The sequence below is a fragment of the Streptomyces sp. CLCI03 genome (assembly GCF_053615355.1).
In genome coordinates, this window is record NZ_CM132132.1 from 8,230,894 (window position 1) to 8,287,803 (window position 56,910).

Genomic DNA, 56,910 nt, shown 5'->3' on the forward strand with positions numbered 1-56,910 from the left:
GCTCGATGACGGTGTCCCGCTCGGGGTGGTCGCCCGGCAGCCGGTGGAACGCCGTCGCGGGCACCGTGCGGGCGCCGTCGGGGCCCTGGAGTTCGACGGCAGCGTCGAGCGCGACGAGTGCCACGGCCATGTCGGACGGGTGGGTGGCGACGCACTGCGGGGAGTGGCCGAGGACGGCGTGGTCCCGGTGGACTCCGTCGCGGGCACCGCACCCGGTGCCGGGCTCCCGCTTGTTGCAGGGCTTGGTCACGTCCTGGAAGTAGGGGCAGCGGGTGCGCTGGAGCAGGTTGCCGCCGGTGGTGGCGACATTGCGCAGCTGGGCCGAGGCGCCGGCCAGGAGCGCCTCGGACAGCAGCGGGTAGCGGGCGCGGACGAGGGGGTGGAGCGCGACGTCGCTGCCCCGCACCCCGGAGCCGATCCGCAGGCCGCCGTCCGCGGTCTCCGCGACGGAGCCGAGCGGCAGGTCGGCGAGGTCGACGAGCAGGTCGGGGGCTTCGACCCCGAGCTTCATGAGGTCCACGAGGTTGGTGCCGCCGCCGAGGTAGCGCGAGCCGGCCCGCGCGCCGTGGGCGGCGACGGCCTCGGCGAGGCCGGTGGCCCGTACGTACGCGAACGGCTTCACGCGACCACCCTCCCGTCACCGGGCACCTGGTCCGGGGCGTCGGTCCGCGAGAGGGCGGCCACGTCCCGTACGGCGTCCACGATGCGGGGGTACGCGCCACAGCGGCACAGGTTGCCGCTCATCGCCTCCGCGATCCCGGAGCGGCTGAGGTCCGTGGCACCGGGGTCGGCGGCCGCCTCGGCGAGCAGGCCGGCGGCCGAGCAGAGCTGGCCGGGCGTGCAGTAGCCGCACTGGAAGGCGTCCCGTTCGACGAAGGCCTCCTGCAGCGGGTGCAGACCGCCCGTACCGTCACCGCCCAGCCCCTCCACGGTGGTGACCCGGGCGCCGTCGTGGGCGACGGCGAGCAGCAGGCAGCTGTTGGCGCGCCGGCCGCCGACCAGGACGGTGCAGGCGCCGCACTGGCCGTGGTCACAGCCCTTCTTCGCGCCGGTCAGGCCGAGGTGCTCCCGCAGCAGGTCCAGGAGGGTGACCCGGTGGTCCACGTCGAGCTCGTACCGCCGGCCGTTCACATGCAGCCCGACGCCGGAGCGGGTCTCCCGCAGTGGATGCGCCACTTCTGCTCCTTTGCCCAGGAATATCGTTAGACCTCCCCTCGAATAACCGGCCGGAGCGGATCTCACACCTCCCGTGTGGGACAAGCGGGTGCCTGGCGGCGGGGCGGTGGGCCCGTCCCGCGGCCCCGTGGCGTCTCCCACGCCGTCGCGCCACCTCCCCGTGTCACGAAGGTCGATGGTTGAACCAGGCACGGCTTTCCGGCTGGTTGGGGCGGACGATCGCCAGGACCGCCGGCACCAGCCAGGCGAAGCCCAGCAGGGGGATCACCTGGAAGAACGCCCAGCTGAAGGGCAGGGCCGTCCACCCGTAGGCGAAGGCGGACACGCGCAGGTTCCGGCGGCGCGTGGGGAACTTGAGGGCGGAGGTGACACCCCACGCGGAGATCGCGAGGAAGATCAAGCCGGCGAACACGACCATCCCGGCGTGATCCTCGCCCGGCGTGGTGCAACACGGGGTGGACGCGTCACCGTCGCCCCAGACGGAGGTGGCGACGACCACGCTGTTGGTCACCAGAGCGACTCCGAGGAGGGCCTGCCCGCCGCCCAGGACCATCATCAGCACACGCAGGTTCCGCACAGCGTCCGGCATCCGCGCGCCGGGGGGAATCGGCTCGTGGGGGAGTCCTCCCGGCGCACCGGGGCCTCCTGGTCCCACCGGTCCTGGGTTGCCGTTCGCGGGCGGCCGTTGCCAGGGCCGCCGGCCGCCTGATTTCCCGTCGTCCACGCTCATCCTGACGGTCCTTCCGCTGGAGAGGCCACGCACCTGCGCGCCATGCTCCGGTGGCTCCTGCCCACTGTCCAGCCGCAATCCGGCCGGCGCCGCCGCACCCCTGCGACCGGGCCGCTCACCCCCTCGGGCCACGGTACGGAGCCCCACGGGGAGCCTCGCTACAGCGTGAGGCGGTAACGAACCTCGGTGACGGACACCCCGTCGTAGTCGTCTGCCTGGACGGCGCCGTCAGCGGCGTAGCCGGCCCGTTCGTAGAACCGGCGCGCCCGCGCGTTGTCGGCGAGCACCCACAGCAGGACCGAGCCGACACCCTGGGCCCGCGCAACGCCGTGCGCAGCCCGCAGGAGCGAGCGACCGATGCCGGTGCCGATGAGGGAGGGCTGAACGTACAGAGCGTAGAGCTCACCCACGGCCGTGGAGGAGGGTCCGAGGCACGCCCAGCCCACCACCCCACCCCGGGCGTCCACCGCCACCAGATCGGTCGTGACCTTGTCGGGTCCGGTGACGTACTGCCGGCGCCGGTGCGCATCTGCTTCGACCGTCATGCGATCGAGGTAGGACTGGGGCACGATCCCGGCGTACGCGGCCTTCCAGCCGGTCACCCGAACCTCCGAGACAGCCGTGACATCGGCTTCGGTCATCACTCGTACAGTCGACATCGCAGCACAGTACGAGACCCACCACCGCTGCCACCTGCGAATTTCGCGGCGCCCTGCGGCACCGGTCACCCTCCTTCTCGGCTGCGGCGGTCCAGGAACTCGATCAACCGTGTTTCCGAACGGGCGATGCGTTCACGCTGTTCGAGGGGGAGCGAAGCGAGCGCATCGACGAGGACGCGCCTGCGGTGGACGTACACCATGTTCCCCGAATAGATCCGGCACCCCGAGCACCAGGCGAAACCGACGCACCGCTCGAACAGGGCGGACTCGGGCGGGTGGTAGCGGTACTGGTACGAGCGGACGGGCGTCCCGCAAGCGGCGCAGACCCGCCGGTCCCCGTCGGGAACCGTGTCCCAGGTCGAGACCTTGCGCCAATGCTGCCGCCCGGCCGGTGCTCTTCAAGTCGTCATGCCGGCCATCCTCGATCACGCCGAGGCACCCCGTCCACCCGTTTCCGCGCCGCCCGGCCGGCGAGGCCGCTGCTGCTGCACCCGAGCCCGGGCCAGGGCTGACGTGCGGCGCAGCCTGGGGAGCTCCTCGGCGACCTGCTCCGCTCGAACGGCGAGAGCTTCCACGTCCGGGAGACCCCGCGCTCAGGTTCGACTCTCGTAGCGGGACACCAGGGTCCGTGCGGTCGCCGCGATGAGGTCACGCAGTTCGACAGGGGCCACGACCTCGACGTCGGCGCCCAGGCGCAGGAACTCTCCGTGGGCGTGGGCGATCGACTCGATGGGCACCCGGGCCTGAGTCCATCCGTCCCCCGTGGACGTCACACCGAGGCGACGGGCACCTTCCGGGGTGAGCCGCACCAGGGCTTCACCGGTGTGCAGCCGGGCACGGAAGTCGGCCAGATGACTGTTCCAGTGCTCGGCCAGATCGAACCCGTCCGGAACGACGAACTCCTCCTCCAACGGCCGGACCGCGAGGATCTGGTCGACCCGGTAGGTGCGGATCCCGGACGGCCCGCCCGCGACCGAGTACCAGCGGCCCGCCTTGAGCACGAGCCCGTACGGCTCCACCCTGCGCTCGATCTCCTCCGGCGCCCGCCAACGCCGGTACGTCAGGACCACCGCCCGTCGCGCCCATACCGCAGCGGCGACCGAGGCCAGGTGAGGCGTACGGTCGGCGTCGCCGTACCAACCGGGGGCGTCGAGCAGGAAGCACTTCTGGATCCGACCGGCGTCCTCGCGCAGCTCGGCCGGAAGGGCGGCCCGCAGCTTGAGCTGGGCGGTGGCGAGCGCCTCGCCGAGGCCGAGCCCGGCGGCGGCGCCGGGGAGCGCGGCGAGGAACGCCGCCTGCGCCTCGTCCGGGGTGAGTCCGGTGAGCCGGGTCCGGTAGCCGTCGACCAGCCGGTAGCCGCCCGCGTGCCCCGCCGCGCCGTACAGCGGGATGCCGGCGGCGCCGAGCGCCTCGACGTCCCGGTAGACCGTGCGGACGGAGACCTCCAGTTCCTCGGCCAGCTGCTGGGCCGTCATCCGCCCCCGGTTCTGCAGCAGGAGAAGCAGGGTGACCAGTCGGCTCGCGCGCATGCCGCTCAGTATCCACTGACACCGGATGTCAGGAGAGTGCCCCTAGCCTCCGGCGCATGGACGACTTCGACTTCCTGCACGGCTCCTGCGACGACGGCCGCACCTGGGAGCCCAACCGGACCATGGACCTCACCCGCACCGGGAGCGCCGGCGCATGAGCATCGTCGAACTCCGGCAGTACACGCTCCACCCCGGAGCCCGCGAGACGCTGATCGAGTTGTTCGAGCGCGAGTTCGTGACCGGCCAGCGGTCCGTCGGCATCACCGTCGGCGGCCGGTTCCGCGACCTGGACGACCCGGACCGCTTCGTCTGGCTGCGCTCGTTCCCCGACATGACGCGCCGCCGGCACTCGCTGGAGGCCTTCTACAGCGGCCCACTCTGGCGACAGCACCGCGACGCGGCCAACGCCACCATGATCGACAGCGACGACGTCCTGCTGCTGCGCGGCCCGGGCTTCACACCGGAGCCGGGCCTCCGCGAGGTGGTCGCGACCGTCTGTCATCCGTCCGACGCCGCCGCCTTCGACTCGTACGCCGCCCGGCACCTGGGCCCGGGCCATGCGCTGCACCGCACCGAGCACGCCGAGAACGACTACCCCCTCCTGCCCGTCCGCACCGGGGAGGACGTCCGGGTCTGGTTCGGCCCGTCCCAGCCCCCGCCCTGGCCGACCCGGCGGCTGCGGCTCGAACCCGTGACGCCTCAGCCTCGCGGTGGCATCTGACCCTGCCCCGGCATGCCGACCACGACCCGCTCGCCGTGCCGGTCCGTGACCACCGCCTTACGCTCGGGGCATGCGACGCCGCCCGATGCACATGTCCGACGAGGCCCTGGACACCCTGCGTTCCGCGCTGGTGGAGCTCCGTGCGGAGCTGAAGGTCCCCTTGGCCTTCCCCAAGCGCGTACTCAAAGCGGCCGACAAGGCAGCGGCCCAGTCGCACCCGCACCACAAGGACGCCACCCACCTGCCGTTCTTCACCATCGACCCACCGACCTCCAAGGACCTCGACCAGGCCATGCACCTGGAGCGGCGGCCCGGCGGCGGCTTCCGCGTGTACTACGCCATCGCCGACGTGGCCGCGTTCGTCAAGCCCGGCGGCCCCCTGGACGCCGAGGCGCACGACCGGATCGAGAGCCTCTACTTCCCCGACCTCAAGGTGCCCCTTTACCCGCCCGTCCTCTCCGAGGACGCGGCCAGCCTGCTGCCGGACAAGGTCCGCCCGGCCCTCCTCTGGCAGCACGACCTCGACGCCCAGGGCAACGTGACCACATCCTCGGTGAGCCGCGCCATGGTCCGCAGCCGGGCCAAGCTCAGTTACCAGGGCGTCCAGCAGGCCATCGAGGACGGTACGGCCGAGGAGTCCGTCGCACTGCTGCGCGAGATCGGCATGCTGCGGGAGAGCGTCGAGGTCACGCGCGGGGGCATCTCGGTGAACCTGCCGGACCAGGAGGTCACCCTCGACGACGGATCGTTCCGGCTGAGCTACGCGGCGACGCTGCCGGTGGAGGGCTGGAACGAGCAACTCTCCCTCATGACCGGAATGGCCGCGGCCCGGATCATGATCGACAGCGGTACGGGGATCCTGCGTACCCAGAAGGAGCAGGCCGACCAGCACGTGGTCAGGCGCCTGCACGACATCGCCAAGTGCCTGGGCATCGACTGGGGGACCGGTGTCTCGTACGCCGCGCTGGTCCGCACCCTCGACCCGAGGAATCAGAAGCACATGGCCTTCCTCACCGAGGCCACCACCACGATGCTCAAGGCGGAGTACACCGTCTTCCGCGACTTCGGGACGCCCCGGCACACGATGCACGCGACGATCGCGGCCCCGTACACCCACTGCACGGCTCCGCTGCGCCGCCTGGCCGACCGGTACACCGGTGACCTGTGCGTGGCAGCGTGCGCGGACGAACCCCCGCCGAAGTGGGTGCTCGACGCCATGTACTGCCTGCCGTGCGACATGGCACGGGGGAAGGCGGGTGTCGCGGACCGGCAGACCGTGGACCTGGCCGAGGCCGCGGTGCTCATGCACCGCGTGGGCGAGGTGTTCGACGCCGCGGTCATCGACACCGACGCGGAGTGGAACGATCCCCTTGAGGGCAAGGTGTTCCTGGCCGACCCCGCGGTGCTGGCCAAGGTCGCCTCGACCAACGGCCAGAGACTGCGACTCGGCGCGAGCGTCAGGGCAACGCTCAAGCGGGCGGACCCCTCGTCGGACGGCGACAAGGTCCTCTTCACCTTGCCCTGAAGGTCGTTGCGGAGCGTCGAAGCGTGCTGGACGCCCAGCGGCCGCCCCGCGAGGGCGGCCCCGTCCGGTGATGCTGCGTCGAGTTGCAGGACGACTGGGACATCATGGGCAAGGGCGCGGCCGGGCTGCTCGGCAGCGCGCCGTTGCGCCCCGAGTTCCGCATGCTTTCGCCGGACGGGAACGTGCTGTGCTTCGCGACGACGTGGCAACACTCGCTCAGCACCTCGGTGTTGACAGCGCCGCATCGGTCGCGAGTCCTGCGCCGGTTCGCCGAATGGATTGCCCAGGGGGCGATGGACAGCCCGAACGAGCTGCCGCTGAGCACGCAGGTGCGCCGCTGGCTCGACACCTCCTCCGGCTGAACAGGACGGAGACTCGACGACCTCGGTAGCCCGGAGAAGTGCCGCACGACCCGGGCTCGGCCGTCTTCCAGGCGCAGCACCCGCCGCCGGCAACGGAGCGTGATCTTCAGTGTCCGCAGGGTCGGAGGTCGCGGGTAGGGGATCAAGGGCGTCCTAGCCGGACCTTAAGGGACGGATAACAGGCAGCCCGTAGGCCCTCATCGGCCCGTTCCGGCCGCAAACCGCGCTTAGGGTCACGGGTGTTGACCGAGGCACATTCGATGCCGCCGCTGCACCGGCGGATCGGCTTTACCAAGAGGTTTCTGATGTCCCGAAAGCGAATTGCCCTGGCCTGCGTGGCCGTAGTCGTCGGAGTCTGCTCCGTCGTCGTACCCGTTGCAGCCAACGCGGGAGAGGATGAGGGCGGCCTCAGCGCCTCCTGCCGCGTCGCGGACCAGGCCACCGTCTGGTGGGCGTCCGGCGAGGTCTCCCTGGCCAACAAGGTGGACCGGCCCGTACGGGACTGGACCGCCGAGTTCGACGTGTCGCAGGGGCAGGTCACTCTCGACAACCCCTGGGCGTACGAACTCCGCCAGACCGGCAAGCACGTCACCATCAAGCCCATCGCCGACCGCGCCGACGTGGCGGCCAAGGGCAACCGGGCCGTCAAGGTGGGGATCAACCCCGACGGCAAGGGCATACCCAAGATCACCGGATGCAAGGTGAACGGCGCGTCGGGCAACGGGAGCGACACCGGCACGAATACGGCCGTCCCCGCCGACAGCGGATCCTTCGTCAAGGACGACACCGCCGTGCACCTGATGTGGAAGCCGCCCGCCGGCGGCGCCGAGGTCGTGCGCTACGAGGTCTTCCAGAACGGCAAGCAGGTCAAGACCGCCAAGGACACGATGGCGGACATCGAGCGCCTGACCCCCGCCACCCGATACACGTTCAAGGTCCGCGCGGTCCGCGCCGACGGCCGCACCACCGGCTTCAGCAAGGACATCGTGCTCACCACCCTCGCCGCGCCCGGCCAGGACAAGGCGAAGCCGATCATCCCCGCCGACCTGGAGGCGACGGCCTCCGGCCCGTACCAGGCCTCCCTGCGCTGGCGCGCGGCGACCGACGACGTCGCCGTCACCGGCTACCGGATCTACCGCAACGGCGCGAAGGTCCAGGAGGCGGACGCCAAGGCCACCTCGGCCACCGTCTCCGGCCTGACCGCGAGCACCGCCTACCGTTTCAAGGTCACCGCCGTCGACGCCTCCGGCAAGGAGTCCGACCCGACCCGCGAAGCCCAGGTGACGACCACCGCGGTCCCCGACGGCACCAGCGGCAAGGCAGCCCCCGGCGACTTCGCCGCCACCACCGCGACGAAGCAGGACGGCGGCGTCACCCAGCACTACCTGAACCTCGCCTGGTCCGTCCCCCAGGGCGTCGGCCAGATCACCACCTACCAGGTCCACCTGAACGGCAAGCCCGCCCAGACCTTCATGTGGGGCACCGGCGACCCGGTGTTGCCGGTGCCGACGACCAAGGGTTCGCGCGAGGTGCTCGTCGGCTCCCACCCCGGCACGACGTACACCGTGAAGATCCGGGCGCGGCTCGGCGACGGCACGTGGGGCGCGTTCTCCCGCGAGCTGACCGTGAAGACCGGCGGCTGACCGTCCGCCTGCCGCCTCACGCACACGAACGACCCCATGACCAGGAGCGTCCCCCTCATGCGTACGACCCGCCCCACCACCCCCACGTCCCCCGACCCGGTACGGCCCCCGGCCCGCCGCACCGCCGTCCTGCGCCTCACCGCGCTCGTGGCCCTCCCGCTCGCCGTGACCACCCTCGGCTCCGCGCCCGCCTCCGCTCACGGCTCCACCGCCGACCCGGTGAGCCGCAGCGTGGCCTGCACCAAGAACCCGAAGGCGAGCGAGGCCTGCCGGCTGGCCCTCGCCCAGAGCCCCGGCATCCCCGGCGACTGGAAGTCGATCGTCCAGGGCCGCGCCATCGACCACAGCACCCCGACCTCCTCCCCGCAGCACCGCGCCCGCATCGCCGACGGCAAGCTGTGCAGCGCCGGCAACGCACAGTTCTCCGGCCTGGATCTGGCCCGGGACGACTTCCCCTCGACGACACTGCCCGGCGGCGCCGAGTACGACATCCGCTACGACATCAGCGCGCTGCACAACCCGTACCGCATGGAGATGTACGTCACCAAGGACGGCTACGACCCGAAGAAGCCGCTGAAGTGGTCCGACCTGGAGGACACCCCCTTCCTCAGCGCCGACAACACCGCGGCCACGGCGGCACCCTCGGGCTTCCTCGGCGCGAAGGCGTTCACCTTCAAGACGGTGCTCCCCGAGAAGAAGGGCAAGCACCTGATCTACACGATCTGGCACGGCCTGAAGCGGCCCGACGGCTCCTTCCAGAGCGAGGAAGCCTTCTACTCCTGCTCGGACGTCACCTTCAAGTAGGCGGACGCCGGCAGCCCCCCACACCCCCGAGCCCGGGTACCCCCTTCCCCGGGCTCGGGGGGTTCAGCCGTCCCCACCGCGGGCGGTACGGGCAGTTCAGCGGGTCTTCGGCAACCTGGGCTCCGGCTTCGGGGGCGCGGTGGCACTCCTCAGCTGATCGACATGCGTGTAGTGGAGGCCGGTCAGCCCGGCCGCCCGGGCCGCGGCGACGTGGCCCGAGGTGTCGTCGACGAACAGGCAACGCCGCGGTGCCACTCCCACCGCCTGCGCCGCGGCCTCGAACACCCGATGATCGGGTTTGGCCACGCCTATGCGCGCGGTGTTGAGGACCGCGTCGAACGCGTCGGCCAGTCCCAGTGCGGTGAGATCGGCCTCCAGCCGCGTGGTCGCGTTGGACACCAGAACCACCGGTACCCGGCTGCGGATCTCGGTCAGGACCTCCAGGACCGCGGTGTCGACACGGCCGCTCAGCGCCGACCAGCCGCTCACGAGATCCAGCGCTCGGTCCGGCGACCCGCAGGCGTCGGCCAGGTCTTCCGCGACACGCCGGCGCCACTGCTCGTCACTGATCCGTCCGGTGACGGCGGCGTCCAGCAGGGAAGGACGAAACGCGGCTGACGCGAGCGTCCCCTCGGTCAGGCCGGCCCTCCGATCGAGCGCGGACATCCCGTCGGGATCCCACAGGCGCAGAACCCCGTCGAAGTCGCAGAGGACGGCGTCATAGGGTGCATCACTCATGATCCAGATCATGCCAGGCCGTTCTTCGCGCCTGAAGTGCGTTGTATCGCAAGGCAGTTCGTGAGCCGATGGTCCTGGGTGGGCCGGGTGCTGTGGAGGGAGCATGGCTGCTGGTCGAGATGCCGTTTGAGATCATGGGCGGATGCATGCCCCATCATCCGAGCCGGCCGAGGGAGTCTTTCCGACGGCCGAGGTGGAGATCGTCGACTGAGAGAACCGGATGCCGCGCCCGACGTCAGGGCCGAGCCGTGTACGGCTGGGTCGCGTAGGGCGCTTCATGGAGTGTCGACCTGGTGGTCGGCCCAGACGTAACGCTCCGGGAGCAGGTCGGCGACGGAGAACGCCCGGGGGCGGTCGCCCGTGCCGACGATGACCTCGATGGCGGGGAAGTAGTCGAGCAACACCTGGCGGCACCGGCCGCACGGGGGAACGATTCCCCGGTCCCTGTCGCCGACGGCCACGATCGTGTCCAGTTCGTACGCGCCCTGGGCGGCCGCGGCGCCGATGAGGACCAGCTCGGCGCAGGGACCGCCGGTGAAGTGGTAGGCGTTCACCGCGGTGATGATCCGGCCGTCCCGGGCCCGGGCCGCGGCAGCCATGGTGTGGTTGTCGCCGCGGCACCGGGTGCGCGCGACCTCGGTCGCGGCCCGGACGAGTTCGTGGTCGACGGGGTGGGGATCTGCGGTGGTCATCGTCTCAGCCTTCGTAAGGAGTTGGTCGACGTTGACGCGAGGGACACATGATGCGCAAGCGAGTATCGGGCGGGGCGGTCACGCCGGCGCGGGGAACCGGTGTCAGCGAGAGCTCGGGGTGATGTGGGTGGTGGGGGTGTTCCAGCCCGAGATCCGGACCCGAAGCGCCCCACCGGCCGGGCCCGTCGTCCGGTGCTCGGCCGTCAGGACGGCACTCTCACCGGGCCAGAGGCTGATCTGGTTGTCGCTCCAGCGCACCGGCAGCACGGGTGCGCCCCGGCCGTCGACGAGATGCAGATCGGTCAGCAGCGCGGGCGTGTTCCCGCGGCCGGTGTTGCGAAGCGTGACCGTGGTCGTGGAGACGGAGCCGGCGTGGTGCGTCGTGCGAGCGGTCGCGGTCACCGTGGCGGCCGCGAGGGAGTTCAGCCCGGTCAGGTCGCCGTAGCTGGTCGTGGGGGTGTGGTACCAGTCGCCGGCCTCGTGGTCCAGGACATCGGGTCGGGTGGAGAGCCAGTAGACGTTGCGGCTGACCTCGCGGCCGGCGCTGTCGGTGAGCGTGAGCCGGACGAGGTACGTGGAATCCGGCCGGCCCGAGGCGGTGACGACGGCGGGCAGGGTGTCCGCGGTGGTCGTCGCGCCGTCGCCGCCGACCCGTAGCCCGCGCACGGTGCGGTCGTAGAGGGAGGTCCCGGCGGTGTCGAACAGGCTGACCCGAGCGGTCAGTCCGGACGCGGCCGCGGCCCACCGGTTGACGACGGCCACGGTCCGGTCGTCGTAGGAGTACTGGATGTGCAGGGGCTCGTTGGCCTTCTTCGCGCCGTAGTAGGCGCCGCCCTGGTCGAGGAAGCGGTCGACGAGCTGCCAGTGCAGTGAGGTCCAGCCGCTGTTGAACATCCAATAGATCAGCCCGGTCGACGGGGCGGTCGCGTCCGTGGCGTTGCGGGCGTAGGCCTCGAACTGGGCGCGGACGTTCTCGTACTGGCCGAGCTGGGCCTTGGCCACGTAGTCCGACAGGCTGCGCGGCGCGCCGTAGCGGTGCGTGAGGGCCTCGTTGAACAGCTTCAGCGTGTTGAAGGTCCGGGAGGGGGAGCGGTGGTACTGCGGGGCGGCCGGTGACTTCCACAGTGTTTCGAGCTCGGCCGGTGCGAGCGTGCGGCGCAGGGTGTCGAGCGTCGGGATCGAAGGCCCGGCGCTCGTCTCGGAGTTGAAGCCCGTCGCGCCGCCCTCGCGTTTGTCGTACCAGTACGAGGGCGGGACCCAGTCGTAGGGCCCGGTCATCCTCATGCCCGACGGGCCGCTCAGAGCTGTCGTGACGGCGGAGGCGGCCGGGATCACCGGGGTGGGCCAGTCGGCGGCGCGCAGGGCGTCGAGGTAGTCGCGCTCGGTCTGCGCGTCGGGTGCGAAGTCGCTGCCGATGAGGAACGACAGGATGCTGGGGTGGTCGCGCAGCCGGGCGGCCTCGGCGGCCATGGAGGCCCGCGCGGTGAGACGGTCGGCGGTGTTCCACTTCTCGCCCGTACCGGTGGGGTTGACCTGCCCTTCCCATTTGTCGCAGCACTCCCAGCCGGGCAGCGTCAGCATGCCGTGCCGGTCGGCGAGGTCGAAGAACTCGTCCGGCTCGATATGGCCTTCGAGGCGGAACGTGTTCAGACCGGCGTCGAGCGCGGCCTTGATCCGGTCCTCCGCGGCCGTGGTGTCCCAGCGCAGCAGCTGGTCGGCCGACCAGCCGGCACCCCGGATCAGGAGGGGGCGGCCGTTGATCGTGTACCGGCGGGCGCCGGCGGAGTCGAGGGGTGCCCGCACGTCACGGATGCCGAAGGAGTGACGGACGGAGTCCGAGCGGTGGCCGGTCACCGTGGCCGTCAGGCGGAGCTCGTACAGGTTCTGGGGTCCCATCCCGGCGGGCCACCACAGAGCGGGCCGCTCCAGGCGCAGTCGCGGATGGCGGTCCGGGGCGAAGACGAGCGTACGGGTCTCCCGCGCGCGCAGGGTGACGTCCTCACGCAGCACGATCCCGGTACCGCCGATGGCGGCGGTGACGGTCGCGGTGGTGGTCTCCGGCGAGTCGTTGCGCACCCGCGCCTTCACCGTCAGCTCGGCCGAGCCGGGGGCCGGGGACGGGGCGGGTGCCGGTCGCGTGGTCGGCCGGACGGCCGCCCCCACGGCCCCCACCGGGGACGGCACGTGCAGGCTGGTCACCACGTGTGCGTCGTGCAGCGAGACCGCTCCCCGCCGGTGCACCAGGACGTCACGGACGATGCCCATGTTGGCGTCGGGCGGCGGCTGCAGCCAGTCCAGCCAGCCCAGCGTGAGGTGTTTGCGCGGATCGTTGGGCTGGATCCGGAAGGCGACCGTATTGGTGCTGGCCCGCACCAGGCCGGTGATGTCCAGTTCGTGGCGCGTGTACATACCGGCCACCTCGGCGGCCGAGGCCACCCGCCGGCCGTTGACGTACACGTCGGCCGCGGAGACCACCCCGCTGAAGTCCAGCGCGGTGCGTTCCGAGGTGTCGGGGAGCGTGAAGTCGCTGCGGTACCACCACGGATCGGTGAAGTCACTGCGCGGGATGCGCTGCTGGTCGGTGGAGTAGAAGGGGTCCGGGTGCGTGCCGTCGGCGACCAGGGTGGCGAGCACGGTGGAGCGGGGCCCGGCCCGGTGCCAGCCGGCCGTCGCGTACCCGGGCGTGGACACGGCGGCGGCGGTGTCGGGCACCTCGGCCGCCGACCGGATCGCGTAGCCGGCCAGCGACGCGGTCCCGCCCGGCGGAACCGTCGTCGTGGTGGGCGCGGAACGCGGACCGGCCGGGGGCCGGGGGGCCGCGGCCGAGGGCAGGGCGGCCGGGGCGATCAGGAGGCCCAGCAAGGCCAGCGTCACGGCGGCCACCCGGCGTCGCCGGGCGTGGGCGGGGCGGGGGAGCTGGGACACGGCGGTCTCCGGGGGAGCTGGTCGGACGGTCACGTGACGCGGAGATCAGGTGACAGAACGTAACCCACCCGACCCGAAAGACCGACCGTCACGACCGCACGGCGAGCCGCGCGAGCGGGCCCTGACACGGGACGGATCCCAACTGCCCTCATGCGGGCCGAGGTTGAAGCGACCGCCCGCCGTCCTACCCCTGACGTCCGTCGGTGCGCGCGGGGCCGGCCAACCGGACGTGACCCGTGTGACCCGCATGACCTCCGTGGGTCGGAGCCATATCTGTGCCCGCGCGATGAGAATTGGAAGAACCGCGCCATGAGGCTTTTTCCCGCAGCGGGCGAAGTGAAATCTTTCACCATACAACTGGTGTCGATTCGTGCTACTGTCGATCTCAGTTGCAGTTGTGGTTCCCAAAACTTCAAGTCCTCCCAGCAGGTGTCCACGCCCCTGGGATGCTTTTATTTTTACCGGTCAGTCATCATCGGTCGGGGTAATCATCGCGGCGACACGGGATCCACACGGTGTGGATCCCGATGTACTGCCCCAAAGGAGATATGACATGGCTACTGGAACCGTGAAGTGGTTCAACGCGGAAAAGGGCTTCGGCTTCATCGAGCAGGACGGTGGCGGCGCCGACGTCTTCGCCCACTACTCGAACATCGCCGCCCAGGGCTTCCGTGAGCTGCTCGAGGGCCAGAAGGTCAGCTTCGACATCGCGCAGGGCCAGAAGGGCCCGACGGCCGAGAACATCGTTCCCGCCTGACGCTGACACGCACGTCGTAGCTGGGGCCCGCATCCTTCGGGGTGCGGGCCCCAGCTACGCGCATTTTTGCCCCGACCCGTCACCGCCCCGTCCTGTCCCGTGATCGACCGGCCGCTCCGCCGCGCGCGGGCCGCGGGCACGACGCCGAGGTATCCGCCGTCCTTCGTGCGCGTATCGCGCCACGGCCGATACGCCGGGATGCGCACCCTGACGGACGGCGTCACCTATTTTTTCAGTACCTGCACCCGCCAGGATCTCCGGCCGGGCAGGTTCGTTTCGAATTTTCATTCGGCCCGTTTCTTGCAATTCTCCGCGTAGTGCACGCCTGCGGGAATTCCTTGATATGCGCCGTATCGAGGAAGGTTCCGCATGAACCGCACGCGCACGAACGACCGATTCGCCCGCACGCGCAACAGCACGGCCGGATCCGGCAAGAGCGGCGGCCGCTTCGGCGGTTCGGCCCCCAGCCGATCCGGTGGCCCGAGCCGTTCCGGTGGCCCGAGCCGCTCCGGTGGGTACGGACGCCGGCCCGCCGCGGTGCAGGGCGAGTTCGCTCTGCCCGAGACGATCACTCCCGCGCTGCCCGCCGTCGAGGCTTTTGCCGATCTGGCCATGCCCGCGGAGCTGCTGGCCGCACTCACCGTGCAGGGTGTGACGGTGCCGTTCCCGATCCAGGGCGCGACCCTGCCGAACTCCCTGGCCGGCCGCGATGTGCTCGGTCGCGGGCGGACCGGCTCCGGTAAGACCCTGGCCTTCGGGCTGGCGCTGCTGGCCCGTACGGTCGGCCGACGTGCCGAGCCCCGTCAGCCGCTCGCGCTGGTCCTCGTACCGACCCGCGAGCTGGCCCAGCAGGTCACCGACGCCCTCACCCCGTACGCCCGTGCGGTCAGGCTGCGGCTTGCCACGGTCGTCGGCGGGATGCCGATCGGCCGGCAGGCGGGTGCGCTGCGTGGTGGCGCCGAGGTCGTGGTCGCCACGCCGGGCCGGCTGAAGGACCTCATCGACCGCGGTGACTGCCGACTCGACCAGGTCGCGATCACCGTTCTGGACGAGGCCGACCAGATGGCCGACATGGGCTTCATGCCGCAGGTCACCGCATTGCTGGACCAGGTGCGCCCCGAGGGGCAGCGGATGCTGTTCTCCGCCACCCTCGACCGCAACGTCGACCTGCTGGTGCGCCGCTACCTGAGCGACCCGGTCGTCCACTCGGTGGACCCGTCCGCGGGCGCCGTCACGACGATGGAGCACCACGTGCTGCACGTGCACGGCGGTGACAAGCACCGCACGACGACGGAGATCGCGGCCCGGGAGGGCCGGGTGATCATGTTCCTGGACACCAAGCACGCCGTCGACCGGCTGACCCAGGACCTGCTGAACAGCGGTGTCCGGGCCGCCGCCCTGCACGGGGGGAAGTCGCAGCCGCAGCGCACGCGTACCCTGGCGCAGTTCAAGACCGGGCACGTCAGCGTGCTCGTCGCCACGAACGTCGCCGCCCGTGGCATCCACGTCGACAACCTCGACCTGGTCGTCAACGTGGATCCGCCGACCGACCACAAGGATTACCTGCACCGTGGTGGGCGTACCGCCCGTGCCGGGGAGTCCGGCAGTGTCGTCACGCTGGTCACCCCGAACCAGCGCCGCGACATGACCCGCCTGATGGCCGCCGCCGGGATCGTCCCGCAGACCACCCAGGTCCGCTCCGGCGAAGAGGCCCTGACCAGGATCACCGGCGCCCAGGCCCCCTCCGGCATCCCCGTCACCATCACCGCCCCGGCGGTCGAACGGCGCGAGCGTGGCGGCCCCACCCCGCGCAACCGGCGCCGCCCCGCCGCCGCGGCCGCCCGCCGCAGGCCGGCACGGCAGTCCGCCGCCGACGCCGTAGCGTGAACCCTTCTTCTCCCCTTGTGAGGCATCATGCGCGTCGTCATCGCCCGATTCCCCTTCGACCTGACCAAGAGCGGGGTGCTGGAGTCGATGAAGGGCGTCAAGCCCGAGCCCGTCGACGGTGAGTCCGTGATCATCGGACGCCGGCACTACCCGGTCAAGCAGGTCGGCCAGGTCATCACCCGCCAGGACCGCCGGGACTTCAGCGCCGCGGAGGTCGTACGAGCCATGAACCTGCTCGGTTTCACCTGCCGCAGCCTGCCGCAGGCCGCCCCCGCGCCGACGACCACCCCCGGCCTCACCGCGTTCCAGCGGGCATCGGCGATGCTCGGCGAGCCCGCACCCGTGTCGGCTTCCGTCTGACCGCACAGCACCACCGGCAGCACCGGTAGCACCAGCAGTACCACTGAGGGCCCGACCGGCACATTCGGTCGGGCCCTCAGTGCTGTGCCGATCGACACAAGATCTCTTACGGTCCAACAGAAGAAAATCTGTTGCCGACACGGTAGACATCCGGTCGCGATGTGCCTAGGGTTTCTCCCATAGCCAAGATCGAAGGAAGGGAGAGGCGAACACCATCAGGATCGCCCGGGCAGGCAGCACACGGCTCGGGCACCGTACGACCCCGAACGGCAGGTGGTCCCCGGTCAGGCATCCACGCTCCCCGCACTCCCGCCCTCTCCAGGGCGCGACCGCGGAAACAGAAGGTCGGCGCAGCGCTGAGGCCGACAGATGGTGTTGAATTCCCTTCAGGGCCTTGGTGCCGTACGGCACCAAGGCCCTTCGACGCGTTCTCAAGAAGAGGTGCAGATGACAGCGGATGACTCGCTCGGCGGCCGGCTGGACGACGATGACTACCCCGCCTACACGATGGGCCGGGCCGCCGAACTCCTCGGCGCGACCCCCGGCTTCCTGCGCGCCATCGGCGAGGCCCGTCTGATCACACCGTTGCGCTCCCCGGGCGGACACCGCCGGTACTCGCGCTACCAGCTCCGGATCGCGGCCCGCGCCCGGGAACTCGTGGACCAGGGCACCCCGGTCGAAGCCGCCTGCCGCATCGTCATCCTTGAGGACCAGCTCGAAGAGGCTCAGCGCATCAACGCCGAGTTCCGCCGCGCCGCGACCGCCACGCCCGACGACTCCCGCTGAGCACCCACCGTTCTGCGTACCGTCGGAGCGCGGCAGGGCGCGCTCTTCGAGATCCGCACCAGGGGAGTCGGGACGACCGGCCCGCGGGGCGCCGAACTGCGGCCGAGCCGTGAGCGGGATATCAAGGAGCGTGACGGCCTGAGCGAGGCCGGACAGGCGCCACCCCCCCCCGCGGTGAGGAGAACGTCTCGTGGAGTTCGAGGTCAATGGCACCCGGCACGCGGTGGACGTGGACGACGACCCGACCACCGTGGAGGTGGTCCGGGACCGACTGGGTCTGACCGGCACCAAACTCGTCTGCGCCGGCGGGGTGTGCGGCGCCTGCACGATCCAGGTCGACGGTGAACCCCGGGTCTCCTGCCTGACACCGGCGGTCGGTCTCGCCGGCCGCCGGGTGACGACCGTGGAGGGCCTGGCCGATCACCCGATCGGCCGCGCCTTCGCCGGCGAGGACGCCCTCCAGTGCGGCTACTGCACCCCCGGGTTCGTGGTCGGGGCGGCGGCGTTCTTCGAGCGGTGGCGGGCCACCCACGGCCCCACCCGCCCCGGACGGGAGCAGATCGCCGACGCCCTCGCGGGCCACCTCTGCCGGTGCGGCGCCTACGAGGGAATCTTCGACGCCGTGGCCGCCGCCTGCGCGGGCGACTACGACACCGCCCCGACCGGCGGCCGGGCACCGGCGGTCCCGCGCACCGAAGCCCCCGAGAAGGCCGACGGATCGGCCCGGTACACCACGGACCTGCGCCCCGAGGGACTGCTGGAAGGGGTGATCATCCGCTCGCCGCACGCCCATGCGCACGTACGCTCCCTCGAAGCCGGGGACGTACCCCTGGTCCCCCTGCTGCCCCCAGACGGCGTGGTGCGCTACGTCGGCCAGCCGGTCGCCGCCGTCGCGGCGCCGGACCGGGCCTCCGCACGGGCGGCGGCCGCGCGGGTCAGGGTGGACTACGAGGTCCTGCCGGCGGCCCTGGACGCACGCCAGGCCCGAACCGGCGAGGGTCCCTCGGTCTACGAGGACAAGGCGGCACGCAAGCGGGCGCCGGGTTCCGGCGAGACCCCCCAACTGGTGCCCGCCCGCTGGCGCGGCAACCTCCGCGGCCCGTCCGCCATGAGCAAGCGTCCCGCCACGGCCGTACGCCGGATCACCGAGGCCCGCCGCCGCACCCCCGAACGGGTCGTGGAGGGTGTCTACACCACCGCCGCGCAGACACACACCCCACTCGAACCGCACGCCTGCCTCGCCCGGTGGAACGACGGCACCCTCCACCTGGAGGTGTCCACCCAGTCGGTGAAACGCACGGCGGAGCTGGCAGCCGAACGCTTCGGCGTACCCGTCGAACGGGTGGTGGCGCGGGCCGTCCACGTGGGCGGCGGCTTCGGCTGCAAGATGGGACTGACCTCCGACGTCGTCGCCGCCGTCGAACTGGCCCGGCTGCACGACGCCCCCGTACGCGTGGTGCTCGACAGGGACGAGGAACTCACCGACGGCGGATACCGCCCCGGCACCCGCATCCGACTCGCGATGGTCGCGGACGAAGCCGGCGATCTGAGCGCACTGGCCATGGACGCGGACAACGACGGCGGCGTCTCGATCGGCGGCACCGTCGCCGCGCTGGCCCGATTCATGTACGGCAAGGCCCCGCGCCGGCTCCGCGACTTCGACACGGTCACCCACCGGCCCCCGGGCGCCCCGTTCCGCGGCCCCGGTGGCCCCACCATGTGCTGGGCCCTGGAACAGGCCGTCGACGAGATGGCCCACCGGCTCGGCCAGGACCCCATCGCCCTGCGCCGCCGCTGGGACGGCAACCCCAAGCGGCACGCCCTCTACGACCGGGCGGCCGCACTCCCGGTATGGTCCGGCCCCCGCGGCGGCACCGGCCGGTTCCGCCGCGGCGTCGGCGTCGCGGCGGCCAACTGGATGTACTTCCTCGACCCCGTCACCGAGGTCGAGCTCACCGTCGAGGACGGGATCGTCGTCGCCCGCTGCGCCGTACAGGACATGGGCACCGGCTCGCGCACCGTGCTGCGCCGCGCCGTCGCCGCGGGACTCGGCCTGCCGGAGGCGCGGGTGCGCGCCGAGGTCGGCCGCAGCGACACCGTCCACGGGCCCACCTCCGGCGGCAGCCGCACCACACCCTCCCTCGTGCCCGCCGCCGCGGACGCCGCGGACCGGCTGCGCGACGCCCTCGGCGGCGGTGACATCGCCGCCCGGCTGGACACCGCGCACGGCGTACGGGTCACCGGCCGGCGCCCCCGCGACCGCCGGGGCTTCGTGACCCCCTTCACCATGGGCGGGATCGCCATCGGCCGCGGATTCACCGGATCGGTCCAGGTCGCCGAGGTCGAGGTGGACACCCGACTCGGCCGCGTCCGCCCGCTGAGCGTGTGGAGCGGGATCGCGGCGGGCCGCATCCACGAGGACCGCCTCGCCCGCAGCCAGTGCCAAGGAGCCGTCGTACAGGGCGTCGGCTACGCCCTGTACGAGGAGCGGCGCACCGACCCGCTCACCGGGCGGGTGCTCACCGAGAACATGGAGGACTACCGCATCCCCGGCATCGGCGACACCCCCGAGATCACCATCCACTTCCACCAGGAGGGCTTCGACCACGTGCCCGGTGGCGGAGTCGGCCTCGGCGAGATCGCGACCCTGCCCACCGCGGCCTGCCTGGCCAACGCGGTCCACGACGCCACCGGCTGGCGCCCGTACGACATGCCCATCCGCCCCGACCGGCTCCTGGAAGGACTGGCCCCGTGAGCACCGAGACCGCCCTCACCGACCTCTCGGCCGCCGTCCTCGCCCGCGGCGGGGAACTGCGCGCCGGTGGCACCGACACCACCGCCCGACAGCGCAGCGGCGTGTCTCCCGGACCGTTCACCGACCTCGCCGGCGCCGCCCACCTACGCGGCTGCACCTCGCTGCCCGGCGGCGGCCTGCGGATCGGCGCCCTGACGACCCTCGCCGAGCTGGCCATCGATCCGCAGGTGCACGCCGGCTGGCCGGCCCTGGCCCTGGCGGCCGGGACCGCCGCCACCCCGCAGATCCGGTCCGCCGGCACGGTGGGCGGCAACCTGCTGCAGCGCAACCGCTGTTGGTACTACCGCAATCCTCACTTCAGCTGCCTCCAGAAGGGCGGCACAGCCTGCCCCGCACGCCAGGGCGACCACCACTTCGGCGTGGTCAGCGGAGACGGGCCGTGCGTGGCCCCCCACCCGTCCACCCTCGCGATGGCCCTGCTCACCTACGACGCCGAGGCCCATGTCCACGGCGACTCCCCGCGCTCCGTCGCCGAGCTGTACGGGGACGGCGACCGGCTCGCCCACGCCGACCACCTGCTGCCGCCGGACCGCATCCTCACCGCGGTCCAGCTGCCCGCACCCCTGCCCGGCGAACGAGCCGCCTGCCACCGGGCCATCAGCCGGGCCCATGCCGAATGGCCCCTGGTCGAGGCCACCGCCCGAGTGGTGCTCGACGGCTCCACCGTCACCCACGCCGCCGTCGCGGCGGGCGGGGTGGCCCGCGTACCGCTGCGCCTCACGGAGGTGGAGGCCGCCCTGATCGGCCGGGAAGCCACCCCCGACGTCCTCGCCGCGGCCGCGGAGACGGTCCTCGCCCGCTGCCGGCCGCTGCCGCAGACCGGCTACAAGGCCACGCTGTTCCGCAACACCGTCCTGGACGTCCTGGAACAGGCGGCCCTCGGCCCGGCCACCGCACGCGAGGGCGCGCGGCGCACCTGATTCCTGACCCACCCCGTCCGCTCAGCCGGTGTGCAGGACACGGAAGCGATCGGGGTGCGCCGGGTCCCGATCGACGACCTGGGTCGGAGCCCAGGTCCATTGCCGAACGCCGATGCCGGGCACGCGGGAGAAGCGGATCAGGCCGCGGGTGCCTTCGACCGCGACACGCGTCCAGGGATCCGGGGCGCGCCCCTCGTCCGCGCCGCGGGAGCGCAGCACCTCGGCCAGGACGACCACCGTGTCGTACCCCTCGAAGGCGACGAACGAGGGCGCCACGCCCAGCCGCTCGCGGAGGGCCGCCTCGACCCGCGCACCGAGCGGACCGAGCCGATCGGGCAGATAGCGCAGGAACGGGACCGCGGCGCTGTCGCCGCCCAGCAGCCGCGCCCACGTGGGGAACTCCGGTTGCCCGGCCGGGGCACCGATCATGATCTCGGCGAGCCGCCGGTCGCGGCGGACGGCTCGGACGATCGGGACCGCCGGTTCCGGGTGGCCGACCAGAAGAAGAAGGGCCGTCGCACCAGGGTCGACGAGTGCCTCGCACACCGCGGTGGGGGAGAGGGTGGTCATGTCGAGTTCGACGACGGAGCCACCGCGCGGAGCGAGGTACTCCCGCAGGACGCGGGTCCCTGACGCCCAGTAGACGCTCGACTGCGTCGCCACGGCGATGCGCCGGTGACCCGCCCCGAGGAGGAAGTCCGCGTAGATCCGCCAGCCGTGGGACTGCGCCGGCGCGAGGCGCGCGACCCACTCCGTCGGCTGCTCGGTGAGCGCGTCGAGAACCGCAGACGAACAGAGGAACGGCACGCCGAGGGCATCGGCCCTGGCCGCGGCGGCGCGCGCGACGACACTGTGGTACTCACCCGCCAGAGCGGCCACGCCGAGGCCGGCCAACTCCTCCACGGCCGCCGCGGCCTTCTGCGGATCGGCCGCGGTGTCGCGTACCAGCAGTTCGAGCGGCCTTCCGGCGATCCCGCCGGCGGCGTTCACCTCGTGAACGGCCAGCTGGAGTCCGACGAGCAGGTGGTGGCCCGCCTCGACCCATCCGGGCGTGCTCAGCGGGACCAGGGCCCCGATCCGCACGGTTGCCCCGTCGGACCGCCCGGCCGCGAGCGGTGAAGGTGGTGGCGTCGTCATGCGTCAGCGTCTCCCGAGCGGCGGTTCGGTCGCGGCGTACCCCGACCGCAGCGCGAACGGCCGGTGGCGCCGAGCGTAGCCGAGCCGAAAGCGGCCCCGGCGGGCGGGCCATCCGGGCGGGGCGCGCGGTGCGTACGGCATGGCGCCCCGGGCCGCGGCGCCCCCGCGACGCATGCTGGGTCTCCCCACCCCGCAGGAGAGGCCTGTGAGTGATCCCAGACCGCGAGTGACCGCCACGAAACCGCCGGCCGCCACCGCGGCCGAGGGCATTCCCGCGCCCGGGGTCATCGGCATCGGACTCGCCGCGGTGCTGACGTTCGCGCTGGCCCAGGGCTCGTGGCAGTGGTTCGCCACGTTCATCGGGGTGACGCTGCTCGCGGTGTTGCTCGCCTTCCAACGACGGGCGGAGTGGAGCCCTGACGTCCGCTCGCCGTACATACGTGGCCTGATCGCGTACTCGCTGGTCGTCGGGCTGTGCGTGGCGATCGCCGCCGCCCCCCTGCTGCAGCGCCGGGCCTGGCTCTTCCCGATGCCGGGTACGCGCGCCGACTGCGGGCTGGTGGGCAGGTACCAGGCCCTCCAGGTGGAAGCCGCGCTCGGGAACCTGGCCTCCGGTGACGGCGCGGCCGTGGCATTCGTGCAACAGGACCAGGCACGCAAGGCGGTTGCCGAGTGCCTGGCGGCCACGACGACCTTGTGGCTGCCGGTCTACGGAGTGGGGGTGGCGATGCTGGTCGGGGTGTGCGCGTGGTTCCGCGACCGGGCCCGCGCCCGGTCGGTCCCCGTCGGTTAGCCGGAGCCGGAGCCGTGGCGGCCGGTCCCGAACGGGGTCCGCCGCGTACGGCTCACACAGAGAGGGATGAGGGATTCACCCATGTGCACGCGGATCTTGTGGAACAGCAACCACCACGCCGTCCTCGCCGGCCGGACGATGGACTGGCCGGAATCGACCGAGCCGGTCCTGACCGTCTTCCCCCGGGGGATCGAGCGCGACGGCGGCACGCTGGCCGGCACCACCGTCGTCGACGACAACCCCCTGCGCTGGACGAGCCGCTTGGGCAGCATCGTGACCACCGTCTACGGCGCGGGCACGGCCGACGGCCTCAACGAAGCGGGACTCGCGGCCCACATGCTGTACCTGGACAGCACCGACCTCGGCCCGCGCGACCCCAGCAGGCCGGGCCTCCAGATCGGCCTGTGGATCCAGTACCTGTTGGACGGCGCCCACACGGTGCGGGAAGCCCTGGACCTGCTCGACACCTGCCAGTTGGTGCCGGTCGAGCTGCGGGGCTTCCGGGCCTCCGTGCACGTGGCCGGAGGACGCGTCGGGGGACTCCGCGATCGTCGAGTACCTCGCGGGTCAACGGCAGGTGCACCATGACCGCAGCTACACGATCATGACGAACGAACCCTCCTACGAGGAACAGCTCCGCCTGCTGCGGGAGAAGGTCCGGGCCGTGCAAGGGCTCGGCCACGACCGGCCGAACAGCGAAGTACCCCTGCCCGGGAACGTGAACGCGGTCGACCGCTTCCAACGTGCCGCCTACTTCGGCTCACTGCTGCCCGAGCCGGCGGACGACCGGCAGGCGGTCGCCGCCATCCTCGCCGTCACCCGCAACGCCTCGGTGCCCTTCGGCGCGCCGTACCGCGAGGGGAGGTTCCACACCTACAACACCGAGTACCGCACGGTCTGCGACCTCACCAGCAAGCGCTACTTCCTCGAACTCGCCACCAGCCCCAACCTCCTGTGGGCCGAGATCGACCGCTTCGACCTGGCACCCGGCGCACCGGTCATGACCCTGGATCCGGAGGCGATCGACCTCGTGGGGGACGTCTCGGACCGGTTCACGCCCGCCCCCGCGCCGTTCTGACTCCTCCGGCTCCGTGGGCCGGGCCGGTCGAGCCATCCCAAGCCATTGACAGAAGGTGAACGCGCGCCGAGTCTGAGAGCGCTCTCAGTCGTCAATTCATGGGCATGGGAGCGCCGCGCACCTCCCCCCACTTCCAGGTGTCCCCTCAGGAGGCAGCTCGTGTTCCGCTTATCGAAAGTGCTTGCGTCCGGGCTCTCGGCGCTGGTTGTCGCCGCCGGCCTGATCACGTTCGGCCCGTCGGAGGCAGAGGCCGTACCGGCGACCGTCCCGCTCACGATCAAGAACAACTCGGGCCGTACCGAGCCGGTGTACGTGTACAACTTGGGAACGCAGCTGACGACCGGCCGGCAGGGCTGGGCCGACGCCGGCGGTACGTTCCACCCGTGGCCCGTGGGAGGCAATCCCCCCACGCCCGCGCCCGACGCATCCATCGTGGGTCCGGCCAACGGTCAGACGAAGACCATCCGCATACCCAAGTTCTCCGGACGCGTCTACTTCTCCATCGGTCAGAAGATCGTCTTCAAGCTCAGCACCGGCGGCCTGGTGCAGCCCGCCGTACAGAACCCCTCCGACCCCAACCGCAACATCCTCTTCAACTGGTCCGAGTACACGCTCAACGACGCCGGCCTGTGGATCAACAGCACCCAGGTCGACATGTTCTCGGCCCCGTACGCGGTGGGCGTGAAGGCGGCCAACGGCACGGTCACGCACACGGGCCGGCTCAAGCCGGGCGGCTACAACGCCGTCTTCGGTCAGCTGCGTTCGGCCGGCTGGGGCGGACTGATCCAGAACCGCCCCGACGGCACGCCGCTGCGCGCCCTCTCACCCGGTCACGGCATCGAGGTGGGCGCCATCCCGGCCGGCGTCATGAACGACTACATCAACCGGGTCTGGAACAAGTACAGCTCCTCCACGCTCACCGTGACGCCCTTCGCCGACCGACCCGACATCAAGTACTACGGCCGGGTCTCGGGCAACGTCATGAACTTCACCAACGGATCGGGATCTGTGGTCACCAGCTTCCAGAAGCCCGACTCCGACAGCGTCTTCGGCTGCTACAAGCTCCTGGACGCCCCCAACGACCTCGTCCGCGGCCCGATCTCCCGCACCCTGTGCGCGGGCTTCAACCGGTCGACGCTGTTGACCAACGCGGCCCAACCCGACCCGAACGGCGCCAACTTCTACCGTGACCCCGTCACCAACCACTACTCCCGCGTCATCCACGGGCAGATGGTCGACGGCAAGGCGTACGGCTTCGCCTTCGACGACGTGGGCGCACACGAGGCACTGGTCCACGACGGCAACCCGCAAGAGGCCTTCATGACGCTGGAACCCTTCAACTACTGAACTTGATTGGGTGACGTCGGAGCCGTTCGCCTGACGACGGCCAGTCCGCTCCAGTAGCCCTGGACCGTGAGATACGCACAGGGCGGCGGGTTGACCGACGCCGGGAGGGCCGCGAGGGAGCGGGTCCGGCTGCAGGCCGTGGAACGCTTCGAGGACGGGCAGAAGAACGGGGAGATCGCTGCCGCGTTGCGGGTCAGCGAGCGGTCCGTGGAGCGGTGGCGGCACCAGTGGCGCGAGCGTGGTGAGGCCGGGGTCCTGTCGAAGGGATCGCCTGGGCGGCCGAGGCTCAGTGAAGCGCAGATCGCCATGCTGGAGCAGGAGTTGGAGCGTGGACCGCTGGTCCACGGCTGGGCTGACCAGCGGTGGACGCTGGCTCGGATCAAGACGCTGATCGGCCGGCTGTTCCACGTCAGCTACACGGTGGAGGGCACTTGGCAGCTGCTGAAGCGGCACGGCTGGTCGTGGCAGCAGCCCGCCCGGCGGGCGGTCGAACGCGACGACCAGGCGGTTGAGGTCTGGAAGAAGGAGACCTGGCCGCTGGTAAGAGCACCGCGGCGGCGTGCAACGGCTGGATCGTCTTCGAGGACAAAGCCGGACAGTCGATGACGCCGCCGCGAGCGAGAAGCTGGGGACGCAAGGGCTGCACGCCGGTGGTCCGGGTCCATGGCCGGGGCTCAGGCCGGGTGTCGATGGCCGGGCTGACCTGCTACAAGCCGGGGAAGCGGTCCCGGATGTTCTACTCGGTCCGCGAGTACCGGGGCCGCAAGGGCGAGCCGAAGGGCATCGGCTGGCGAGACCTGCGCGACCTGCTGGTCAGGGCACACATCCAGCTCGGCGGCCCGATCGTGCTCGTGTGGGACAACCTGCGCATGCACCTGGCCGAACCGATGCGCGAGTTCATCGCCGACCACGCGGACTGGCTCACCGTCTTCCAGCTTCCGAGTTACTCACCGGACTTGAACCCGCAAGAGGGCATCTGGTCGCTGGTCAAGCGCGACATCGGCAACCTCGCCGCAGCGGACCTCGGCCAGATCACCCGCGCTGTCAGGCGCAGGCTCAAGCAGATCCAGTACCGCCCAGACCTGGTCGACGGGTGCCTCACCGGCACCAGACTGATCACGGATGGCTGACCGACATTGAGCGGCCATCGGCGGGTAATGATGTGCGGGTGATCATTGCCCGCCGAGAGTGTATCGACTCAGCCGATTTCAACATTCCAGCCCATGATGACGGTGAGGGAGGATGCCACCACCAGGACTCCGATGAGAGCGACGGTCACTCGGCGAACCCTGCCAATGGCGTCTTCTGTCGAACCGGTGTCCCCGAGGTACCGCCGCGCGGAACCGAGCAGGCATACGCCCATGGCGATGAACCAAGGCTCATAGAACAATATGTTCCACAGGTTCATCGAGGTCACATTCAGGGTTACCCAGTCATCCGGGTAATCGATCTCGATGGCGCCGCACAGTTCGAGCAGATGTGTGAAGGCTCCAGCGACGCCGTGCGTCACGCTGAAGACTCCACCCAGCAGTACCGGGCTCAGACATGCGGCCAGCATGAGGGGCTTGGGTATCTGTTTCCCGGGGAGGACCGGTGACTTATGGGGAATCGTCCGCACGCGCGGTTGGGTGAGGAAGAGGCAGGCCACTCCGCCAAGCAGGATGATCAGCCCGGCCACGTAGTTGGCCATGTACCAGGAGGGGAGGCTCTCCGGCGTGGAGGTCCCCGGCACTCCGATCGTGCCGCCCGCTCCCTGATAGAAGCGCACGAATACGGCGTATCCCACGGCAAGGCCGAAGCCCCAGTAGCCGGCCCGTGAGCCCCGGACGCCCGGCTGCCCGCCTTGGACGGATTCTGTCGTCTCGCTCACCGCTGACTCCTCGATTAAAGGGCTGTTGACGGCATCTGACTGGGTTTCGGCAGCCGATGGCGCCCGCAATAGCTGCCCGCCTGACGGTAAGCGGGGGCTGATGTGCAACATGCTGGATTCGGTGCGTCGACGCATGTCGTTACTCTGCCGAGGGACAAAGGGGCCGCGCATCCACCCAGGGGCGCAAGGTGTTCCTCCCCCATCCGGGGGAGACATGGAACCACCTGTCGACGGTCACGCAATTCCCCAGGTCAAACGCCAGACAATTCCCCACCCTCTCGCCGCCTGAGCGAGCCGTCCCGGCGGCGCTCAATCGTCCTGAGTGCCTGCACTGGCTCTCCAGGTGGCAGTGACACATCCCTCTTCCCAGTGCCACCAGCCTTTCGCGTCGCCGTGTTGCAAGAGCTTGCGGATCCGCTGGATGTCCGCTTCCGGAGGGATGTCCAGCGCGACCATCCGGAACTGCTCGATGCCCTCGCCGGTGGTGCCGAGTCGGTGGAAGGTCTCCAGCACGGTCTGCCGGGCCGCAGCCGAGCCGCCGTCCTTCAACACGATCAACCGGATGGTGCAGTTCTCCGAGGCGTGAACGGTCTCCCCGGCCCAGCGCAGGCCGTCGTCATCGATGTCCACGCGGATGACATCGCCGCTGGCAACTCCGCGGACGAACCATGGAGTGTTGTCGAGACGCACCGTTCCGTCGCCGAGGTCCACTGCCCACAGGCTCTCGACACTCGCCGGCGGCCAGCCGTCCTCGTCCACCTCCATTCGGAAGTGGACCTTCACGTGGGCGTCGCTGATGTTCGTCACCGGGCCATCATCCACGTGGCCTAGCGGGACGGAACCGCGGGGCTGCGGCCAGCGATCACTTCAGCACCCCGCGGCGCCGGTCAAGGGGTCGGAGGTTTCTCGCTGGGGTTTCGGGGGCGCTTGTTCGGTCGGTAGCTGGGACCGATCATGATCACTTGGTGGCTGGTGCTGATCAGCCGGTCCAGGAGGGACTCGGCGACGACGGGGTTGGGGAAGAGGGGATACCAGTCGCTGGGCGCCCGGTTACTGGTGATGATCAGGGAACGGCCCTGCCGTTCGCTCACCAGCTCGTAGAGGTCGTCCGCCTGGGCTGCGGTGAGCTGGCGCATGGCGAAGTCGTCGAGGATCAGCAAATCAGGACGGACGATTTCGCGCAGGCGCCGGTCCCAGGTGCGGTCCGCGTGGCCGCCGGCGAGCTCGGCCAGGATGCGACTGGTCTTGGCGAAGCGGACGTTGGCACCCTGGCGGATGGCGAGGTGCCCGAGGGCCTGCGCGACGTGTGTCTTTCCGACGCCGACGGGCCCGAACAGAATTACGGACTCACCGGCGTGGAGCCAGCACAGGGCCGCCAGGTCGCGGATCTGGGCGGCGGGCAGCTTCGGGGACGCGTTGAAGTCGAAGCCCTCCAGAGTGACCTGCTGCTCGAACTTCGCCTTGCGCAGGCGGCGTTCGAAGGCGACGGTCTCACGTCGGGTGATCTCGTCCTGGCAGAGGACCTGGAGGAAGTCGAGGTGGCCGAGTTCGCCGCCGTGGGCCTGGGCGAGGCGGGCGTCAAGGGTCTCCAGCATCCCCGACAGTCGCAGGGTCTTGAGCGATTCACGCAGGGCGGTGTCCATCACGCTCATCGCACGGCCCCCTCAGCGTCGCCGTCCTCCTGGTGATCGTGACGCTCGCCGGGTGTCTGGGTGGGGATGTCGGCGCCGAACAGGCCCTCGGGCCCGTGGAGGAAGGCCGCCGCGCCGGCGTCGCCGGTGTCGGGTTCGGGGTCGGTCTCGGGTTCGGGGTCGGTCTCGGTGCCCGCGACCAGGATGCTGATGGTGCGGTAAGACGGATCGCCGACCAAGATGGCCTTCGCGCAGGCGGCCTCCAGACGCTGGTCACCGTACTTCTTCCGCAGCCCGAGCACTCCCTGGGCGGCTCGGAGCCGGTAGAGCGCGTTGACCTCCAGCAGCTGGTCGATCACCTCCCGGCAGGCGTCGCCGACCTCGGACGCCTGGCTGCGGCACCACATCGGCGTCCGCATCTGAAAGGCGATCTTCTCGGGCGGGTAGTCGCTGGCATCGGTGCGCTTGCCCTGCTCCAGAGCCGCGTGCGTCTTGACCAGCCCGCCCTCGTGGAAGACCTGCACCATGGTGGCGGTGGAGCGGGCATCCACCCGGCGGCCGATCAGCTTCCAGGGCACCGAGTAGAGGGTGCGGCCGACCTTGATGTGGATGTCCGGGCCGACGGTCGCGGTCGACCACTTCGCCAGCACGAACGGTGTCTCGGGCAGCGGGAGGAGGGCTTCGGCCTCGGCGGCCTCGAACACCGCCAGCGGTGCCGCCCCCTGCAGCGGCCGGCAATGGCGGCGCCCGGCGGTCTCCCTGACCCAGGTCAGGGCCTCGGCCTGCATGTGGTCGAGGGAGGTGAACTGGCGTCCGCTCCAGAACGAGTCCCTGATGTAGGGCATGGGCCGCTCCACCCTGGGCTTGTCCTTCGGGTGCAAGGCCCTGGCCGGATCCACCAACGTCCCGTAGTGGGCGGCGAGTTCGGCGTACGACTTGTTGATCTGCGGGTCGTAGAGGTCGGGCTTGTCCACCCCGGTCTTCAGGTTGTCCGGCACCAGACGGCGCGGGACACCCCCGAAGAAGCGGAACGCGTCCACGTGGGCCAGGGTCCAGGCGTGCTGGTCCATGTGGGTCACGGGACGTACGAACATGTGCCGCGAGCAGGGCAGCAACATCACAAATGCCCAGATCCGGTGCCTTTTGCCGGACCTGGGGTTGATCCACTGCCCCAGGAAGCCGTAGTCGATCTGGGCCTCCGAGCCCGGCTCGACCTCCTCACGCAGCACCGTCACCTTCGACCGGGCCGCCTCATCGGGAAGGTTCTCGTGAACCCACCGCCGCAGCGACGTGAGCGACGCCTTCAGCTTCCGCTCGTCCCGCAGCCGCTGGTGGATCGTGGTGACCGTGGTCGTCTCCAACAGCTGCTTGATGTAGTCGCGGTGCTGCTCGATCTCCGGCCAGGTCAGCTGGTTCAGCCGCCGACTGGCCAGCTCCGGGAACCAGCTCTTGATCAGCTTGGCCCAGTCCGCCTCGCTCATGGGCGGCCCGCCCGGGGTCATCCCGGCCGCCTCCGCCGGCGCCAGGTACTTCCCGACCGTCTTGCGGTCCACCCCCAGCGAAGTGGCCAGCTGGCTCTTCGACCGGCCCGCGTACCAGTGGACGTAGATCTCGACGATGTCGACCACGGTGAATGTTCTCCTTGCCATCCGGTGTGTCCGTCGGCCCCTCGGCTCGCAGGTCGAGGGACGCCTGCGGCACCGAGATGGCCAGGACCCTCAACCCGGCACCGGCATGCCCATGGGGAACCAGACCGATTCGCAAGGAATAGCTATCTAACGATCAAACCACCCGAAACAGGGAAAACGCGTGCGAGTTCGATCACGCCCGAGCACGCTCGGCACGGTCAGCTTCCCCATGGGGACTCGTGACCGCGGGGATGGGGAATTACGCCGACACGAAAGCGCGATTCGTGGGGAATTGCACGACCGTCGACACCACCAAGACCCCAGCCCACCCCAGTGACACCTACCGACTCGGCCAGCCCTCTCGGGCTCGGTCAAGCCGCCGCCCTGCGCGCATCTCACAGCCACAAGGCAAGACCTACACACCGTCAGGCGAACGGCCCGACATCACCCAATCAAGTTCAGTAGTGCCGCCGGGACCGCGGCCTTCGGACCGGCGACGGCGGGCCCGACGTCGGAGATCGGTACCGGCCTCACCTCGCGGAGGCCGGTACCGCCCCGGCCGTGGCTCGACGCCGCTGACACCCCCCTCACGGGCCGTACGAGCGCACCCGGGCGCGCAGGACGCCGCCCCGGTGGGGCGCCTCACGCCGTCACCTTCCGCACCCGCCCCGTCACTCATCGGTCACTCACCGCGGTCGGCCAGGGCGGAGCCGCGAAGGCGGCGTAATCTGGCTGAACCGCCACAGAATGCGCGTACGAGTGGCACGGTGCGCGGTCCGTGCACCTCGCCGCGCCCACGATCCAGGGAGGCGGCGCGTGACCGATCCGTTCGGCTTCCTCAGGATCCCCCGCGAGGCCGTCCCGGCCCGCCCCGTCGATCAACGACTCGGCGACTGGCACGAGGTCTACGCCGGCCAGGCGCTGCTGCCGCTCGTCTCCCGACAGGCCGACCGCTGCATGGACTGCGGCATACCCTTCTGCCACACGGGCTGCCCCCTGGGAAACCTCATCCCCGAGTGGAACGCGTACGCCGCCCGCGGCGATTGGCAGGCGGCGTACGAGCGGCTCCACGCGACCAACAACTTCCCGGAGGTCACGGGCAGGCTCTGCCCGGCCCCCTGCGAGGACGCCTGCGTCCTCACGATCAACGCCGACCCGGTCACCATCAAGAACGTCGAGCAGGCGATCGCGGACGAGGGCAGACGGCGCGGCTACATGGCACCCAGACCACCGGACAAGCACAGCGGCAGGACGGTGGCCGTCATCGGTTCCGGCCCCGCCGGACTGGCCGCGGCGCAGCAGCTGACCCGGGCCGGCCATCGGGTCACGGTCCACGAGCGCGCCGACCGGATCGGCGGACTGCTGCGCTACGGCATCCCCGAGTTCAAGATGGAGAAGGCCCACCTGGACCGCCGTATCGATCAGATGCGCGGCGAGGGCACGGTGTTCGTCACGGGTGCGGACATCGGTGGCGCCTGCGGTGCCGGGGCGGACGAGCTGCGGAGCCGGTGCGATGCCGTCGTCGTGGCGATCGGGGCCGGCGAGCGGCGGGAGCTGCCGGTACCGGGCCGTTCGCTGCACGGTATCCACCAAGCCATGGACTACCTGACCTGCGCGAACCGGGTACGGGAGGGTGACTACGCCGTGTCGCCCGTCACCGCCGAAGGCAGACACGTGGTCATCGTGGGCGGCGGAGACACCGGCTCCGACTGCCTCGGGACGGCCTTGCGGCAGGGCGCGGTCTCCGTGCTCCAGCTCGACATCAACCCGGAGCCCGGCCCGGGCCGGAGCGACGACGAGCCCTGGCCGGTGTACCCGAGGACGTACCGGATCTCCCACGCCCACGAAGAGGCGCGCGGGCACGCGGGACGGGACCCCCGACTGTTCGCCCGCGCCACCCTGCGCTTCGAAGGGGACGCGGCGGGCCGGGTACGGGCGCTGCACCTGACCGCCGTCGAGCCGGTGGGCCGCAGCCCGCTGGCCGGTACCGAGGACGTCATACCCGCCGGGTTGGTCCTGCTGGCCCTCGGCTTCTCGGGCCCCGAGCGGGCCGGCGGCCTGCGCGAGCAGCTGGCGCTGGAGGTGGACGAGCGCGGCAACTTCGCGCGGGACGCGGGCTTCGCGGCGGGCGGCGGACGGGCCCCGGGCGTGTTCGTCGCGGGTGACGCGGGTCGGGGGCAGTCGCTGGTGGTGTGGGCCATCGCCGAGGGCCGGGCGGCTGCCGCCGCCGTGGACCGCTACCTGACCGGCTCCACCTGCCTCCCGGCCCCGATCGCCGCGCACGACCGGCCCATGACGGCCCTGGGACGCATGCGCTACGGGCTCTGACGGCGGGCCGTCCGGGCCCGCCTCGGAGGCATCGCCGTCAGGGAGCCAGGGCCCGGTCCGCCCGGGCCAGGTTCCGGGACGTACCGAAGCGCGCCAGGTAGTGCCACACCTTCTTGACCGCCTGGGGGTCGTGCCGATCGGCCCGTACGGCCTCTCCGACGATCCGCGGGTCGAGTACGCCCTCCACCGCGATCCGCGAGCCCAGGTCCACGTATTCCTGGCCGCGATAGTCGGGGTGCCGGCGCAGTTCTTCGACCCCGAGCCGAAAGCCGGGGTGCCACTCCACCGGGCAGCCGAGACGCAGAGCCGAAGCCTCGACGATCGTGCCTCGGAAACAGGGGTCCAGGACCAGCGCCTCCACATCGTGGTGCAGCCGGACCGGCCCGTGGACCTGGGCCTCGACGTAGTCGTCGAGCTCGTCCTGCTGATCGGCACGGGCGAGTTCGACGAGCCCCATACGGGCCGCGACACCGAAGTCCGACGGTTCGAGGAAACTGTCCGGGTAGCTGAACGTGGTCCGCGTCAGCGTCTGCGCGGTCAGCCGGAAGTGGGCCGAGCCGAACCGTGGCGCCCCGCCGACCGGTTTGCGACGGAAGTTCAACGCCCCGTAGACGGGCCGCTCCTGAGCGGTCGCCTCGTCGTACGCCCCGTCGAAGATCCGGCTCTCCCAACGCCACCGGTCGCCGCCGGGATACGCGGTCAGCCCGCCGTTGCTGGTCCCCGTGACGAACTGCGAGCGGTAGACGCCGTCCTCGGCCAGGGCGTCCAGGACCGACTTGCCGTGCAGCGGACGGTCGGGGTGGAAGTTGAGGGTCACCCGTAGCGTCGGATCCACGGGTGGGCCCGACGCCAGTTCCGCGACATGACGAAGGGCCCGTTCCTGCGCGGTCGGAGAGGCTGCGGAGCTCATCGGCACAGTCTTCCCCAGCCTGGTCGACGGGCGCACGCGGATTGTCCGCCGCGAACCGGATCTCGCGCAGGCGGGAAGGTACCGATGGCCCTTCTTGGGATCGGCCCCGTTCAGTGCGGTGGCGGTGCCGGGTGCAGGGCGTTGCCGACGGTGCAGCCGCCCTCTCCCGGCATCCGCTGGATCCGAGGCGGCACCCATACCTCGGTGGTGCCGGGGCCCACGCGGGCGAGAAGGCAGTCCTGCGCGCCGAAGCCGTCGCCCTTCACGGACAGCAGAACGCCGACCCGGCCGCCCTCCGCCTTCACCTCGGTACGGATCGCCGGATCCAGGCCCAGGGCGGCGAGCGTACGGTGCACCTCGGCCTCGTCGACCCGGCCGCCCTCCGGTACCCGGGGAAGGTTCGCGCGGAGCTCCTCGGCCGGCAGCCGGGGCGGTTCGGGTGGCGGGGCGAAGGTCAGCGGAGCGACATCCGGGCAGTCCACGGCACGCGGATCCGCGCGCCATTCGGACGTCGGTGACACCCGCACCACGAAACAGCGCAGCACGGTGACCTCTTCGAGGTCGAACCAACTGTTGTACGCCGAACCGGACGTGCGGACGACCACGTCGACGCCGTCCCCGTCGTGTGTCGAGGTGCCCGTCACCCGCAGGACGTCCACGCCGTCGATGCCGGAAGCGGAGCGCCCGACCTCCTCGGCCGTGCGCGGACGTTGGCCGTAGAGGCGCTCGCCCACTCTCCTGGCCGCTTCCCGTGCGGCGTCCGTCGCCTCGTCCGTGGAGGGCTGCACCACCCCACAGCCGACGGTGAGCAGCAACAGCGGGGCGAGCAGAAGCAGTCGGCGCATGTCTCCACCCTTCCGGTGCCGCGTACGCACAGCGGCGTAGGTGATCGTACTCAGCCGGTACGACGATCGGACGAGGGGTCGGCCGGTGACTGTCCGGCGGCGATCGCACATGAGACATCGCGGGCGCCGCCGTCCGCGGAGCAACGACCGTCCTGTTCGCTCGCGTCGCGTCCTCGCGCGCGAGGCGCGACGACCGGGGGCGGAAGCCGGAGCCCCCCGCCGTTCGCAGACGGACTGCCGATGTCGTCTCCGCACCCACCCTTTCGGCGGATTCCGTCATGGGCCCGGGGCCACCGCATCCCGCTGTGAAAAGGCCCTCCGGGGGGCCTGGTCGGCGTAGGGCCGGATGATTCGCTCCCCGCGGTGGAAGGACCCTGCCAGGATGGCGAAGCCTCTGATGCACGTGGCGAGGAGAACGAGTTGACCAGTCCCGAGGCCCAAGGGCCCAAGCTGTCGCCGACGCATCGGCCGACGAAGCCGGTGGAGCCGACGCGACGGCAACCGGTCACGGAGCCCAGAACCCAGCTGCCGGGCCTGCCTCGGCCGCGTATGCAGATCCGGAACCGCCGGACGGCGGCGCTGACGTTCCGCGCCGACGAGTGGGCCCCGGCGAAGGCCGCGACCCAGGCCCTGGCTGTCGTCCGCGGGTGGAGCTGTTCGGGGGTGGACGAGCAGGACATGGAAGCCGCGGTGAGGCTCTTGGTCACCGCGGCCGTGCGGGACGGCGGACGCCGCATCAGCGTCCATCTCGCCGACCAGGCCGAGAAGATCCTGGTGGTCGCCCTCAGCCACCAGCCCGGCGCCGCGCCCGAGGGCGCGGTCTTCGCCGCGCTCACGGCCCTGGCCACCGTCGACAGTTGCGGTGACGACCTGGCCGACGACGGCCGCCGCCTGTGGGCCCTCCTCGACACGGCGCCCGGCCCCCGCCGGCCCCCGCCAGTGGCTTGAGGGCCTGTCTTTCGGATCATGCCGGTCGAGCCCGCGTCGCCCGGTGTCCTGCGTCGCGAGGAGGCCGTCACCCGACGCGGGGAGCCGTCGGGTTCAATGGCGCCATGCCGAGACGCCCCAGGACGAAGAAGCAGCGGCCTCCTTTCGGCATACCCAGGGAGATCGTCCTGCTGGCGGGACGCGACGACGTGTGGCCCTACACGTTCGTCACCGATGGGGCGGGTGGTGGATGCGGCAAGGTCGCGATGCCCGTCGACGCGGCCGTCGAGGACGTCCGGGCGGCGCTCTTCGCACCGCTGGCGGACCTCGCGCGGACCCTCCACGGAGTCGAGATCGGAGTGACCTGGTCCGTCCTGACACCGGATGCGTGGGTCGGGCACGTCCGGCGCGACATCGCCCCGGCCGATCCCGCGCCGTCCGAAGGGCGACTCATCGGTCCTTCTTGGTGATCATTTCGATCAGAGCGTGAAGCTTGTCGCCGTGCTCGGTGTCGATCCCATCCATCTCCGCCCCCTCGAAGGCGACGACCTCGCTGCTACGGGGGAACATGACCTGCTCGTACTCGGTGAGCGCGGCCTCGACGTCGTCGGGGTGTGCGGCGAGGGCCTGGCCGAGATCGGCGCCGTCGAGCATGGCGAGGTTGGCGCCTTCGCCGTTCGGGGGCGCGAGGTGGGCGGCGTCGCCGACCAGGGTCACTCCCGGCACCCGGTCCCACCGGTGCTCGGTGGGCAGGGTGTACTGATGGCGCAGGACCGGCCCTGTGTCGCCGTCGGTGATCAGGGCGGTGAGGTCCGGTGCCCAGCCGTCGTACTCGCTCGCGATACGTGCCGTGGCCGCGGCCGCATCGGTGAAGTCGATGGCGGCGAACCAGTCCAGCGGCCTGGCCGGCGACACGTAGGTGTGCAAGGTGTCCCCGGTCTCCCGGTGGGCGAAGATCTCCCGGCCCGGCGCGGCCACGATCAGCATCCCGCCGCCGACCGCCTTCGCGGAGGCCGGATGACGGGTGTCGGCGTCGAACAGGTACGTCTCGACGAACGATGTGCCCGCGTACTCGGGGGTGGCGGTGGAGAGCAGCGGACGGACCCGTGACCAGGCACCGTCCGCGCCCACCAGGAGACCTGTGACGACCCTGCCGCCGTCGTCGAACCGCACCTCGTGGCGGCCCTCGCCGAGGGCGCGGATGCCGACGGCCTTGTGCCCCCACCGGACGGTTCCGGCCGGGATCGAGTCCAACAGGATCCGCCGTAACTCGCCGCGCTGCACCTCGGGGCGACCGCCCGTGCCGTCGTCGGCCTTGTCGAGCAGGACCGTCCCGTCCGGGTCGAGGACGCGCATCGCCTGTCGGCCCTCCAGGACGATGGAGTGGAACTCCTCCAGCAGTCCGGCGGCCTTGAGGGCGAGCTGCCCGTTGTAGTCGTGAATGTCGAGCAGCCCGCCCTGCAGGCGTGCCGAGGGGGAGGCCTCGGCCTGGTAGACCGTGACCGGAATCCCGTGGACGTGCAGGACGCGGGCCAGGGTGAGTCCGCCGAGTCCGGCGCCGATGATCGTGACGGGTGTATGCATGGCGGTCGCTCCTTCGGGATCGGGCCGGCCGGAGGTGGGTCGGCCGTCTCCCTGAAAGGTGCCGGGCCCCGCCGACGGGCCGCCGACAGGTCACCGACAGCACCTGACAGAGCGCCGACACCGCGGGTCCGCCGGCCCGACCGGCCGGCGCCGTCCACCGTGCGCCGTCCACCCGGCGCACCGGCCTCACCTCAGGTGTCGGTCGAAGAACCGGTTCCCGTCCTCCACCTCGAACCACGGGGTTCCGGTGTGTCCGCCCACATTGGCGTGCAGCGTCTTCTCCGTGCTGCCGAAGGCGTCGAACAGGTCCAGGGCCCGTTGCCGGGGGTTCCCCTCGTCGTCCCACTGCAAAAGGAACAGCAGCGGGACATCGATCTGACGGGCCTCCGCGCGCTGGGCGTGGGGCACGTAACCCCCGGCGAAGAAGCCGGCGGCCGCGATGCGCGGTTCGACCACGGCGAGGCGGATCCCGAGGGCGGTCCACCCCGAGTACCCGACAGGGCCGCCGATCTCGGGCAGCGCGAGCAGGGCGTCCAGAGTGGTCAGCCAATCCGGGACCGACTGTTCGACCAGCGGGCCGATGAAGGACTCGAAGATCTCGTCGACCGGCTCGCCGGCCCGCATCGCCCGGCGGAGTTCGGCGCGAGCCTGCTCGTCGTGGGCGGAACGGGGCCGGTCGCCGCACCCCGAGGCGTCGATGGACGCCACCGCGTAGCCGTGCGCCGCGGAGTGCCGGGCCCGTGCCACCAGTCGGGCCTCGCTCTTGGGCAGGCCGTTGTTGTGGGCCATCAGGATCAGCGGCGCCGGCGCGGCCGATTCCGGAGTCCACAGGGTGCCGGGGATCTCGCCGAGGGTGAATGCGCGAGCGAGGACGCCGCCATCGAGACGCTGTTCGGAAATGACATGCATGGTCGTGCCTTTCGGGAGTGCGCGTGGAGGGCGCTCCCGGACGACCTGCCTATCGTCCGACCGTGACCCCGGAGGGGAGCACCCATGTCGAAACTGCGTTCACGGGTACCACCTCCTCGTTCTCTCGCACGGCCACCGGAAACGTAGCAGTGGTCACCACGGCCCGCCAACGGGTTTTGCCGAGCAGGCCCCACGCCCGTCCCGCGGGCGCCGGCGGACCGTGGGAGCAGCTGTCCCGTGACCGTGGGCGCCGGCCGGTTGACTCCCCCCTTACGTCAGGGTTGAGGCTGTGGGCGAACGAAAGGGCAGGTCCATGGGTTACACCGTTGGTCAGGTCGCGGCTGTTGCCGGGGTGACCGTACGCACGCTCCACCACTACGACAAGGCGGGACTGCTCGCACCCGGCGACCGCAGTCCGGCCGGATACCGTCGCTACACGGACGCCGACCTCGCGCGACTCCAGCAGATCCTCTTCTACCGGGAACTGGGCTTCTCCCTGGACGAGATCGCCGAGATCCTCGCGGATCCCCAGGCGAACGCCCTGGACCACCTGAGGGCCCGACAGCGGCAGCTGACGCAGGAGATCAGCCGGCTGCAGCGGCTCACCGAGGTCGCGGAGCGTGCCATCGAGGTGCAGCGGACGGGGGTGGTGCTGACGCCCGAGGAGCGCTTCGAGGCGTTCGGCGAGATCACCTTCGACCTCAGCTACGCCGTCGACGCACAGCGGAAGTGGGGGGACTCGAAGGGGCACCGGGAAGCGATGGCCCGGGCCGGCGCCCACTCGAAGGAGGACTGGCGCCGGCTGATGGCCGAGGCCGCCGCCTGGCGGACGGACCTGCTGTCCGCGTTCTACGACGGTGAACCCGCCGACGGCGAACGCGCCATGGACATCGCCGAGAGCAACCGGCTGCACCTGACCCGCTGGTTCGTACCCTGCCCGCCCGCCATGCACCGGCGCATCGCGAACGACATCACCGCCGACCCACGCGCCTTCGCCCTCTTCGTTCCGCCATCACAGCAACGCCCGGGCCTGGCCGCCTATCTCGGCCGGGCCCTGCATGCCAATGCGGCCCGTCACGTCGGCGCCGCATGCGCACCGACCGATCCACCACAGTCGAGGAAGAGATGAGAATCCTGATCGCCACGGCCGGCTCGCGCGGTGACGTCGCGCCCTACACGGGTCTGGGCGCCGCACTACGGCAGGCCGGACACGAGGTCGCACTCGCCGCCACGGAGGGCTTCGCGCCCGCGGCCGAGAGCGCCGGACTGGACTTCGCACCGCTGCCCGCGGACCACCGCTCCCACGGCGATGTCCAGCACAAACGTGACCTCCTGCGCGCCGCTTCGACGTTCATGACCGACATCGGCGGGGGAATCGCCGACGTCGTGACCGAAGGCACGGACCTGCTCCTGCTGTCGACCACCACCGCCCCCCTCGGTTGGCACCTCACGGAGGCGCTGCGGATACCGAGCCTGGGCGTCTATCTCCAGCCCACCGCGCCCACGGGCGATTTCGCCCCGACCGTGACCGGAGCTCGCTCGCTGGGGCGGCCGGGCAACCGGGCCCTCGGACGTTTCGCCCTGCGCATGGCCGACCGGGTCTACGAGCCGGCGGTGAAGCGACTGCGCGCGCGGCTGCTGCTGCCCCCGCTCACCGCGGCACGGATGCGCCGGCAACAGGACGAGGCCGCCCGACCCGTCCTGCACGGCTTCAGCACGGCGCTGGTACCGAGCCCCTCCGACTGGTCACCCCACCTCACGGTCACCGGCGCCTGGTGGCCGCACCTCGACCCGTCCGCACAACTCCCCACGGAGGTAGAGGACTTCCTGACGGCCGGGCCCCGGCCCGTCCTCATCGGCTTCGGCAGCATGGCCGCCGGGGAAGGGGAACGCCTGAGTGAGATCGCCGTACGGGCCCTCCGGCAGGCCGGGCTGCGCGGCATCCTCCAGTCGGGCAGCGCCGGACTCGCCGCCGGGGGCGACGACATCCTGACCGTCGGCGACGTACCGCACGCCCTGCTCTTCCCTCGCCTCGCAGCCGTCGTGCACCACGCCGGGGCCGGGACCACGGCGGCGGCCCTGCGCGCCGGGATCCCGTCGGTCGCCGTTCCGGTGGCCGCGGACCAGCCGTTCTGGGCCGCGAGACTCGCCGCGATCGGCGCGGCGCCGACGCCGATCCCCTTCCGCTCCCTGACCGCGCAACGCCTTGCCGACTCGCTCACGACAGCGGTGCGGGAGTCCTCGTACGCGCGGGCGGCCCAGGCCGCCGCACAACACATGGCGACGGAGGAGGGAGCGGAAGCCGTGGTGAGGGCCGTGCGACGGCTGGAGCGATGAGCTGATGTAATCAGCACTATGAGGTTGCATCTGTTACCTATGAGGGGGGAAGTCTTGCCTTTCACGGACACGGACACGGACACGGAACCGGACACGGAACCGGACACGGCCGAGGCCGTGCGGGCTTGGGTCCACGGGTGGTCCGCCTCGCGCGGCGCAGCCGAACCCGCGCTCTCCACCTGGGGTTTCACCATCGATGTGGGCCTACCCGGACACGTCATGCGCCATGTTCTGCCGGCCGCGGACGAAGCGACCGTCCGCGACATCACCCAGCGGGCCACCGCGCCCGGCGTCTGGTTGAAGGCCTTCGTGCCACCGGAAACACTCGAACCATGGCTCGCCCCTGGCTGGCATCTCGCCGGCGGCCCCGGCCACCTGATGTGCGCCCCTCTACCTGTCGCCCCCACCAGGGCCCCGGGCCCGCTCCCCGCGGGTTATCGGCTGAACACCTGGACACGTGACGGCGTCACCCGCGCGCTGGTGCGTACCGCCGACGGCGTCTTCGCCGCGCGCGGTCAGATCGCCGTCACCGGCCACACCGCCGTCGTCGACCAGGTGGAGACCGACCCGGCCCACCAGCGCCGCGGTCTGGGTCACCTGGTGATGCACAGCCTCACCGCGGTTGCCGCGGAGCAGGGGGCCACGGCGGGCGTCCTGGGCGCGACACCGGAGGGCCGGGCCCTGTACGAGAGGACAGGCTGGCGTGTGCTGGCCCCGCTGACCAGCGTCCTGCGAGGCCCGGACCCGACCGACCCCTGAGCGGGCGGCTCGTGAGAGACCGCCTCCGCACTGCCGAAGCTCCTGACGGGGAGCCATGTCGTAGAACGATTCGGCGGATCTGCGACATCACCTTCGCGTCACAAGGGTGATGTCGCAGACCTGCCGGCTCCCGCTGCGCGGGGCCTGTTGAACTGATCACGCAAGCACAGGCCCTTCACGGGACGGAATTCATGGCCTCGACGAACACCACCGCGTGTCCCTCCGGCGAAGTCGGCTCACCGACGCGATCTCCCCTGATCGGGTGGCTGGCCGTGAGCTCGATCATGCTGGGAATCTTCTCGATCGTCACGACCGAGATCCTGCCGATCGGCCTGCTCACCACGATCGGCTCCAGCTTCGCCGTCTCCGACGGGATGGCCGGGCTGATGATGACCATGCCCGGACTTCTCGCCGCCGTCTCCGCACCCGTGGTGACCGTGGCGACCGCACACATCGACCGCCGTCTGATGCTGTGCGTGTTCATGCTCCTGCTGGCCCTGGCGAACCTCTTGGCCGCTGCGGCACCCGCCTACTGGCTGGTCCTGGTCTCCCGTGTCATCGTCGGCATCGTCATCGGAGGCTTCTGGTCGATCGGCGCCGGACTGGCCGAGCGTCTGGTGCCCCCGGCGTCGGTCGGCCGCGCCACGTCGGTGATCTTCTCCGCCGTACCGCTGGGATCCGTGCTCGGTGTACCGGCCGGCACGTTCATCGGAGACGTGGCCGGCTGGCGCACGGCTTTCGTCGTCATGGGTGCCCTCACGATCGGTGTGCTGGCCATGCTGCTCCTGGTCATGCCGTCGCTGCCGCCCAACCGGACGACCCGTCCGAGTGTGTTGCGCGGCATGCTCAAGGGTGTCAACACGCGTTTCGCGTTGCTGTTGACCTTTCTGGCCGTGCTGGCGCACTTCGGGACCTACACCTACGTCACTCCGTTCCTGGAGCAGGTCACCGATGCCGGCGCGCAACTGATCACTGTCTCCCTTCTCGCCTACGGTGCCGCGGGAATCGTCGGCAACTTCCTGGGCGGAGCGATGGTCACCCGCTACCCCCGAGCCACCTTCGGTCTCGCCGCCGGGATGATCGCAACCGTCACCTTGCTGCTGCCGATCCTGGGGCGCGGGCAGATCGGCGCCGTCGCCCTGTTGATCCTCTGGGGGGTCGCCTACGGTGCCGTCCCCGTCTCCTCCCAGACATGGTTCGCCAAGGCAACCCCCGACGCGCCCGAGGCGGCGTCGGTGCTGTTCACCGCTTCCTTCCAGATGGCGATCTCACTCGGCGCGGTGGTCGGTGGTGTCATCGTGGACCGGACCTCCCTGTCCACGGTCATGACGCTCGGCAGCCTTGTCGCCGTGCTCATGATCGTGGCCGCATGGGCGCACTTCGCCCGCCGAGTGACATGGCCGGACACCACCTGATGGCACGCGGAGACCCCGAGCGCTCGTTCCAGCGGGCGGCGATGCCGATGCCGACGCCCAGGCCGGCTCGGTGCCGGCCGGCGCGCGAGCGCCGCGACACCACCGAAGGGTCTGTTGACGGACACTCAAAGTGCCTGATGAGAAGGGGTTTCCCGAAGGTTTCCCGTTTCCCGTTCCAGTGGGCGACCCGCGCTTCCTCGACACGGAGGGGTGGCGGGGCACAGGCTCGGAGTGTCCGGCAGACGGCCGGTATGTGCTCCGTACGGCGAGCACGGTGCAGACCACGACGAGCATGACGCCCCGCGGGACACCGCGTGGTGGGACGGGGGACCGGACATGGCGATGCGAAAAACGGCGGCGGTGGCGGTGGCGACACTCACCCTCCTGGCCGCGTGGGGAGGTGCCGGCAGCGCCACAGCGGTCGCACCGGCCCCGACACGGAAAGCGGCGGAGGCGTGCGGAGTCCTCGCCCCCGGTGCCTCCGCGGCGGCCGAGAAGGCCGTGGCGGCCGCGTGCGAACAGATCGGCGTCTGGTACACGTGGGGCGGCGGCCACGGGCCACAGCCGGGGCCGACCTACGGCCAGGTCGACCCGAGCGACCCGGACAGCGCACACGACCCCGAGCGGTGGGGCTTCGACTGCTCGGGCCTGGTCCGGTACGCCTACGCCCGCGCGGTCGGCGGCGATCCGCTGTCCGGCAACGCGTACCACCAGTTCCATTCGCCGCAGGTGAACCAGCGTTTCACGGCCGCTCAGGGGACCGGGCCGCTGCTTCCCGGGGACCTGCTGGCATGGGGGTCGGGCGGCTCCATCCACCACATCGCGATCTACCTGGGCGCGGGGAAGATGGTCGAGGCGCGGGAATCAGGCACTCGGATCATGGTCAGTGACGTGCGGCTGGGCGGGGACTACGCGGGGGCGGTCCGCATCGCGCCGGCGACGGCACCGGGCACGTTCAGCACGTGGGGCACGGATGTGTGGACCCACAAGGAGCCGTCCACCACCAGTCCGCGGGTACACCGGTTTCCGGGCCCGACGACGGTGCGCGTCGAGTGCCAGAAGCACGCCGAACCGGTGACGGCGGAGGGCTACACCAACGACGCCTGGTCCTACCTGCCCGAGTACGGGGCGTGGATCACCAACATCTACCTCAAGGGCCCGGCCTGGCTGGACGGCGTACGTACCTGCCCCTGAGCACCGAGCCGCCCGAGCCGCCCGCACCATTCGAAGCACCCGCTCCACCGATGAGCACCCGCCGACCACCGAACACCGACCACCCGTCATCCGGCTCCCCGTGAGCCATTTCGAGGAGGAAGCATGTCCGCAAGCAGGAAGATCGCACTCGGTCTCGCCGCAGCCGCACTGGCCGGCGGTATGGCCACCGTGACCGGCCCGGCCCAGGCCACGCCCGCCACCGGGAAGAGCGCCGCCGCCGAATGCGGCGTCCGCGCCGACGGCAAGCTGTGGTGCGGCAACCGGGTCGGCGCCAAGGGCTACGAGCACCGCCGGTACAACTCCGCGGTACGGGGGCCGCTGAACACGAGCCCCAGCTGGTTCCAGTGCTGGGGCCGCGGTGACCAGCACGCCGGTGGCAACAACGTCTGGTACTGGACCCAGTTGGACAACGGCCAGTGGGGCAACGTCGCGGCCGTGGACGTCCACACCTCGGTCGACCCGGCGCCGGGCCTGCGTGAGTGCTGACGTCGAGCCGTCTCGTCTCGACCGGCGAACGTAAGGCGGTGTGAACGACGGCGAGCCCCCTGCCCTCCTCGGCTTCACCGAGGAGGGCAGGGCTCGTCGGCGCCGCCCGGTCCGACAGTCTCTCGCCGATGCGGGCGACGGGCGGGTGACGTGTTCAGCGGCCGGCCAGCGCGTCGGCCATCGCGGTCTGGGAGGGATCGATGGTGGTCCGCCCGTCCTCGATGTCCCACAGCGTGTTCTGCAGCAGCCGGCCCAAGGTCCAGCCGACCGCGCGCCGGCGGTCCAGCCCGAGCACCTCGGTCAGCAGGTCGAAGCGGCGACGTACCACCCGTTGAGCATCCCCGGTGGCCCGAAGGCCCTCCCCGCCCGAGTCCAGTGCGGGCCACAGGTCGAAGCCCGGGTCGCCGATGAGGGGTTCGGGGTCGATGGCGAGCCACGGCTCCCGCTCGGCGGCGAGCACGTTGTCGTGGTGCAGGTCCCAATGCAGCATCCGGTCCCGGGCTCCGGGCTCGTCGACCAGTTCGGCGACGGCCGAAGCCCAGCCGCGCACCCGCCGCCGGTCCGCGGGGTCCGGCAGGGCGGCCACGGCCGCCGGCACGGACGCCAGCATGCCGCGCGCGACGTCACCGAGGCGGCGCAGCCCCTCGGGCGGCGGGGCGGCGTGCAGCCGGGACATGAGTCCGGCCAGGACGCCCATGGCCACGTCGTCGTCCTCGACGGAAGCCAGGGAGCGTGAGCCGTCCAGGCGCTCCAGCAGCATGGCGCTGCTCGCCGGGTCGTGGTCGAGGAGCCGTACGATGCCGTCGCCGTCCCACGCCCGCAGCCCGATCAGCGCGGCGGACGTCTCCTCCCGCGGCATCTGGAGTTTGAGCGCGGCCCGGGAACCGTCCGCCCGGCGCACCGGCACCACCAGTGACGCCTCGCCGGATCCGATGCCGCCGTCGCGTTCCAGTTCCCATCGGTCGAGCAACTCCGCCGCCAGGGAAGGCAGCCCGGCGATCCAGGTCCGTTCCTCCTCACCTCCGTTCCTGGTGTACGACGCGATCAGGGAGCCAGGGACTTCGATGCCCGGCGGCGAACTCATGGAGGACCTCGGGGAGTCGGTGGGTCAGGGGTCAGGCGTCAGACGTCAGGCGTCAGGGTGCGGGCGAGGCGTAGTCCGACGTCCTCGATGCGCAGGGTGGGGTGGCTGCGTCGGCGGACGGAGGTACGGCAGCTCCAGTGCGGGTCGTACCAGCCGCCGCCTTTCAGGACCCGGTAGGAGCCGTACACCTCGGGGTCGTAGAGGTCCCAGCACCATTCCCAGATGTTGCCGAGCATGTCGTACAGGCCCCAGGGGTTGGGGCGGCGGGTGGCGACCTCGTGGACGCGTTCTTCGGAGTTGTCGCGGTGCCAGGCGATGTCGTCGAGAGGTCCGTAGCGGGGCCCGCTGGTGCCGGCGCGGCATGCGTGCTCCCATTCGGCTTCGGTGGGGAGGCGGTAGCCGTCCGCGTTGCGGTCCCAGGTGATGCCGCCGTCCGGGGTGTCGTCCCCGTCGTCCGTGGTGTCGGGGAGGTGGTAGGCGGGGGTGAGTCCCTCCCGCACGGAGAGGGTGTTGCAGTAGCCGACCGCGTCCCACCAGGACAGGCTGTGCGCCGGGAGCCGCCCACCGTCCTGCGTACCGGTCGTCCGTGCGTGGGCGGCCTGGGTGAGGGGGTGCGCGGCGAGGAGGTACGGGGCGACCTCGACGGTCCAGCTGCGTTGGGTGCGGCGGTCGTTGAGGGTGACCGGCCCGCCCGGCACGTTGATCATCAAGTTGGTTGTTCCCGTTCCCGGTGGTGGCTGTGGTCGTGGTGGTCGGTGATGGCGGGGCGGGCCCAGGGCGGACGCCGTGCAGGACCGGTGGTCCGCGTCCGCGTCCGCCCCTTCGTCGCGGTGCTCGCCGAACGGGTCCGTGGCGATGTCGAGGGACTGCCCGGAGGTGGGGGTTCCCGCGGGCGTCGGCCCGATCCGGGCTGGGGCGGGGCCGAGTCGGGTCCCGTTCTGGATCATCGCACCGAGCGTAGACCAGGTGGTCGGTGAACGGCGTGCCCTCGTCTCCCAGGGGGTGGATCACCGGCCGGGTCGGCGTCAGGCCTCGATCGCCGCTCGTGGTCCACTGCTGACCGTGCCGTTGCTGATGGTGGATCTCGACAACACGTTGGTCGACCGTGACGCCGCGTTCCGCGATGCTGTCACCAGGTTCCTCGTTGAGCATCACCTGCCCGCCACGGAGGTGACGTGGGTGATGGCAGTGGACGCCGGCGGATATACGGCCCGCCACGACGTCGCCGTGGCCATGAACGACCGATTCCGGGGCAGGGTGCCGGCCACGGCCGTCCAGGCCCTGCTCGGCCGCGGCGGCGCTGATCACGTCGTGCTGACGGATGTTGCCGGCGACGCCTTGAGCAGGGCGTCGGCCGACGGCTGGGCCTGTGTGATCGTCACCAACGGCCGCACCGTCCGACAGGGGGCCAAGATCTTCCGTACCGGACCGGACCGGCTCGTCCAGGGCTGGGTGATCTCGGAGAAGGTCGGCTCCAAGAAGCCCGACCCGATGATCTTCCACGCTGCGGCCGACGCCGTCGGAGCATCCCTCGTCGGCGCGTGGATCATCGGCGGCTCCGCGCATGCCGACATCGCCGGCGCCGACGCGCTCGGGCTCGGGCTCGGGCTCCGAAGCGTCTGGGTGTGACGGGAACACCCATTCCACCAGGCACTCTCCGACCTCCGGTCTTCCGCCCCCTTCGGCTCTCGCGTCGCAGGTCCGCGGGTGGGCGTGGAGGGGTGCTTGTTGGTGGTGGTGCCTTCCGGGTGAGTACGGTCTGTTCATGTACTTCTACGGTTCGGGGCAGCGGCGGGGGCATGTCCTCCTGATAGCCGGAGATGCCGTCGTGCGGCGTCGCACGGTGCAGTTGGCGCCGAGCGCGAATCTCGCGGCTCTCGCGATGGTGCCGGCTTCGGTGTTGCTCGGCGGTGAGCTTCCCACGGACACGGTGTGCCTGGACGGGGCGCGTGATCCGAACACGGTTCTGACACGGCTGCGTTCGGCGGCCGCGACGCCGGGTCCGTTGCTGGTCTACCTGTCGGGCCGGCTCACCGCGGATCGGCGCGGCCGGTTGTATCTGGCGTTGGCGGGGACGACGCGATCGGCCGTCCGTTACACGGCCTTGCCGTGGGAGTGGTTGGGCGGTGAGCTGCGTGGGCGTCCGGCGGGGGTGACGACGGTGCTCGTCGATCTGGTCGCGGACGGGGACGCGTGGCCGGTGCTGCGGGAGTGCGAGGGTCTGCCCGTAGCCGCCGGTACGGAGGTCTACGGGGTGGTGTGTCCGCCGGGGTTCGCCGCGGGTGACGGTGCGGTCAGCGGCTACACCCGGCATTGGATCGAGCAGTTGCGTCGTGGTCCGGCCCGGCCGGCCGATGTGCAGTTGCATGCCCTGGCGGCGGGGGCCGCGGGCCTTCCCCCGGGCGCTCTGGTCCTGCCGACCGCCCGCGAGCTGAGCATGCGCCCGGCCCCGCCGACGCCCGACCCGTACCAGCCGAGCCGGCAGCGGTGGCCGGGGAACGGGGACGGGCCGGCCCCCGCCCCGAACGCCGCTGCGGTTCCTACCCCAGCTGGTGGGCCGCTGCTCGGTGGGGTGTCGGATGGGGATCCGCGGCCGCACATCCATGCGTTGGCGACGGCGGGTCGCCATCGCGAGGCGGCAGCTCTCGCGCGCGCCTGGGAGGAGCACGTGCAGCACGCGTACGGGTCCTCCTCGGTGGAGGCGGTGGAGTGGGCGGAGATCCGGGCGGATCTGGCGCGGATGGCCGGTGACTTCCCGTTGGCCACGGGATTGTGGATCGAGGCGTGCCGGGTCCGGTTGGCCGGTCAGGGCGTGGCAGCCCCGGAGGTCCATGCGGCGGCCGCGGGCGCTTTGTACTGCTGGACCCAGCTCAAGGACCGGGCGTCCGTGGTGGAGTCGGGTCCCGAACTGGTCGCCGTGTTGCGGTCCTTGCCCGCGCTCGACCCCCGTTTCCTACGGTTGACCCAGGCACGCCTGGACGCCTCGCGTGCGCCGAGTCTGCCCGGGGCCGTCCGTACCTGAGCACAGGGACCGGCCAGGACCGGCGCGGTCGAACCGGGATGCCGGTCACGCCCCACGCCGGTCACGCCCCACGCCGGTCCCGGCCGCGCAGGTCATGGTTGGCGGGTGAGGCTGGTGGGCGCGCCGGTGGATTGGCTGCCTTCGATTTCGAGGGTGAGCCGGTCGGTGTCGGTCTTGGTCAGTACGTAGAGGTTGCCTCGGGGGCACTGGATCGCGGCGGAGGGGTCGGTGGGGTGGCTGGTGGCGGCTTCGAACACAGCGTTGTTGTCACGGACCTGTCGTAGTTGGAGTGCTTCGGTGCACCCGAGGTTCTGTCCGGTGACGGTCTCGTGGACGTTGCTGACCTGGCGCCCGACGAGTTCGCCCACGGCCCCGCCGTTGAGGGTGACGGTGACCGTGAACTGACCGGTCCGGGCTCGGGACACGCCGTCCGCGTCCGGTGTTCCGGGTCCGACGCCCGTCCACGTACCGGCCCATGTGACGGGCAGTGCCCCCACGGCCCCCGCCGACTGCGCGGGGGTGCTCGGTGCGGGTGTTCCGCGCCCGCCGTCCCCGCCGTCGCGCCCGTCGCCGTCCCCGCCGTCGAGCGCTCCGGGGAGCCATATCGCGAGTGCGACGGCTGCGGCGACGGCGGCCGCGCCCGCCGCGGCCCCGACCGGCCGCGAGCGCAGGACCGCCCGCCCGTTCCCGCGCCCGGGGGTCGGGGCGGGGGAGTACGCCGGGGTCGCGGCACCCGCGGGCATCCCCGCCCCGGCCGACGGCAGCGGAAGGGGTGGTGGCGGCAGCGGCACAGGAGCGTGGGTGGGCGCGGGGGGAGCGCTGTGGTCCGTCCCGGTGGGGTTCGGGAGGGCGAGGAGTTGGCGGAGTTCGGTCGCCCGGCGGTCGGTTTCGGCCACCAGGCTCTGCGGTGCGGTCGATGGCCAGGCTTGCTCGCGGCCGTCGTCGAGGCGGGCCGCCATCTCTTGCGGGTCGGGGCGTTGCCGCGGGTCCTTCGCGAGGCAGTCCTGGAGCAGGGCACGTAGTGGCTCGGGTACGCCTTCGAGTCGCGGTTCGTCGTGCACGATCCGATACAGGAGGGCCGGGAGATCGAGTTCCTCGCCCTGGCCGAGGAAAGGGCTGCGGCCCGTCGCCGCGTACACGAGGACCGCGGCGAGGGAGAACACGTCGGCCGGGGCTCCGGCGATCGTGCCGGTGGCCTGCTCGGGGGCGAGGAAGCCGGGTGTGCCGATGACCGTGCCCGTGCGGGTGTGTCGCGGGTCGTGGACGGTGCGGGCGATTCCGAAATCGATGAGGAAGGGACGTTCCGCGCCGAGAAGCACGTTCGCGGGCTTGATGTCACGGTGGACGACGTCGGCGGCGCGCACACTCACCAGCGCCGCGGACAGTTCCTGCCCCAGACGTCGGACGGCGGGTGCCTCCAGCGGGCCCCAGCCGTGCACCCAGTCCGCCAGGGACGGAGCGGGTACGTATTCGGTCGCCAGCCATTGCGGGGACGCCCCGGGCGGGCTGAAGTCCACCACCGACACCGTCCACGGGGACCGCACCCGGTCGCTGGTGCGTATCTCGCGGTCGAAGCGTTCGGCGAAGTCCGCGTCCCGGCTGAGTTCCCGGTGAACGGTCTTGAGCGCGAGTGCCCGCCCGGACGCCGTTCGGGCGAGGAACACCTCGCCCATGCCACCCGACCCGAGCCGCGCCAGCAGACGGTACCCGCCGATCTCCGACGGGTCTCCGGGCCGCAATGACTCCATCTGTTCCCCCTGCCCCCGCAGCCCTTGCCGGCCCGCACCGTGCGGACCGCCCGCAGAGCCGCCGTGATGGACCCTAAAGGACGGACCTGCGCCCCGCCCGCCCCGGGGGAGCACGACAGGCCGGCACGGCAGGCCCCCTCCCCTCCGACCGCCCACCTGCCGGCGCGCGAACCCGGACCGCCCGCGGTACCTCGGCGTGCGGGACGCCCACACCAGCCAGCTCGGGCACACCGCGCGCCCGGGCACGGGCGCGCGCCTTCCGCACATTCCGGATGCGGTGACGCCGGCAGCGCCGGTCGCGATCGCCGGCGGCAGCCGCCGACCGGCCGGAGTGCACTCCTACCGCCTGGGGCACCGTCCCGAGCCCCGGGACCGGGGCAGCCGGACACCGCGGGAACCGGAGCGGGGTGCGGGCCGGCGGGGCCGGACGTCGGCTCCGTTTCCGCAGGCGGTACCCTCCGGCGCAGCGGAAAGGGCAGGGTGTTCCGCGCCACCTCGGCCGTACGAATCGGCCACGTCAGGGAGGTTCCACCGCATGAACCCGTATCTGCGTACCCCCACTGCTCTGACCGCGCTCGCGCTCGTCGCCACCCTCGCCGCCTGCGGCAGCACCGAGGAGGGCAAGGCGAGCAGCAGCAACAGTGTCACGATCGGCCTGCTGCTCCCGGAGAACGAGACCGCGCGGTACGAGAAGTTCGACAAGCCGCTGATGGAGAAGAAGGTCTCCCTGCTGACCCTCGGCAAGGGCAAGGTGGTCTACGCCAACGCGATGGGGGACGCGGCCAAGCAGAACGCCCAGGCCGACGCGATGATCGAGAGCAAGGTCGATGTCCTGGTCGTCGACGCGGTGGACTCCAAGGCGATCGCCGGCGCGGTGACGAAGGCCAAGGCGGCGGGCATCCCGGTCGTCGCCTACGACCGCCTGGCCGAGGGCCCGGTCGATGCGTACGTCTCCTTCGACAACGAGGACATCGGCCGCCTCCAGGGCAAGACCCTGCTGGATTCCCTGGGCGAGAGAGCCAGAAACGGGAAGATAGTCATGATGCACGGCGCCCTCACCGACCCCAACGCCGCCAGCTACAAGGCCGGGGCCCGCGCCGTCCTCGAAGGCAAGGTGACCGTCGGCAAGGAGTACGACACCGCCGAGTGGAAGCGGGAGAACGCGAGCGCCAACATGACGGCGGCGATCTCCGCACTCGGCAAGGACAAGATCGTCGGCGTCTACTCCGCCAACGACGGCATGGCCGGCGGCATCATCTCCGCCCTCAAGGCCGCCGGTGTCTCGCCCCTGCCACCGGTCACCGGTCAGGACACCGACCTCGCCGCAGTGCAGCGCATCGTCGCCGGCGAGCAGTTCATGAGCGTCTACAAGCCCTACTCCCGTGAGGCCGAGTCCGCGGCCGAGATCGCCGTCCTTCTCGCCCAGGGTGAGAAGATCGACGGAATCATCAACCAGGTGGTCAGCAGCCCCACCACCAAGCGAGTCCCGGCCGTCCTCATCCTCGGCGTGTCCGTGACCCGCGACAACATCAGGAGCACCCTGGTCCTCGACAACGTCTACACCGTCGACGAGATCTGCACCCAGGCCCTCAAGGCCACTTGCGACGGGATCGGACTGGAATAGGACGGAAGCCCGGCGGGGCCCGTCGCGGCCTGCCACGGCCTTCACGGCCGTGGCGCCGGGTACCCAGGTGTGGATGTGTGGGCCGAGCGGGTGGTAGGTCCGCGCGGGGTGCGGGCGTGCGCCTGTCGCCGCCGGCCTGCACGTTCCCGTCACCGCCGGGCCTGGACAGAGGGGTGGGTCGACCTCGTTGCCCGAAGGAGGTCTCGTATCGGACGCGGATCTCGTCAGGTGTCGAGTGGAAGTTCCAGCAGCTCGTCAGGGGTCCGGAAACCGAGGCGCCGATAGAGCGGGGAGCTGCGCTCCGACGGCCAGACGATCAATCCCTCCAGGCCTGCGCTGCGTGCATACTGCTTCAGCGCCTCAAGGAGCGCGGAGCCGGCCCCTCTGTTCCGTTGTGACGGCAGGACGAAGTAGTTCGTGACATAGCCGACCGGGTTGTTGTCCTCGTAGGGATCCGGCATCCGCTCCACCAGGCAGAGGAAGACGTGACCGCAGATTCCGCGTTCGGTCTCCGCGACCCAGGCCAACCAGTGGCCGTCGCTGAGCCGGTCGCGGATCCATCGCTCAGCTTCTTCCAGGGACCGAGCCGGGGTCGGCGGTCGCCCATCGTGGTCCTCTTGCTTGAACATCCAACGGAGTTCGGCCAGGCGGCCCGCATCGGCGGCCCGGGCGGCGCGCACGGTGAAGTCGGTGGTCATGGGGCGATCTTCCCGGCCATGCCGCGGTGGGGCGATCCGATTTCCGTGCCGGTCACCACCCTCTTCCACGGATGCATGCAACAGCCCGCAGGCGGGTCGATGTGCAGATCGACACCTCGTGCCGTCCACCCGTGCCGAGATATCCGCGGCCCCGCCGACGTCCCGCACACCGCACGATCCCACGACCGCGTCATGCACCCCGCTGTGCAGCCGCAGCCGGCAGCCGGCCTGGTCGTCGTCACCCTCGCCAACCGCGAGAGCGACAAGCCCCGTGGCGGCTGCCGTCCCCACCAGGGCCAGGGCCTCCGACGGCTGCCGGATCTCCCCCCCATGTCCTCGACGTCCGGCATGCCCACCAGCGGTTACGGGGGCCGCCGCGTCAGGCGTAGCGGTGGCGCGGTGCGTGTGGGTCTTCCCAGCGGTCGGCGTGGGGGAGGCCGAGCAGGCGTACGACGTGCCGGAGTTCGGAGGGTGCGCCGGTGGCGCGGAGGCGTGCGGGGGCCTCGCGCACGAGCCAGGCGGCCAGTTCGGTCCGTACGTCTTCCGTTTCCTCTTCCGACCAGACGAACCACGACCGCCATGGGAGTGCGTCCTCCAGGAGGTCCCATTCCCACTCGTCGATCATGTCGGTGAGGTGCCGGTCGGCGACCGGGTGGCGCAGGTCCTCCCAGACCGCCAGCCAGGGGCCGATGTCGGCGGACGCCTCGGCGCACAGCGGGAGGAGTGCGTGCACGGGGACGGCGGGGTCCGGGGTGAGGAGGGTGTGGGCCCACCAGGCGTGCAGGAACTCCCGTACGGCCGCACGCTGCGGCGCGGGCCACTGCTGCCATGCGGCGCGGTGGAACGAGATGCCGACCTTGTCGATGTCGTACGCGTAGGCGCCGAGGCCGCCGGTCAGTACGCGGGCGAACTGCGGCAGGACGCGACGCAGCACGGCGCCGTGGTCGCTCCAGTCGGGTGCGCTCCAGGTGCGGTGCAGGAGGTCGAGGTCGAGTTCCGTGTCGGGGAGCTTCAGCAGGGCGAGCTCTTCCGGGCTGCCCCAGTGGCACTCGCACTGGGCCTCGTCGGCCCATCACGTGGTCGACGCCGACTGCCAGCGGCGTCGACATCCAGGGCGAGTCCGCTGAATGGGGCGGGTGGTCCGGGAACCGCGAGCGCAACCGCTCATAGAACCCGACTATCCGCTCATCCAGGTCACGGTCGGCGTGATTGACGGAGGTGCACCGCTCGAACATCGCACGCGCTGCCGCAGCATCAGCCGACGCGTCCATCGCCAGAACCGCAAGATCGAAACTCATGGGAACCATGCTCCACCCACTCCGCCGAACGGATCACTCCGGCCACCCCGCGAGAGGCTTCCGTCGGCGACCGGGGAACTGCGTGACGTGTGACCCGGGGAGTCACGTGACCGTCCAGACGGAGTCCTTTTCCAGCTCAATGGGGCTTGGGAAGACGACTGTCGCGGTCGTACCCAACAGCTGGAGCGGCAGGTGGCGGTGACGCACCGGGGAAATGTACGAAGCGGAGACGCCCGGTGACTGGCTGCAGGGCCACCGATCTCACCCGGCCCTGGGATCCGTGGCCCTGCGGGCACAGCAATACCGTTTCGGAGGTGTCCGCGTACGTGCGGCCTGCCCGCCGGTTCCTCCGAAGCCGCGATCGCGTGTTTCGGAGGAGGGGCACGTGGCATCGTCCAGCCGTACACCGCCTCCCAGTTCCCCGGCGCGCCGTGCTTCCTGGTCGCTGACGCGGTGGCGCAAAGGCCAGTTCCCTCCCGGGCTCATCCTGGACGGTCTCGCACGCACACTTGATCCTGAGGCCGAGACCCTCCCGTTCTCGCCCCGGACAGTTCCTGCGGTATAGTGGATCTTGAGCTCGCGGCCCGGACGGTGGTTGTGGAGCCTGGCGTTGGTGGTCCAAGGAAAGACATCCCACTTCCCGTGGGGGAATGCAGGTGCAAGGCCTGCCCAGCGCTCGATCAAGGCCCCGGCCTCCTCACGGAGACCGGGGCCTTTCGCCGCTGGGGGACCTCCCGCACAGCGCCTCTGATCGCCTCTCGCGTCGTGCCTGCGCAGGGTCCCCGATGAAGCCGACGACTCCTGTAGCTGCACAGCCTCTTGCCGAGGCCGTGACCAGGCCGCTGCTCCGGTCCGAGGAGCGCCCTCAGCGCGCGCTCAGCCAGTTGTCGAGCGAGGGAGAAGGCCGGCCGCGGGCCCCGCGTCCATCACACACGATGCGTCGTCGAGGCCACACCTTCGGGGCCCATGTTCTGACTTCGGTACGGCCGTTGTCCGGCTGACGCCACAAATTAGGGTGGTCCCATGGATCTACAAGGCGACCTTTTGAAGCACCCGCACGATGCCTACCGGCATTTGCGTGACACCGCGCCGGTACAGCGCATCGCAGGGCCCACCGGCGAACCGGCATGGCTCGTCACACGGTACGAAGACGTACGCTCAGCCCTTGCGGATCCGCGGCTCTCCCTCGACAAGACCAACGCCGCAGAAGGCTCGTACCGCGGCTTGTCCTTGCCGCCGGCCCTGGACGCCAACCTCTTGAACATGGATCCCCCCGACCACACCCGCATCCGCAAGCTTGCCGGCAGGGCCTTCACGCCCCGCCGCATGGACGCGCTGCGCGCCCCGATCCGGCGGACCGCGGACGGCCTGCTGGACGTGCTCGGCACGGAGGGTCGAACCGACCTCATCGCCGCATACGCCGCCCCGCTGCCGATCACCGTCATCTGTGACCTCCTCGGGATCCCGGACGACCATCGCAAGGACTTCCGCGCTTGGACCAACGAGCTGATCGCGCCGGACCCCAACCGCCCACAGGCAGCCAAGCAGGCGATCGGCGCCATGCTCGCCTTCTTCACCGAGCTGATAGCGCACAAGCGCCGGCACCCTGCAGCCGACCTGCTCTCCGACCTGATCGAGGTTCGCGACAGCGACGGCGACCGGCTCAGCGAGGACGAACTGACGTCGCTCGCCTTCCTCATCCTCGGCGCCGGATACGAGAACACCGTCCAGCTCATCGGAAATGCCGTGCACGCACTCCTGAGCCATCCCGAGCAACTGGCACGCCTCCGCACGGATCCGTCGAAGATTGCCGAGGCTGTCGAGGAACTGGCGCGCTACGAAGGGCCCGCGCTCCTGGGGATCCGCCGTTTCCCCACCGAGGACGTGACGATCGGAGACGTCACGATTCCTGCGGGGGAAACCGTTCTGCTGTCGCTGTCCGCGGCCAACCGAGATCCCGCCCGCTTCTCCCACCCCGACCAGCTCGACGTCGACCGCGATGCCTCCGGGCACCTGGCACTGGGACACGGCATCCACTACTGCCTGGGTGCACCGCTGGCCAGGGCCGAGGTCGAGATCGCGCTGGCCGCACTCCTCGACCGGTTCCCCAGCCTGACTCTGGCCGAGCCCGAACCCCGGTGGCGACCGTCGATGCGTGCCCGTGGGCTGCTCGAACTGCCAGTGGAGTACAAGACCGCGCGGCCGCCCGCGTAGGAACGGCATGCTGCCGCCGCTCCTGAAGTGAGTGGGCTACCACCTCCACGTCTTCAGCCCGCAGCCCGACCTGGAGGTGGAAGGAACTGTTCGGGTGCGGGACGAACCGCAGCCTTCCCCCGGCGAGGTGGAGGGCTTCACGGAAGTCGGTCTTGAGTCTGAGACCGGGATCCTGGTGAACGGCCAGCTCGCGTTCGGACCTGCGGCGGGAGGGGCTCTTGCGAGGTCGGGCGTCTACGAGGCACACGGCTCATGGACCGGTCGGACCGCCGCTGCCGAATACTACGAGCATCCGCTCCGCCACCACCCCGCTACGTCGAACGCACCGGCCAACTTTCAGGAGCACCGCAGTGCACCCCGCCGTGGAAGCCCTCGTCGACCTCGTACCTCCGCAGCAGGAAGCAGCCCCTCGTGACTGGCCGGCCGTCCACAGCCGACTCGGCCATGACCTGCCCGAGGACTACCGCCAACTCGTCGACACCTACGGCGGAGGCTTGTTCGACGAGGTGATCTGGATCCTGGAACCCGACTGCGAGGACAAGGAATACGATCTCTTCGCCATGATCCAGGAGCGTGCCGAAGTACATGAGCGGCTGTGGGAGAAGGACCGCGGCGAGCCCAAGCCGGCACAACTCGCGAAGCCCGCCAGGAGCCTCGTGCCGTTCGCGCACATCGAGGGCACAGGTGCCTTCCTGTACTGGCTCACCCAAGAGGGCCAGGACCCCGCCGACTGGACGGTGATGGCCGATGCCGGGCGGGGACCGGAATGGGAGCACTACCCCGTCTGCTGCGCACGGTTCGTCAAGGCGGCCCTGACCGGCGAGATCCGCTGCAACATGTTCGACGAGGTGCTCCCCACCGACAACCACACCTTCGAACCGACCTGAGACTTCCTCTGGATGGCGGTTCTGCGGTCAACGCCGGACAGCAGGCCCCGCTCGAAGCCGACGGCTTCCGGGACGGGCGTGCCGCCGAACCCGAAGGGGACTTTCAC

The 56,910-nt window shown here is 71.0% G+C and carries 53 protein-coding genes (1 of these 53 only partly in view); 30 read left to right on the top strand and 23 right to left on the bottom strand.

Going from position 1 to position 56,910, the window contains the following annotated elements; all coding sequences use genetic code 11:
* The 5 genes from ACWG52_RS38045 to ACWG52_RS38065 form a co-directional block, all read right to left on the bottom strand.
* Positions 1–622, bottom strand: partial view of an FAD binding domain-containing protein gene (locus ACWG52_RS38045; protein ID WP_390168632.1) — the 5' portion only. Its footprint begins 386 nt before the window's first position; only the first 622 of its 1,008 coding nucleotides appear in the window; its start codon is at positions 620–622; its stop codon lies off the left edge, out of view.
* Positions 619–1,176 carry a (2Fe-2S)-binding protein gene (locus ACWG52_RS38050; protein ID WP_389806177.1) on the bottom strand — a complete coding sequence of 186 codons (558 nt, stop codon included), beginning with the start codon at positions 1,174–1,176 and terminating at the stop codon, positions 619–621. The genes ACWG52_RS38045 and ACWG52_RS38050 overlap by 4 nt, the downstream gene beginning before the upstream one ends.
* A 163-nt stretch (positions 1,177–1,339) precedes the next feature.
* The gene (locus ACWG52_RS38055) at positions 1,340–1,753 is read right to left on the bottom strand and encodes a hypothetical protein (RefSeq protein WP_389806175.1); all 414 of its coding nucleotides are present in this window, start codon (positions 1,751–1,753) and stop codon (positions 1,340–1,342) included.
* 311 nt (positions 1,754–2,064) lie between these two features.
* A complete protein-coding gene (locus ACWG52_RS38060; protein WP_389806173.1) occupies positions 2,065–2,565 on the bottom strand; it encodes a GNAT family N-acetyltransferase in 501 nt (166 codons plus the stop codon).
* A gap of 593 nt (positions 2,566–3,158) precedes the next feature.
* The gene (locus ACWG52_RS38065) at positions 3,159–4,094 is read right to left on the bottom strand and encodes a helix-turn-helix transcriptional regulator (RefSeq protein WP_453127297.1); all 936 of its coding nucleotides are present in this window, start codon (positions 4,092–4,094) and stop codon (positions 3,159–3,161) included.
* A gap of 154 nt (positions 4,095–4,248) precedes the next feature.
* Here ACWG52_RS38065 and ACWG52_RS38070 point away from each other — a divergent pair, with 154 nt between their 5' ends.
* From ACWG52_RS38070 to ACWG52_RS38090, 5 genes are all read left to right on the top strand, one after another.
* Entirely contained in the window at positions 4,249–4,815 is a 567-nt protein-coding gene (locus ACWG52_RS38070) for an NIPSNAP family protein (RefSeq protein WP_389806170.1), read from the top strand.
* 70 nt (positions 4,816–4,885) lie between these two features.
* On the top strand, positions 4,886–6,340 hold the full coding sequence (locus ACWG52_RS38075; RefSeq protein WP_453127299.1) for an RNB domain-containing ribonuclease: 1,455 nt from the start codon (positions 4,886–4,888) through the stop codon (positions 6,338–6,340).
* Positions 6,341–6,423: 83 nt separating this feature from the next.
* Complete coding sequence (locus tag ACWG52_RS38080) at positions 6,424–6,702, top strand: hypothetical protein (protein ID WP_389806167.1); 279 nt, start codon at positions 6,424–6,426, stop codon at positions 6,700–6,702.
* Positions 6,703–7,037: 335 nt separating this feature from the next.
* On the top strand, positions 7,038–8,345 hold the full coding sequence (locus ACWG52_RS38085; protein WP_453127301.1) for a fibronectin type III domain-containing protein: 1,308 nt from the start codon (positions 7,038–7,040) through the stop codon (positions 8,343–8,345).
* A gap of 57 nt (positions 8,346–8,402) precedes the next feature.
* Positions 8,403–9,149 (top strand): lytic polysaccharide monooxygenase auxiliary activity family 9 protein, encoded by a 747-nt coding sequence (locus ACWG52_RS38090; protein ID WP_051763656.1) that lies wholly within the window; start codon positions 8,403–8,405, stop codon positions 9,147–9,149.
* A gap of 96 nt (positions 9,150–9,245) precedes the next feature.
* Here the strand turns inward: ACWG52_RS38090 and ACWG52_RS38095 are convergent, their stop codons facing one another.
* The 3 genes from ACWG52_RS38095 to ACWG52_RS38105 all read right to left on the bottom strand — a co-directional run bounded on the left by ACWG52_RS38095 (position 9,246) and on the right by ACWG52_RS38105 (position 13,504).
* Positions 9,246–9,899: an HAD family hydrolase gene (locus tag ACWG52_RS38095; RefSeq protein ID WP_389806162.1), complete on the bottom strand. Its 654-nt coding sequence runs from the start codon at positions 9,897–9,899 to the stop codon at positions 9,246–9,248.
* A gap of 263 nt (positions 9,900–10,162) precedes the next feature.
* On the bottom strand, positions 10,163–10,579 hold the full coding sequence (locus ACWG52_RS38100; protein ID WP_389806161.1) for a cytidine deaminase family protein: 417 nt from the start codon (positions 10,577–10,579) through the stop codon (positions 10,163–10,165).
* A 102-nt stretch (positions 10,580–10,681) separates the two neighbouring features.
* On the bottom strand, positions 10,682–13,504 hold the full coding sequence (locus ACWG52_RS38105) for a glycosyl hydrolase 2 galactose-binding domain-containing protein (protein ID WP_453127304.1): 2,823 nt from the start codon (positions 13,502–13,504) through the stop codon (positions 10,682–10,684).
* Between the two features lie 553 nt (positions 13,505–14,057).
* Here ACWG52_RS38105 and ACWG52_RS38110 point away from each other — a divergent pair.
* The 6 genes from ACWG52_RS38110 to ACWG52_RS38135 all read left to right on the top strand — a co-directional run bounded on the left by ACWG52_RS38110 (position 14,058) and on the right by ACWG52_RS38135 (position 21,029).
* Entirely contained in the window at positions 14,058–14,261 is a 204-nt protein-coding gene (locus ACWG52_RS38110; protein WP_004986771.1) for a cold-shock protein, read from the top strand.
* Positions 14,262–14,630: 369 nt separating this feature from the next.
* Entirely contained in the window at positions 14,631–16,148 is a 1,518-nt protein-coding gene (locus ACWG52_RS38115; RefSeq protein ID WP_453127306.1) for a DEAD/DEAH box helicase, read from the top strand.
* A gap of 27 nt (positions 16,149–16,175) precedes the next feature.
* On the top strand, positions 16,176–16,508 hold the full coding sequence (locus tag ACWG52_RS38120) for an SCO5918 family protein (protein WP_389817518.1): 333 nt from the start codon (positions 16,176–16,178) through the stop codon (positions 16,506–16,508).
* 447 nt (positions 16,509–16,955) lie between these two features.
* Positions 16,956–17,294, top strand: coding sequence for a MerR family transcriptional regulator (locus tag ACWG52_RS38125; RefSeq protein WP_030731378.1), 339 nt, complete (start codon positions 16,956–16,958; stop codon positions 17,292–17,294).
* A 190-nt stretch (positions 17,295–17,484) separates the two neighbouring features.
* Positions 17,485–20,049, top strand: coding sequence for a molybdopterin-dependent oxidoreductase (locus ACWG52_RS38130; RefSeq protein ID WP_389817514.1), 2,565 nt, complete (start codon positions 17,485–17,487; stop codon positions 20,047–20,049).
* On the top strand, positions 20,046–21,029 hold the full coding sequence (locus tag ACWG52_RS38135) for an FAD binding domain-containing protein (RefSeq protein WP_389817511.1): 984 nt from the start codon (positions 20,046–20,048) through the stop codon (positions 21,027–21,029). The genes ACWG52_RS38130 and ACWG52_RS38135 overlap by 4 nt, the downstream gene beginning before the upstream one ends.
* Before the next feature lie 21 nt (positions 21,030–21,050).
* On the opposite strand, the gene ACWG52_RS38140 is transcribed toward ACWG52_RS38135, so the two are convergent.
* A complete protein-coding gene (locus ACWG52_RS38140; RefSeq protein ID WP_390168642.1) occupies positions 21,051–22,166 on the bottom strand; it encodes an ABC transporter substrate-binding protein in 1,116 nt (371 codons plus the stop codon).
* Between the two features lie 205 nt (positions 22,167–22,371).
* Here ACWG52_RS38140 and ACWG52_RS38145 point away from each other — a divergent pair, with 205 nt between their 5' ends.
* The 5 genes from ACWG52_RS38145 to ACWG52_RS38165 all read left to right on the top strand — a co-directional run bounded on the left by ACWG52_RS38145 (position 22,372) and on the right by ACWG52_RS38165 (position 26,514).
* Complete coding sequence (locus ACWG52_RS38145; protein ID WP_389817503.1) at positions 22,372–22,959, top strand: hypothetical protein; 588 nt, start codon at positions 22,372–22,374, stop codon at positions 22,957–22,959.
* 81 nt (positions 22,960–23,040) lie between these two features.
* Positions 23,041–23,547, top strand: coding sequence for a linear amide C-N hydrolase (locus ACWG52_RS38150; RefSeq protein ID WP_453127310.1), 507 nt, complete (start codon positions 23,041–23,043; stop codon positions 23,545–23,547).
* Positions 23,537–24,037, top strand: a complete 501-nt coding sequence (locus ACWG52_RS38155) for a linear amide C-N hydrolase (RefSeq protein ID WP_453127312.1) — start codon at positions 23,537–23,539, stop codon at positions 24,035–24,037. Before ACWG52_RS38150 ends, ACWG52_RS38155 begins: the two co-directional genes overlap by 11 nt.
* 201 nt (positions 24,038–24,238) lie before the next feature.
* Positions 24,239–25,384, top strand: a complete 1,146-nt coding sequence (locus ACWG52_RS38160) for a glycoside hydrolase family 64 protein (RefSeq protein ID WP_453129098.1) — start codon at positions 24,239–24,241, stop codon at positions 25,382–25,384.
* Positions 25,385–25,450: 66 nt separating this feature from the next.
* A protein-coding gene (locus ACWG52_RS38165; protein WP_453127314.1) for an IS630 family transposase occupies positions 25,451–26,514 on the top strand; the annotation gives its coding sequence in 2 pieces (ribosomal slippage) (positions 25,451–25,898 and positions 25,898–26,514; 1,065 coding nt in all).
* Positions 26,515–26,582: 68 nt separating this feature from the next.
* Here ACWG52_RS38165 and ACWG52_RS38170 read toward each other — a convergent pair.
* The 4 genes from ACWG52_RS38170 to istA all read right to left on the bottom strand — a co-directional run bounded on the left by ACWG52_RS38170 (position 26,583) and on the right by istA (position 30,513).
* Positions 26,583–27,254 (bottom strand): hypothetical protein, encoded by a 672-nt coding sequence (locus ACWG52_RS38170; RefSeq protein WP_365366728.1) that lies wholly within the window; start codon positions 27,252–27,254, stop codon positions 26,583–26,585.
* Between the two features lie 309 nt (positions 27,255–27,563).
* The gene (locus tag ACWG52_RS38175; protein ID WP_389817485.1) at positions 27,564–28,061 is read right to left on the bottom strand and encodes a DUF4265 domain-containing protein; all 498 of its coding nucleotides are present in this window, start codon (positions 28,059–28,061) and stop codon (positions 27,564–27,566) included.
* A gap of 80 nt (positions 28,062–28,141) precedes the next feature.
* Positions 28,142–28,906 carry an IS21-like element helper ATPase IstB gene (istB, locus tag ACWG52_RS38180; protein ID WP_453127318.1) on the bottom strand — a complete coding sequence of 255 codons (765 nt, stop codon included), beginning with the start codon at positions 28,904–28,906 and terminating at the stop codon, positions 28,142–28,144.
* Positions 28,903–30,513, bottom strand: a complete 1,611-nt coding sequence (gene istA, locus ACWG52_RS38185) for an IS21 family transposase (RefSeq protein WP_390137806.1) — start codon at positions 30,511–30,513, stop codon at positions 28,903–28,905. Before istA ends, istB begins: the two co-directional genes overlap by 4 nt.
* An 816-nt stretch (positions 30,514–31,329) precedes the next feature.
* On the opposite strand from istA, the gene ACWG52_RS38190 reads away from it, so the two are divergent.
* Entirely contained in the window at positions 31,330–32,841 is a 1,512-nt protein-coding gene (locus ACWG52_RS38190) for a glutamate synthase subunit beta (protein ID WP_389817479.1), read from the top strand.
* Positions 32,842–32,878: 37 nt separating this feature from the next.
* Here ACWG52_RS38190 and ACWG52_RS38195 read toward each other — a convergent pair whose 3' ends face one another.
* The gene (locus tag ACWG52_RS38195) at positions 32,879–33,751 is read right to left on the bottom strand and encodes a DUF3626 domain-containing protein (protein ID WP_389817476.1); all 873 of its coding nucleotides are present in this window, start codon (positions 33,749–33,751) and stop codon (positions 32,879–32,881) included.
* Positions 33,752–33,861: 110 nt separating this feature from the next.
* Positions 33,862–34,596, bottom strand: coding sequence for a translation initiation factor IF-2 (locus ACWG52_RS38200; RefSeq protein WP_389817473.1), 735 nt, complete (start codon positions 34,594–34,596; stop codon positions 33,862–33,864).
* A 549-nt stretch (positions 34,597–35,145) separates the two neighbouring features.
* Between ACWG52_RS38200 and ACWG52_RS38205 the strand changes: the two genes are divergently transcribed.
* Both ACWG52_RS38205 and ACWG52_RS38210 read left to right on the top strand, forming a co-directional pair.
* Positions 35,146–35,544 carry a hypothetical protein gene (locus ACWG52_RS38205; RefSeq protein ID WP_389817470.1) on the top strand — a complete coding sequence of 133 codons (399 nt, stop codon included), beginning with the start codon at positions 35,146–35,148 and terminating at the stop codon, positions 35,542–35,544.
* 104 nt (positions 35,545–35,648) lie between these two features.
* Positions 35,649–35,993, top strand: a complete 345-nt coding sequence (locus ACWG52_RS38210; protein ID WP_389817467.1) for a hypothetical protein — start codon at positions 35,649–35,651, stop codon at positions 35,991–35,993.
* On the opposite strand, the gene ACWG52_RS38215 is transcribed toward ACWG52_RS38210, so the two are convergent.
* Together ACWG52_RS38215 and ACWG52_RS38220 are read right to left on the bottom strand one after the other, a co-directional pair.
* Positions 35,974–37,107, bottom strand: coding sequence for an FAD-dependent oxidoreductase (locus ACWG52_RS38215; RefSeq protein ID WP_453127320.1), 1,134 nt, complete (start codon positions 37,105–37,107; stop codon positions 35,974–35,976). The two genes, ACWG52_RS38210 and ACWG52_RS38215, sit on opposite strands and share 20 nt — an antisense overlap.
* A 186-nt stretch (positions 37,108–37,293) precedes the next feature.
* The gene (locus ACWG52_RS38220; RefSeq protein WP_389817461.1) at positions 37,294–38,016 is read right to left on the bottom strand and encodes a dienelactone hydrolase family protein; all 723 of its coding nucleotides are present in this window, start codon (positions 38,014–38,016) and stop codon (positions 37,294–37,296) included.
* A 313-nt stretch (positions 38,017–38,329) separates the two neighbouring features.
* Here ACWG52_RS38220 and ACWG52_RS38225 point away from each other — a divergent pair, with 313 nt between their 5' ends.
* From ACWG52_RS38225 to ACWG52_RS38235, 3 genes are all read left to right on the top strand, one after another.
* Positions 38,330–39,145, top strand: coding sequence for a MerR family transcriptional regulator (locus ACWG52_RS38225; RefSeq protein ID WP_390168650.1), 816 nt, complete (start codon positions 38,330–38,332; stop codon positions 39,143–39,145).
* A complete protein-coding gene (locus ACWG52_RS38230) occupies positions 39,142–40,353 on the top strand; it encodes a glycosyltransferase (protein WP_389817455.1) in 1,212 nt (403 codons plus the stop codon). The genes ACWG52_RS38225 and ACWG52_RS38230 overlap by 4 nt, the downstream gene beginning before the upstream one ends.
* Positions 40,354–40,470: 117 nt before the next feature.
* Positions 40,471–41,112: a GNAT family N-acetyltransferase gene (locus tag ACWG52_RS38235; protein ID WP_453129099.1), complete on the top strand. Its 642-nt coding sequence runs from the start codon at positions 40,471–40,473 to the stop codon at positions 41,110–41,112.
* 175 nt (positions 41,113–41,287) lie between these two features.
* Here ACWG52_RS38235 and ACWG52_RS38240 read toward each other — a convergent pair whose 3' ends face one another.
* The gene (locus ACWG52_RS38240) at positions 41,288–41,422 is read right to left on the bottom strand and encodes a hypothetical protein (protein WP_453127323.1); all 135 of its coding nucleotides are present in this window, start codon (positions 41,420–41,422) and stop codon (positions 41,288–41,290) included.
* On the opposite strand from ACWG52_RS38240, the gene ACWG52_RS38245 reads away from it, so the two are divergent.
* From ACWG52_RS38245 to ACWG52_RS38255, 3 genes are all read left to right on the top strand, one after another.
* The gene (locus ACWG52_RS38245) at positions 41,397–42,527 is read left to right on the top strand and encodes an MFS transporter (RefSeq protein ID WP_390168709.1); all 1,131 of its coding nucleotides are present in this window, start codon (positions 41,397–41,399) and stop codon (positions 42,525–42,527) included. The two genes, ACWG52_RS38240 and ACWG52_RS38245, sit on opposite strands and share 26 nt — an antisense overlap.
* 336 nt (positions 42,528–42,863) lie before the next feature.
* On the top strand, positions 42,864–43,721 hold the full coding sequence (locus ACWG52_RS38250; RefSeq protein WP_390137607.1) for a C40 family peptidase: 858 nt from the start codon (positions 42,864–42,866) through the stop codon (positions 43,719–43,721).
* Between the two features lie 123 nt (positions 43,722–43,844).
* Positions 43,845–44,228, top strand: coding sequence for a hypothetical protein (locus ACWG52_RS38255; protein WP_266385782.1), 384 nt, complete (start codon positions 43,845–43,847; stop codon positions 44,226–44,228).
* Between the two features lie 154 nt (positions 44,229–44,382).
* Here the strand turns inward: ACWG52_RS38255 and ACWG52_RS38260 are convergent, their stop codons facing one another.
* Together ACWG52_RS38260 and ACWG52_RS38265 are read right to left on the bottom strand one after the other, a co-directional pair.
* Positions 44,383–45,312 (bottom strand): aminoglycoside phosphotransferase family protein, encoded by a 930-nt coding sequence (locus tag ACWG52_RS38260; RefSeq protein WP_389817445.1) that lies wholly within the window; start codon positions 45,310–45,312, stop codon positions 44,383–44,385.
* Between the two features lie 38 nt (positions 45,313–45,350).
* Positions 45,351–46,019, bottom strand: a complete 669-nt coding sequence (locus ACWG52_RS38265; protein ID WP_389817523.1) for a formylglycine-generating enzyme family protein — start codon at positions 46,017–46,019, stop codon at positions 45,351–45,353.
* A 355-nt stretch (positions 46,020–46,374) separates the two neighbouring features.
* On the opposite strand from ACWG52_RS38265, the gene ACWG52_RS38270 reads away from it, so the two are divergent.
* Together ACWG52_RS38270 and ACWG52_RS38275 are read left to right on the top strand one after the other, a co-directional pair.
* Complete coding sequence (locus ACWG52_RS38270) at positions 46,375–46,941, top strand: HAD family hydrolase (RefSeq protein WP_389817443.1); 567 nt, start codon at positions 46,375–46,377, stop codon at positions 46,939–46,941.
* A gap of 136 nt (positions 46,942–47,077) precedes the next feature.
* Positions 47,078–48,334 carry a hypothetical protein gene (locus ACWG52_RS38275; RefSeq protein WP_453127327.1) on the top strand — a complete coding sequence of 419 codons (1,257 nt, stop codon included), beginning with the start codon at positions 47,078–47,080 and terminating at the stop codon, positions 48,332–48,334.
* A gap of 92 nt (positions 48,335–48,426) precedes the next feature.
* Here ACWG52_RS38275 and ACWG52_RS38280 read toward each other — a convergent pair whose 3' ends face one another.
* Entirely contained in the window at positions 48,427–50,082 is a 1,656-nt protein-coding gene (locus tag ACWG52_RS38280; protein WP_389817436.1) for a serine/threonine-protein kinase, read from the bottom strand.
* A 535-nt stretch (positions 50,083–50,617) separates the two neighbouring features.
* Between ACWG52_RS38280 and ACWG52_RS38285 the strand changes: the two genes are divergently transcribed.
* A complete protein-coding gene (locus ACWG52_RS38285) occupies positions 50,618–51,706 on the top strand; it encodes a sugar ABC transporter substrate-binding protein (RefSeq protein WP_390168656.1) in 1,089 nt (362 codons plus the stop codon).
* Between the two features lie 224 nt (positions 51,707–51,930).
* Here the strand turns inward: ACWG52_RS38285 and ACWG52_RS38290 are convergent, their stop codons facing one another.
* The gene (locus ACWG52_RS38290; protein WP_390137598.1) at positions 51,931–52,404 is read right to left on the bottom strand and encodes a GNAT family N-acetyltransferase; all 474 of its coding nucleotides are present in this window, start codon (positions 52,402–52,404) and stop codon (positions 51,931–51,933) included.
* Between the two features lie 379 nt (positions 52,405–52,783).
* Positions 52,784–53,338, bottom strand: coding sequence for a hypothetical protein (locus ACWG52_RS38295; RefSeq protein ID WP_453127330.1), 555 nt, complete (start codon positions 53,336–53,338; stop codon positions 52,784–52,786).
* Between the two features lie 1,387 nt (positions 53,339–54,725).
* Between ACWG52_RS38295 and ACWG52_RS38300 the strand changes: the two genes are divergently transcribed.
* The gene (locus ACWG52_RS38300) at positions 54,726–55,916 is read left to right on the top strand and encodes a cytochrome P450 family protein (RefSeq protein ID WP_390168661.1); all 1,191 of its coding nucleotides are present in this window, start codon (positions 54,726–54,728) and stop codon (positions 55,914–55,916) included.
* 350 nt (positions 55,917–56,266) lie between these two features.
* Positions 56,267–56,803 carry an SMI1/KNR4 family protein gene (locus tag ACWG52_RS38305; RefSeq protein ID WP_390168663.1) on the top strand — a complete coding sequence of 179 codons (537 nt, stop codon included), beginning with the start codon at positions 56,267–56,269 and terminating at the stop codon, positions 56,801–56,803.
* The last annotated feature ends 107 nt before the right edge of the window (positions 56,804–56,910 follow it).

Bases quoted from the DNA above. Each gene is read 5' to 3' on its own strand.
- ACWG52_RS38230 (WP_389817455.1), top strand. From the start codon at position 39,142: ATGAGAATCCTGATCGCCACGGCCGGCTCGCGCGGTGACGTCGCGCCC.
- ACWG52_RS38250 (WP_390137607.1), top strand. From the start codon at position 42,864: ATGGCGATGCGAAAAACGGCGGCGGTGGCGGTGGCGACACTCACCCTC.
- ACWG52_RS38220 (WP_389817461.1), bottom strand. From the start codon at position 38,016: ATGCATGTCATTTCCGAACAGCGTCTCGATGGCGGCGTCCTCGCTCGC.
- ACWG52_RS38075 (WP_453127299.1), top strand. From the start codon at position 4,886: ATGCGACGCCGCCCGATGCACATGTCCGACGAGGCCCTGGACACCCTG.
- ACWG52_RS38290 (WP_390137598.1), bottom strand. From the start codon at position 52,404: ATGACCACCGACTTCACCGTGCGCGCCGCCCGGGCCGCCGATGCGGGC.
- ACWG52_RS38205 (WP_389817470.1), top strand. From the start codon at position 35,146: ATGCAGATCCGGAACCGCCGGACGGCGGCGCTGACGTTCCGCGCCGAC.
- ACWG52_RS38280 (WP_389817436.1), bottom strand. From the start codon at position 50,082: ATGGAGTCATTGCGGCCCGGAGACCCGTCGGAGATCGGCGGGTACCGT.
- ACWG52_RS38285 (WP_390168656.1), top strand. From the start codon at position 50,618: ATGAACCCGTATCTGCGTACCCCCACTGCTCTGACCGCGCTCGCGCTC.
- ACWG52_RS38260 (WP_389817445.1), bottom strand. From the start codon at position 45,312: ATGAGTTCGCCGCCGGGCATCGAAGTCCCTGGCTCCCTGATCGCGTCG.
- ACWG52_RS38125 (WP_030731378.1), top strand. From the start codon at position 16,956: ATGACAGCGGATGACTCGCTCGGCGGCCGGCTGGACGACGATGACTAC.
- ACWG52_RS38275 (WP_453127327.1), top strand. From the start codon at position 47,078: ATGTACTTCTACGGTTCGGGGCAGCGGCGGGGGCATGTCCTCCTGATA.
- ACWG52_RS38265 (WP_389817523.1), bottom strand. From the start codon at position 46,019: ATGATCAACGTGCCGGGCGGGCCGGTCACCCTCAACGACCGCCGCACC.
- ACWG52_RS38100 (WP_389806161.1), bottom strand. From the start codon at position 10,579: ATGACCACCGCAGATCCCCACCCCGTCGACCACGAACTCGTCCGGGCC.
- ACWG52_RS38245 (WP_390168709.1), top strand. From the start codon at position 41,397: ATGCTGGGAATCTTCTCGATCGTCACGACCGAGATCCTGCCGATCGGC.
- ACWG52_RS38150 (WP_453127310.1), top strand. From the start codon at position 23,041: ATGTGCACGCGGATCTTGTGGAACAGCAACCACCACGCCGTCCTCGCC.
- ACWG52_RS38140 (WP_390168642.1), bottom strand. From the start codon at position 22,166: ATGACGACGCCACCACCTTCACCGCTCGCGGCCGGGCGGTCCGACGGG.
- ACWG52_RS38200 (WP_389817473.1), bottom strand. From the start codon at position 34,596: ATGCGCCGACTGCTTCTGCTCGCCCCGCTGTTGCTGCTCACCGTCGGC.
- ACWG52_RS38070 (WP_389806170.1), top strand. From the start codon at position 4,249: ATGAGCATCGTCGAACTCCGGCAGTACACGCTCCACCCCGGAGCCCGC.
- ACWG52_RS38195 (WP_389817476.1), bottom strand. From the start codon at position 33,751: ATGAGCTCCGCAGCCTCTCCGACCGCGCAGGAACGGGCCCTTCGTCAT.
- ACWG52_RS38060 (WP_389806173.1), bottom strand. From the start codon at position 2,565: ATGTCGACTGTACGAGTGATGACCGAAGCCGATGTCACGGCTGTCTCG.
- ACWG52_RS38210 (WP_389817467.1), top strand. From the start codon at position 35,649: ATGCCGAGACGCCCCAGGACGAAGAAGCAGCGGCCTCCTTTCGGCATA.
- ACWG52_RS38215 (WP_453127320.1), bottom strand. From the start codon at position 37,107: ATGCATACACCCGTCACGATCATCGGCGCCGGACTCGGCGGACTCACC.
- ACWG52_RS38225 (WP_390168650.1), top strand. From the start codon at position 38,330: ATGGGTTACACCGTTGGTCAGGTCGCGGCTGTTGCCGGGGTGACCGTA.
- ACWG52_RS38065 (WP_453127297.1), bottom strand. From the start codon at position 4,094: ATGCGCGCGAGCCGACTGGTCACCCTGCTTCTCCTGCTGCAGAACCGG.
- ACWG52_RS38300 (WP_390168661.1), top strand. From the start codon at position 54,726: ATGGATCTACAAGGCGACCTTTTGAAGCACCCGCACGATGCCTACCGG.
- istB (WP_453127318.1), bottom strand. From the start codon at position 28,906: ATGAGCGTGATGGACACCGCCCTGCGTGAATCGCTCAAGACCCTGCGA.
- ACWG52_RS38255 (WP_266385782.1), top strand. From the start codon at position 43,845: ATGTCCGCAAGCAGGAAGATCGCACTCGGTCTCGCCGCAGCCGCACTG.
- ACWG52_RS38120 (WP_389817518.1), top strand. From the start codon at position 16,176: ATGCGCGTCGTCATCGCCCGATTCCCCTTCGACCTGACCAAGAGCGGG.
- ACWG52_RS38095 (WP_389806162.1), bottom strand. From the start codon at position 9,899: ATGATCTGGATCATGAGTGATGCACCCTATGACGCCGTCCTCTGCGAC.
- ACWG52_RS38110 (WP_004986771.1), top strand. From the start codon at position 14,058: ATGGCTACTGGAACCGTGAAGTGGTTCAACGCGGAAAAGGGCTTCGGC.
- ACWG52_RS38115 (WP_453127306.1), top strand. From the start codon at position 14,631: ATGAACCGCACGCGCACGAACGACCGATTCGCCCGCACGCGCAACAGC.
- ACWG52_RS38090 (WP_051763656.1), top strand. From the start codon at position 8,403: ATGCGTACGACCCGCCCCACCACCCCCACGTCCCCCGACCCGGTACGG.